Genomic DNA, 41803 nt, shown 5'->3' on the forward strand with positions numbered 1-41803 from the left:
GCGCCGGGGCGGCGGTACCGGCGGGTCCGGCGGCGGGCCAGCCCGGAACGCGCGGACCCCACCAGGGCTGCGACAGGGCGGCGGCGCCGACCAGAAGGGCGACCAGCGACACGGCGGTGGCGAAACCGGCACCGGAGCGGCGCTCCTCCCGCGGAGCCTCGTAACGGGGCGGCTCGTAGGAGGACGTGGTGGAGGCGGTGCCGTAGGCGGGCTTGGCGGGTTCCACCGGGGGCGGCGGCTCGCTCTTCGGTGCGTCGCTCCTGATGTCGTCGGCCTTGGTGCCTTCAGTCTTGGCGTCCTCCGCCTTGACCTCTTCCGCCTTGATCTCGTCGATCCTGGTTTCCTCGGCCTTGGCTTCCTCGGCCTTCACCTCACCGGCCGCGGCGCCCGGCAGGGTGTCGGCGGCGGGCGGCAGGGTGGCGGGCGGCAGATCCGTAGAGACCAGGGGACCGCCGCCCGGCGGCGTGTCCCCGGTCGTCCCGGGCTCGGTGATCCCGGATTCGGTCTTCTCGGCCTCGGCCTTGGCGGGCTCGGCGCCCTCCGGGAGGGGAGCGGCGGAGGCGACGATGACGGCGTCGGGCGGCAGCGGCGTCACCGAATCGGCGGCGTCGGGGGCGTTGCGGTCCTCGCTCGGCGTGGCGGCTTCCAGGTCGGCTTCGCTCAGCTTGATCCGGTGCTTGGCGGCGGAGGCGCGCAGATCGGCGTGGCGGGCCAGCGGGATGGCGCCGCGCTTCTTCCAGCCCTGCACCGTGGTGACCGGGATGTCCAGCTTGTGCGCCATGGGGCGGATGCCGCCGAAGCGTTCGATGATGCGTTCGACGGCGGGGCCGCCGGAGGAAGCCTGGTTCTGGTCGGACGGCGTGTGGCCGTTCGGGTCAGCCTCGTGTTCGGAGCCTGGGCGAGGGGTCATTGGGTGCCTTCTGGTCGCAGTTGTTCTCGACGAACGCCACAAAGCCCCCAAGCGGATGCGCTCAAGCCCGGCCCGTGCCGCCGGAGGGGTCCGGCAGCAGGCCGAGCAGCGACTCCTGCTCCGGCCGTGGCGCCACCCGTACGCTCTGCCACGGTGTCACTCCCAGTTCACCGTACGTGCGGGCGGCCTCCGCGACCGCGGGGCTGAGGCAGAGCGCGTCCACTGTACGACAGCGGTCGATCAGCCCGGCCTCGGCGACAAGCCTAACAAACGAACGGGCGGTACGGGGAGAGAAAAACAACACCGCGTCCAGTGTTCCCGTACGCAGCGCCGCGGCGGTGCCGTCCGACAGGCGTTCGGTCGGAACGGCGTCGTACAGCGTTTCCCGCAGGACGGAAAAACCGGCCTCCGCCAGCAGGCCCGACAGATCCCCCGCGAGCTTGGTTCCTGCGACATGAAGTAGCGGACCGGCGGTTGCGGTGCAGCGTCCGCGCACCAGGGCGGCCAGCGCGTACACGTCGCCGGACGCGCTCTCGACCTGTGCGAATCCGGCCTCCCGCGCGGCGGTGGCAGTGGCGTCGCCGACCGCATAGGCCGGACGGTCGCGCCGGCTCGTACGTCTGGCGTAACCCCGTACGCCGTTCGCGCTGGTGAAGAGAAGGGCCTGTACGTTCCCGACGTCCGGCTCCGGCCCGTCCAGCCAGCGGATCTCCAGCATCGGTTCCAGCGAGACGCGGAACCCCAGGCCGCGCAGGCGCGCGGCCAGAGGCTCGGAATCCTCCGCCGGACGGGTGACCAGGATGTTCGGCCCTCCCATCGCGGGCGGCCCTTTACGCCTGGAAGAAGCCGGGCGGCAGGACCGCCTTGATCTCCGCCCCGGCGTCGGCGCCGATCGCCGCGGCGTCGCCGGCAAGGCCCCTGCGCTCCGCCCGGAAGACCTGCCGCCCGTCGTTGGACAGCACCTTGGCCTTCAGATGCAGCCGGTCGCCGTCCAGCGTGGACAGCGCCGCGATGGGCGTGCGGCAGGAGCCGTCCAGCATGGCGAGCAGGGCGCGCTCCGCCGTGACGCGGGCCGCCGTGCCGGCGCAGTTCAGCGGGGCGAGCAGGGCGCGGGTGGCGTCGTCGCTGCTGCGGATCTCGATGCCGATGGCGCCCTGGGCGACGGCGGGCAGCATCTCCTCATGCTCCAGCACGGCGGTGATGCGGTCGGTCAGGCCCAGCCGGCGCAGCCCGGCGAGCGCCAGCAGGGTGGCGTCCACCTCCCCGGCGTCGAGCTTGGCGAGGCGGGTCTGCACGTTGCCGCGGAAAGGCACGACCTTGAGGTCGGGCCGCCGTTCCAGGATCTGGGCCTGCCGGCGCAAGCCCGCGGTGCCGACGACGGAGCCGGCGGGCAGCGTGTCCACCGTGTGGCCGCCGCGCGAGAAGAAGGCGTCGCGCGTGTCCTCGCGCGGCAGGAGCGTGGCAATCTCCAGCCCCTCCGGCAGCCAGGTCGGCACGTCCTTCATCGAATGGACCGCGAGGTCGGTGCGGCCGTCCAGCAGCGCGTCCTCCAGTTCCTTCGTGAACAGGCCCTTGCCGCCGGCCTCGGCCAGCGTGCGGTCCAGGATGCGGTCGCCGGTCGTCTTGAAGACGACGATCTCGATGGCGCCGGGGGCGGCCAGATGCGGGTGCGCCGCGATCAGCCGGTCGCGGGTCTCGTGGGCCTGCGCCAGCGCCAGCGGGCTGCCGCGCGTGCCGATGCGGAGCGGTTGGGTGCGGTTGAGGGTCATGAGGCCAGTGTTCTAGGCGATCCGCCGCGGTTTGCAAGCCCTGGTGACGGGCGTGCTACTCTTTGGTGAACAAGTCTTTGACGGAGGGGGCGGCGCGGCGCGCCGTGACCACCATGCGGCGGCTGTCCACGGTCCAGGGAGCGTCCTCGAAATCGCCGGCCAGCCGTTCGATCGTGAACCCGGTGGTTTCCAGCATCAGCTCCAGCTCGTAGCGGAAGATCATCCGCCAGACGAAGCCGTATTCGGTCACCGCGATCTTGCCGTCCGCCAGAAGCTCGTCGTACCAGCCGTAAATCCGCTGGCACTGCCGCTCGTCCAGGCGGGAGGCCAGCGTGTTGCGGATGTAGCGGTTGCCGCTGCGCGGGCTGCGCCGCGGCTCCGACGGGCTGGGCTTGGTCTCGGCGTCGAGGGACAGGGTGAGCGGGTTCATCACGTCCAGCGCCAGCGTGCCGCCCGGCGCCAGATGCGCCGCGGCGGCGGCCAGAGCCGCCCGCTCCGCCGGCAGGTCGGGGATCAGCATCAGCACGTTGAAGGGAATGGCGGCGAGCCGGAAATCCCGCACCGGCAGATCCAGCGCCGTGGCGTCCTGCTGCACCACATGGACGCGGGCCTGCACCTCCGGCGCCTCGCGCGCCAGCTTGGCGCGGAGCTGGTCGAGCATGGCGGCGGAAACGTCCACCGCCCACACCTCGTGCCCGGCGCGGGCCAGCGGAATGGTCAGGCGCCCGGTGCCGCAGCCGATCTCCAGAACCGGGCCGCCGGATTCGTCGGCGCGCTCCCGGTAGAAGGGCACGTCGCCCAGCATGCCGAGGCGGGCCAGCGTCGCGGCGTGCTCCGCCCGCGCCTCCCCGATCTCCAGCGACGGGTAGTCGCCATCGTAATAGAGGATGCTGGCGTCGTCGCCGGGAACGTCTTTGTTCATGGAGGGCAAAACCCTGGGAATCCGGGCCAAGACCCTATACCAGAGCGACGGAGACGGCTAGTTTGACGGCCATGATCGTTCTTGGAATCGAAACGAGCTGCGACGAGACGGCGGCGGCCATCGTCACCGACGCGCGGGAGATCCGCGCCGACGTGGTGCTCTCGCAGCTGGACGACCACACGCCCTATGGCGGGGTGGTTCCGGAAATCGCCGCGCGTGCCCATCTGGAGCATCTGGACGGGCTGATCCGCCGCGCCCTGGAGGAATCCGGGCTGGGCCTCGGCGACATCGACGCCGTGGCGGCCACCGGCGGGCCGGGGCTGATCGGCGGGGTGATCGTCGGGGTGATGACCGCCAAGGCCATCGCCGCGGCGCGCGGTCTGCCCTTCGTCGCGGTGAACCATCTGGAAGGCCACGCGCTGACCGCCCGGCTGACCGACGACGTGCCCTTCCCCTATCTGCTGCTTCTGGTGTCGGGCGGCCATTGCCAGCTTCTGGTGGTGGAGGGGGTGGGCCGGTACCGGCGGCTGGGCACCACCATCGACGACGCGGTGGGGGAGGCGTTCGACAAGACGGCCAAGCTGCTCGGCCTCGGCTATCCCGGCGGGCCGCTGCTGGAGAAGGCGGCGGCGCAGGCCACCAATCCCGGCCGCTTCGACCTGCCGCGACCGATGGTCGGGCGTCCAGGCTGCGATTTCTCCTTCTCCGGCCTGAAGACCGCCGTGCGGCGCCATGTCGAGGAGCTGGGCGGGCCGCTGTCGGTGGAGGACCGGGCCGACCTCGCCGCCGCCTTCCAGAACACGGTGGCGGAGGTGATGGCCGACCGCTGCGCCCGCGCCATGCGCCAATTCAAGGATCTGCATCCGCAGGGCGGCGCCCTGGTGGTGGCCGGCGGCGTGGCGGCGAACAAGGCGTTGCGCGCCCGCCTGCAAAGGCTGGCCGACCGGGAGGGCATGCCCTTCGTGGCGCCGCCGCTGCGGCTGTGCACCGACAACGCGGCGATGATCGCCTGGGCGGGGATCGAGCGCTTGCGGCTGGGCCAGACCGATCCGCTGGACTTCGCGCCGCGCCCGCGCTGGCCGCTCGACCCCACGGCGAAGCCCGCCATCGGCAAGGCCGGGGTGGGGTCCGGCGTGAAGGCGTGAGGGGGACCCCGGCATGGCCCTGACCTTCCGCACCGCCGGGCGCGCGGACGTGCCGGAGATCGTCCGGCTGACCGCCGACGACGCCCTGTCCACGGGCGGCGACGTCTACGGCGAACCGCTGGACCCGCTCTATTGGGCCGCCTTCGACCGCATGGCGGCCCAGCCGGGCAACCGCATCGTGCTGGCGGAGCGGGACGGGCGGATCGTCGGCTGCTTCCAGTTCACCGTCACCCATGGGCTGGCCCGCCGGGGGGCCGCGCGGGCGACGGTGGAGTCCGTGAAGGTGGACAGCGCGCTGCGCGGCCAGGGAATCGGCAGCGCCATGATGCGCCATGCCATCGCGCTGGCCCGCGCCGAGGGCTGCGTCCTGCTGCAACTGACCAGCCAGACCCGGCGCACCGACGCGCACCGTTTCTACGAGCGGCTGGGCTTCCGGGCGAGCCATGTCGGGATGAAGCTGCTGCTGGCGCCCGAGGGGTGACCGTCCGGCTTGCGGAGCGGGGGCGCTCCGCCTAAACAGTCGGCCAAAGCATTGGAACGGGGGGCAATCCATGGCGTCAACGCAGTTCCGGCGCATCGGCGTGATCGGTGGCGGAGCCTGGGGCACGGCGCTGGCGCTGGCGGCCCTGCGCGCCGGACGGGAGGCCCTGCTGTGGGCGCGCGAGCCGGCGGTGGTCGAGTCGGTCAACGGCGCGCGGGAGAACCGCGATTATCTGCCGGGCGTGATCCTGCCCGCCGACCTGCGCGCCACCGGCGATCTGGCGGAAGCCGCGGCCTGCGACGCCATCCTTCTGGTGACCCCGGCCCAGCATCTGCGCACCGCCTGCGCCAGCCTCGCCGGCCATCTGCGGGCGGGCACCCCGGTGGTCATCTGCGCCAAGGGGGTCGAGCTGGACAGCCACGCCCTGATGAGCGAGGCGGCGGAGGCCGCCCTGCCGGCGGGGACCCCGCTGGCCGTGCTGTCCGGCCCGACCTTCGCGGCGGAGGTGGCGCGCGGCCTGCCGACCGCGGTGACGCTGGCCTGCGCCGACGCCGCGCTGGGCGCCCGGCTGGTCGAGGCGCTGGGCAGCCGCACCTTCCGCCCCTATCTGTCCGACGACGTGGTGGGCTCGCAGATCGGCGGGGCGGTGAAGAACGTGCTGGCCATCGCCTGCGGCGTGGTGGAAGGCCGCCGGCTGGGCGACAACGCGCGGGCGGCGCTGATCACCCGCGGGCTGGCGGAGATCACCCGGCTGGCGCTGGCGCTGGGCGGCCGGGCGGAGACGCTGATGGGGTTGTCGGGGCTGGGCGACCTGACGCTGACCTGCTCCAGCCTGCAATCGCGCAACATGTCGCTGGGGGCCGCGCTCGGCGCCGGGCGGACGCTGGCCGAGGTGCTGGCGGAGCGCCGCTCCGTCGCGGAGGGCGTCTACACCGCCGCCGCGGTGGTCGGGCTGGCGGGGCGGAAGGGTGTGGACATGCCGATCTGCGGCGCGGTGGACGCCATTCTGAACCGCGGCGCCGGGCTGGACGCGACCATCGACGGGCTGCTGTCGCGTCCGTTCCGCGAGGAAGGGCGCTGAGGGGCGGGAGTTTGAGGGGCGGGGGTTTCACCACAAAGACACGAAGGCACAAAGATTTTCACGAAGGGCTTCGGCATCGCCTGCATGACGTCGGAGGGCGGGGATTCTTTGTGCCTTCGTGTCTTCGTGGTGAATCGTCCCTGTTCGCGGCACCTTCCGCGGCGGACCCGGCTGCGCTAGGCTCCCGCCCGACCGAACGGGAGAGTCACCCATGCTGTACATGTTCCATTGCACCGACAAGGCCGGCGCCGCCCAGGTGCGGGCCGACAACCGCCCCGCCCATCTGGCCTATCTGGAAGCGCACGCCGACCGCCTGTTCGCCGCCGGCCCGCTGCTGTCCGACGACGGCCAGGGCATGGCCGGCAGCCTGCTGATCGTGGAGTGCGCCGACGAGGCCGCCGCGCAGGCGTTCGCCGCCAACGACCCCTATGCCCAGGCCGGCCTGTTCGAGACCGTCGAGATCCGGGCGTGGCGCCGGGTCTATCCGAAGTCCTGACCGGGGGCGGACGGCGATGGCCCGCTGGCTCGTGAAGTCGGAGCCCTTCAAATATTCGTGGGAGCGCATGGTCGCCGACGGCACCACCCATTGGGACGGCGTGCGCAACCATCAGGCGTCGAACAACCTGAAGGCCATGAAGCTCGGCGACCGCGCCTTCTTCTACCACTCGAACGAGGGGCTGGAGGTGGTCGGCGTCGTCGAGATCGCGCGGGAATACTACCCGGACCCGAGCGACGAGGCGGGCCGCTTCGGCATGGTGGACGTGCGGGCTCTGCTGCCCGTGAAGACACCGGTCACGCTGAAGACGATGAAGGCCGACCCGCTGCTTCAGAACATGGCCCTGGTGCGGCAGTCGCGCCTGTCGGTCTGCCCGGTGACGGACGCCGAATGGGCGCATGTCTGCGCGCTGGCCGGGATCGAGGCGTGACGGCTGCCTGACGTTTTTTAAAGGGCGGTCGTTTGCGGTGCCGGCTTATTCCGCCGGCTCGCGGATGACCGCCTGGAAATCCTGCGTGGCCTGAAGCATCCGCCGGGCCAGCGCCTGCATCTCCGCCGCGGCCCCGGCGAAGCCCGCCTCCTGCCCGAAAGGCGCCAGGGCGGCGGAATCGGACGAACCGGCCAGGGACGCCGCGCGCAGCGCCGCGTCGATCACCATCAGGCTCGTGCGGCTGCCCATGTCCGACAGGCGTCCGGCGAGTTCGCCGCCGCCGGGCGTGCCGCCGTTGGTCGTGCCGTCCGCGTTGGTCGTGCTGGCCATCCCGCTGCCCTGCTGATTCGGTGAATGCCATGCATGCTGACGGTGGGGCGGTTAAGGCCGGGTTAAGCGGCTTTGTCCAGCGCCACGTCATGCTTTGGTGCTATGCGCGACAAATAGTCGCGCTGCCGCGCCGCGTTCTGGGCGGGTGAATTCAAAAGAACGGGCGATGCGCTGCAACAAAGTGGAACGGAAAGCCCCGATGGAGGTGACGGACAATCAGCCGTTCTGCTTGTGGAGACGGGAACTTGTGTGGATAATGACCGGCAACAGGGGCGGCCGGCAGCCGCCCTCCAACAGCCCTTCAGGGCGTAACCAGAAGCACTACGGGGGAATCGCGAGCCAATGTCCGACAATTCGTTTTTTCCTGTTAAGCCGGAAATCGCTAAGACCGCTTATGTGGACGAAGCCGCCTACGCCCGCCTGTACGAGCAGTCGATCAGCGATCCCGAGGCTTTTTGGGGCGAGCAGGGCAAGCGCATCGACTGGATCAAGCCGTACACCAAGGTGAAGGACGTCAGCTACACCGGCGACGTCCACATCAAGTGGTTCTACGACGGCACGCTGAACGTTTCCGCCAACTGCATCGACCGCCACCTCGCGACGCGCGGCGACCAGACCGCCATCATCTTCGAAGGCGACGATCCGGGCGTTTCCAAGCACATCACCTACAAGGAACTGCACGAGCAGGTTTGCCGCCTCGCCAACGTTCTGAAGAAGAACGGCGTCAAGAAGGGCGACCGCGTCACCATCTACCTGCCGATGATCCCCGAGGCCGCCTATGCCATGCTGGCCTGCGCGCGCGTCGGCGCCATCCACTCCATCGTGTTCGGCGGCTTCTCGCCGGACAGCCTGAAGGACCGCATCGTCGACTGCGACAGCCACTTCGTCATCACCTCCGACGAAGGTCTGCGCGGCGGCCGCAAGGTTCCGCTGAAGGCCAACGCCGACAAGGCCGTCGCCGCGGCGCCGGGCGTCCGGCACGTCCTGGTCGTCAAGCACACCGGCGGCAACGTCGCCTGGACCGAAGGCCGCGACCTCTGGTACCACGAGGAGATCGCGTCGGTCTCCGCCGACTGCCCGCCGGAGGAGATGAGCGCGGAAGACCCGCTGTTCATCCTCTACACCTCCGGTTCGACCGGCAAGCCGAAGGGCGTGCTGCACACCACCGGCGGCTATCTCGTCTACGCGTCGATGACCCACCAGTACGTCTTCGACTACAAGGACGGCGAGGTCTACTGGTGCACGGCGGACGTGGGCTGGGTCACCGGCCACAGCTACATCGTCTACGGCCCGCTGGCCAACGGTGCCACCACGCTGATGTTCGAAGGCGTGCCGACCTATCCGGACATCTCCCGCTTCTGGCAGGTGGTGGACAAGCACAAGGTCAACATCTTCTACACCGCCCCGACCGCCATCCGCTCGCTGATGCGCGAGGGTGAGGGTCCGGTGAAGAGCACCTCCCGCTCCAGCCTGCGCATCCTCGGTTCGGTGGGTGAGCCGATCAACCCGGAAGCCTGGCTCTGGTACTACAACGTGGTCGGCGAGGGCCGTTGCCCGATCGTGGACACCTGGTGGCAGACCGAGACCGGCGGCATTCTCATCACCCCGCTGCCGGGCGCCATCGGCCAGAAGCCGGGTTCCGCGACGAAGCCCTTCTTCGGCGTGAAGCCGGTCGTCGTGGACAACGACGGCAAGGAGCTGGACGGCGAGACGGAAGGCAACCTGTGCATCGCCGACAGCTGGCCGGGCCAGATGCGCACGGTGTTCGGCGACCACGAGCGCTTCGTCCAGACCTACTTCTCGACCTTCGCGGGCTACTACTTCACCGGTGACGGCTGCCGCCGCGACGCGGACGGCTATTACTGGATCACCGGCCGCGTGGACGACGTGATCAACGTGTCGGGCCACCGCATGGGCACGGCGGAAGTGGAAAGCGCGCTGGTCGCCCACCCGAAGGTGGCCGAGGCCGCCGTCGTGGGCTACCCGCACGACCTGAAGGGCCAGGGCATCTACGCCTACGTCACGCTCAACGCGGGCGAGCAGCCGACGGAAGAGCTGCGCAAGGAGCTGGTGGCCTGGGTCCGCAAGGAGATCGGCCCGATCGCCTCGCCGGACCTGATCCAGTGGTCGCCGGGCCTGCCGAAGACCCGTTCGGGCAAGATCATGCGCCGCATCCTGCGCAAGATCGCCGCGAACGAGCACGACAGCCTGGGCGACACCTCGACGCTGGCCGATCCGACCGTTGTGACCGACCTGATCGAGAACCGCATGAACAACGCCTGACCGCGGCGTTCATCGGAGCTTGTCTACGGACCGGGGGCCTTCATGGCCCCCGGTTTCGTTTTGGTCCCCGCTTCGATCGGCCACACCGTCCCGATCGGGCCGCTTATAGCGAACGTCCGTTCGCTATAGACTCATATCGCCTCATTCGCCGGCGGGCTTCGGTCGCATGGGCGACCGGGACCGCCGTCGCGGTCCAAAGCGGATCGCAATCCGCTTTAGAAGTCGGAGCAGCGGCCCTTGAACTCCCAATCGCCGAAGCGGGTCGGCTCCGGCCCCTGCGGGCCGCCGATTTCGCCGGGCATCTGCTCGGGTCCCTTGGCCGCGTCTTCGGCTTTCGCTTCGGTGGCTTCCGCCTCGGTATCGGGCTTCGCGGCGGTGTCCGGCGCGTCGCCGGTGGTCTTCGTCTCGGTCATGGCCGTCCTCTCGGGATCGGGGTGCGGTGCTTGGCCATCTTGAACGATGCCTTCCGCCAAGCCCATATCACCAGACAGGCCCGGCGGAAAGCCCCGGCAGGGCCAGCCATCACCGCAAGCAACAGCAAAGCCGTCCAGAAGATCGCCCGGAACATCGCCATGACCAGCTACGTGAAGACCACCATCCTCCTCGCCGGCCTGACCGCCCTGTTCATGGGCATCGGCTATCTGCTCGGCGGCAAGGGCGGCATGATGATCGCCTTTGTCGTGGCGCTGGGCATGAACCTGTTCAGCTATTGGAATTCCGGCGACATGGTGCTGTCCATGTACGGCGCGCGGGAGGTCGACGCCTACACCGCGCCCGAATATTACGGCATCGTCCAGCAACTGGCCGAGCGCGCCGGCCTGCCCATGCCGCGCGTCTACATCATGGAGAACGACCAGCCCAACGCCTTCGCCACCGGGCGCAACCCGGAGAACGCCGCCGTCGCCGCGACGACCGGCCTGCTGCGCCTGCTGACCCCGGAGGAGATCGCCGGCGTCATGGCGCATGAGCTGGCCCATGTGAAGAACCGCGACACGCTGATCATGACCATCACGGCGACCATCGCGGGCGCCATCTCCATGCTCGCCAACTTCGGCATGTTCTTCGGCGCGTCGCAGAGCAACAGCCAGGAAGGGCAGAGCGGCAACCCGCTGGGCCTGATCGGCGGCATCCTGGTCGCCATCCTGGCGCCCTTCGCCGCGATGATCGTGCAGATGGCGATCAGCCGCACCCGCGAGTACGAGGCCGACCGCATCGGCGCCGAGATCTGCGGGCGCCCGCTGTGGCTGGCCGACGCGCTGACCCGCATCCACAACTACGCCCACCAGATCCCCAACTACGCGGCGGAGTCGAACCCGGCCACGGCGCATCTGTTCATCGCCAACCCGCTGCACGGGCGCAGCTTCGACAGCCTGTTCTCGACCCACCCGAACATGGAGGAGCGGGTCCGCCGCCTGCGCGGCATGGCCGGCGCCTCCTTCATGCCGCGCAGCCCCTGGGGCTGAAGGGCGGGGTGACCCGGCCCGGCGGTTCCCGGTTGCACCACGAAAGGCGTAAGACTACCTTCCCCCTGCTTGCCCATTGTGGGGCGATCAGGGGGAAACGCATGTCCGACGTCACGAAATACCGCCTCGTCACCCGCTCCGACTTCGACGGGCTGGTCTGCGCCGTGCTTCTGAAGGAGCTTGGCATCCTCGACGAGATCAAGTTCGTGCATCCCAAGGACATGCAGGACGGCAAGGTCGAGATCTCCGACCGCGACATCACCACCAACCTGCCCTATGTGCCCGGCGTCCATCTGGCCTTCGACCACCACCTGTCGGAGACGATCCGCGTCGGCAAGCGCGACAACCACATCATCGAGGCCGACGCTCCCTCCGCCGCCCGCGTGGTCTACAATTACTACGGCGGCAAGGAGCGCTTCCCGACCATCTCCGACGAGATGATGGCCGCGGTCGATCAGGCCGACTCGGCCCAGTACGGCATCGAGGACATCCTGAGGCCGCAGGGCTGGACCCTGCTGAACTTCATCATGGACGCGCGGACGGGCCTCGGCCGTTTCCGCGACTTCCGGATTTCCAACTACCAGCTCATGATGGAGCTGATCGACTACTGCCGCAGCCACAGCATCGCCGAGATCCTGGCCCTGCCCGACGTGAAGGAGCGGGTGGACCTGTATTTCGAGCATGAACCGATGTTCTCCGACCAGCTCGCCAAGTGCAGCAGCATCCAGGGCAACGTCGTGGTCATCGACCTGCGGCGTGAGGAGATCATCTACGCCGGCAACCGCTTCATGATCTACGCCATGTATCCGGAAGCCAACGTGTCGATCCACGTCCTGTGGGGGCTGAAGCAGCAGAACACGGTGCTGGCCTGCGGCAAGTCGATCATCAACCGCAGCTCCAAAACCAACATCGGCCCGCTGATGCTGGAGTATGGCGGCGGCGGGCACGAGGCCGCGGGCACCTGCCAGGTGGACAACGACAAGGCCGGGCAGGCGCTGGAGGAGATCGTCGCCCGCATGCGCGCGGACGGCTGACGGACATCTTGCCGGATCTGTTTCCCGACACCGCCCCTCTGTTCGACGGGGGCTGGCTCACCGCTTCCCCCGCCGCCACCCGCGACGAGGTGCTCCTCTGCATTGCGGAGGCCGAGCGCCGCGCCGAGGCGGCACTGGAGCGGCTCGCACAGGCGCTGAAGCAGGGCGCCGCCGCGGCGGACCGCGACCGGCGCATCGACGCCCTGCTGGCGCTGGAAACGCGCGGCATCCCCGCCTCCGGCGCGGCGGCGGACGGAGCGGTGGAGCGCTTCATGATGGAGGTCGGCTTCCGCAAGCGCGACCTGATGCCGCGCTTCCACGAGTTGGCCGGGCACAGCCGGGCCATCCACCGCCGCGCCCTGGCCGCCGTGCGGGACGCACGCTGGGCGCTGATGCTCGAACGCGCCGCCGCCGATCCCGGCGGGCCGTCCAGCCCGATCCAGGGGGCGGGGACCCGCTATGTGAAAAGCGACCGCTACGACGCCCGCGCGGCGCGCAGCCTGCCGCCGGACGACCGCGTGCGCGCCGACCGTTTCCTGAAGCGGCTGGGGGAGGACCCCGTGCCGCCGGAGCTGGAACTGGGCGCGCTGGACGGCACGGATTTGTGGGCGATGAAGGCCGGCAACGGCAACCGCTTCATCCTGCGCCGGGGCGAGGTGCGGGGCGTGGCCTGCTTCGTCGTAGAGGACGTCGGCCCCTATCCCGACCACGAGGGCGGACGCCGCGGCGCGCTGGCCCGCTGAGGTGCCCCGTTGAGGGGCGTCCGATTCCGCTCTGCCCCGCGCGGCGGCTCTCGACACCCGCGGTCCGGCGCGCTACATCCAGCGGCATGTCCGACGCCTCCCTCGCCGCGCGCTCCGCCGCGCTCGACCTTCTGCGCGATGTGCTGCGCAAATCCATTCCCTTCGACGATGCGTTCGACGCGCATCCCGAGTTGCGGGGGCTCGACCCGCGCGACCGCGGCTTCGTGCGGCTTCTGGTCGCCACCGTGCTGCGCCGGCTCGGCCAGCTCGACGCGCTGATCCAGGGCAGCCTCGCCAAGCCGGGCCTGCCCAAGGCCACCGTGCACGACATCCTGCGGCTGGGGGCGGCCCAGCTCGTCTTCCTCGGCACGCCCGCCCACGCCGCCGTGGACACGGCGGTGGAGCTGGCCGCCGCCAAGGGTGCGGAACCCTACAAGGGCCTGATCAACGCCGTCCTGCGCCGCATCGGGCGCGAGGGGGTGGAACTGGCCGCCCAGCAGGACGCCGGGCGCCTGAACACGCCGGACTGGCTGTGGCTGGCCTGGCGGCAGGCTTACGGCATCGCCCGCACCCGCGGCATCGTCGAGGCGCATCTGCACGAGGCGCCGCTGGACATCACCGTGAAGGCCGATCCCGCCGCCTGGGCGGAGCGGCTGGAGGCCACGCTGCTGCCCACCGGCACGCTGCGCCGCCCCACCGGCGGCGGCGTCACCGAGCTTCCGGGCTTTGCCGAAGGGGCATGGTGGGTGCAGGATCTCGCCGCCTCGCTGCCGGCCAAGCTGTTCGGCGATCTGGCGGGCAAGCGCGTCTACGACCTGTGCGCCGCCCCCGGCGGCAAAACCGCGCAGCTCGTCGCGCACGGGGCGCAGGTGACGGCGGTGGACCGCTCCGCCAAGCGGCTGGAGCGGGTGCGGGAGAATCTGACGCGCCTGAACCTGACGGCAGAGGTGCTGGCGGCCGACGCCGCCACCTGGACCCCGGACCAGCCCGCCGACGCCGTGCTGCTGGACGCCCCCTGTTCCGCGACGGGGGCGATCCGCCGCCATCCCGACATCCTGCGCGTCAAGACGCCCGAGGACGTGGCCAAGCTGGCCAAGGCCCAAAGCCGGCTGCTGGCCCACGCCGTCGATCTGGTGAAGCCCGGCGGCACGCTGATCTACTGCACCTGTTCCATCCAGCCGGAGGAGGGGGAGGCGCAGATCGACCGCATCCTGGCCCGCGACCCGCGAATCGAGCGGCTGCCCATCGAGCCGGGTGAGCTGGGCTCCGGGCCAAGCTCCGGGCCAAGCTCCGGGCCAAGCTCCGGGCCAAGCTCCGGGAATGCGGGGGATGCCGATTTGGCCGAGTTGCTCAACGAGCGGGGTGAGGTACGATCCCTTCCGGGCATGCTCGGCGGACTCGGCGGCATCGACGGGTTCTTCGTGGCAAGGCTGCGACGGCTGCACGATTAGGGCACCACCGGCTTGCGGGGGTTGAGGCGAATTTGATACGACATCAGGATGCTTTCCCCCGATCGCCCGCCCTTCCTCACCGAAGCACCGGCCATCGCTTCGCCCTGCCGTGTGACGGGGTGAGCCGATGAGCGCCGGGCGTGGGAAAATGGGCCGCTTGCGGGACGGCGTCGCGCAGATCGCCTTCGGCAACCCGATCTACAAGCTGACGCTGGGCGGCCGCGCGCCGACCGCCCTGTCCATCGTGCCGCCCGACCCCTGGCCGGGCGACGCCGGGGAGGGCTCGGCGATCCTGGCCGGGGTCTTCCGCTTCGGCGGCCAGTCCGCGGCGGCGGACGCCCACGGCGCGCCGAACTGGCGGGCCGGCAGCACGGCCTGGCAGGACGCCCTGCACGGCTTCGAATGGATGCGCGACCTGCGGGCGGTCGGCGGCGACGCGGCGCGGCGGCGCGCCCGCGCGCTGGTGCTGTCCTGGCTGGACCACAACGGCGGCTGGAACGCCCAGACCTGGGCGCCGGAGGTTCTGGGCGCCCGCATCGCCACCTGGATCGGCCTGCACGACTTCTATTGCGCCTCCGCCGACGACGAGTTCCGCGCCGCCGTCTTCGACAGCCTCGCCCGTCAGGTCAAGCATCTGGCCCGCGTGGTGCCCGGCGCGCTGGACGGCAAGGCGCTGGTCACCGCGGTCAAGGGCCTCGTCTATGGCGGCTTCTGCCTGCCGGAGAACGAGCGCGCCGGCCAGGACGCGCTGAAGCTGCTGGAGCGCGAGCTGCCGCGCCAGATCCTGCCGGACGGCGGCCATGTGGAGCGCTGCCCTTCGGTGCAGCTCCGCATCCTGCGCGACCTGATCGACCTGCGGTCGGTCCTGCGCACCGCCCGCGCCGACGTGCCGGAAGCGTTGCAGCACGCCATCGACCGCATGACCCCGGCCCTGCGCTTCTTCCGCCACGGCGACGGCGGCCTCGCTTTGTTCAACGGCGGGCGGGAGGAGGACGCGGCGCTGGTGGACACGGTGCTGGCCCAGGCCGACGCCCGCGGGCGCCCGCTGAAGAGCGCGCCGCACACCGGCTTCGAACGGCTGATCGCCGGGCGCACCATGGTGCTGATGGACACCGGCGTGCCGCCGGTCACCGGGCTGGACGCCACCGCCCATGCCGGCACCCTGTCGCTGGAGATGTCGGTCGGCAAAGAGCGGCTGATCGTCAATTGCGGCGCCCACCCGGTGAAGACCGGCCCCTGGCGCGCCGCCCTGGCCGGCACCGCCGCCCATTCCACCGTCGTGCTGGCCGAGACCAACTCGTCGGAGGTCGTCGAGGACGGCGGGCTGGGCCGCCGCCCCTCGCACGTCGGCTGCGAGCGGCAGGAGAACGACGGGGCGGTGCTGGTCGTCGCCACCCACAACGGCTACAGCCGCAACTTCGGCTATCTGCACCGCCGCCGCGTCTATCTGGCGGAGAACGGCGAGGATCTGCGCGGCGAGGACATGCTGGAGCCGGTGATCGGCGCCACGCCGGAGCCGCGGCCCTTCACCATCCGCTTCCACCTGCACCCGTCGGTCCAGGCGACGCCGATCCAGGGCGGGCAGGTGCTTCTGCGGCTGCACAGCGGGGCCGGCTGGCGGCTGCGCGCGTCGGGCGGCACGCTGGAGCTGGAGGAGAGCATTTACCTGGGCAGCGGCGACGAGCCGCGGCGGACGACCCAGATCGCCATCACCGGGCATACCGGTCCCGACATCAAGACCGTGAAATGGGCCTTGCGCCGCGAGCGCAAGGGGGGGTAAACCGCGCGCATCCGCGGCGGACAGGCCGTGGGAATACGGATCGGTGCCTGTTTTGAGACTCTGTGGAGTGTTCGCCCTGCAACCGTGATCCCCGCCCGGGCGGGGGTGACGAAGCGGGGTGTTTCGCTTTTCCGATTCCTCACGTTCCGTCTTCCCAAGCCCCGCCCGCCGCAGCCGGTTCCATGACAGCCAGGATGCCCCGATGAGCCCGCCGAACGTCGCCCACTCGCCCGCCCCCGATCTCGTCCGCATCACGCGCGCACTGATCTCCGTGTCCGACAAGACGGGCCTCGTCGCGCTCGGCCAGGCGCTGGCGGCCAAGGGCGTGGAGATCTTGTCCACCGGCGGCTCCGCCCAGCGGCTGGCCGAGGCCGGCATCCCGGTGAAGGAGGTCTCCGACCACACCGGCTTCCCGGAGATCATGGACGGGCGCGTCAAGACGCTGCACCCGCGCGTTCACGGCGGCATCCTGGCCCGCCGCGACATCCACGCCGAGGCGATGGCCACCCACGACATTCCGCCGATCGACCTCGTGGTGGTGAACCTCTACCCGTTCGAGGCGACGGTGTCGAAGGGCGCCGACTACGCCAACTGCGTGGAGAACATCGACATCGGCGGCCCGGCGATGATCCGCGCGGCGGCCAAGAACCACGACTTCGTGACGGTGGTCACCGACCCCGAGGATTACGAGGCGGTCCTGGACGAGCTGGCGACCCATGACGGTGCCGTCACCCTGAAGCTGCGGCGGACGCTGGCCCAGCGCGCCTACGCCCGCACGGCCTCCTACGATGCGGCCATCTCCTCCTGGCTGGCCGGCCAGCTCGGCGAGACCTTCCCGCCGCGCACCACCCTGTCGGGCAAGCTCAGCCAGACCCTGCGCTACGGCGAGAACCCGCACCAGCAGGCGGCCTTCTACGTCACCGGCGAGGCCCGTCCGGGTGTCGCGACGGCGATCCAGCTCCAGGGCAAGGAGCTGTCCTACAACAACCTGAACGACACCGACGCCGCCTTCGAGCTGGTCGCCGAGTTCGAGCGCCCCGCCGTCGCGATCATCAAGCACGCCAACCCCTGCGGCGTGGCCGAGGGGGCGAACCTGCTGGACGCCTACAAGCAGGCCCTGCTGTGCGATCCGGTCAGCGCCTTCGGCGGCATCATCGCCGTCAACCGCCCGCTGGACGCCGCCACGGCGGAGGAGATCTCCAAGCTGTTCGCCGAGGTGGTGATCGCCCCGGACGCCGACGACGCGGCCCGCGCCCTGCTCGCCACCAAGAAGAACCTGCGCGTCCTGCTGACCAAGGACGTGCCGAACCCGGCGGAGCCGGGGATGATGGTGAAGCAGCTTTCGGGCGGCTTCCTCCTCCAGAACCGCGACAACGGCCGGATCGCCCTTGACGACCTGAAGGTGGTGACCAAGCGCGCCCCGACGGAGCAGGAGCTGGCCGACCTGCTGTTCGCCTTCCGCGTCGCCAAGCATGTGAAGTCGAACGCCATCGTCTACGCCAGGAACGGCGCCACGGTGGGCGTCGGCGCCGGCCAGATGAGCCGCGTCGATTCGGCCCGCATCGCCGCCATCAAGTCCGCGGAGGCCGCCAAGGCCGCCGGCCTGAGCGAGCCGTTGACCAAGGGCTCGGTGGTCGCGTCGGACGCCTTCTTCCCCTTCGCGGACGGCCTGCTGGCCGCGGCGGAAGCGGGTGTGACGGCGGTGATCCAGCCCGGCGGCTCGATCCGCGACAACGACGTCATCGCCGCCGCCGATGAGAAGGGCCTGGCGATGGTGCTGACGGGGATGCGGCACTTCCGGCACTGAGGACGTCCTCGCCCCCCAAGCGCCTCTACCCCCGCCGCGCCCCCATCAGCCGCGCCAGCACGGCGGCGGCGTTGGTTTGCTGCGGGGTGCCGTCCGCGCCCTCGTCCGGTTTCAGGCGCCCGGTCGCCGCCATGGCGATGAGCATCGCCGGATGCATCGCCGGGTGATGCCCCGCCGAGTCGACGTCCCCACGCGCCGCGGCGTGGTCGCGGGCCAGCGCCTCGTTGATGTGCGCGAAGGCCTCGATGTCCTTGATGTGCAACATGTCCGTTCCGCCCTCCGCGCCAAGTTCGTTGTGCGTCGCAGCAAAAGGCAAGTTAGCAGCTTCCGCCGGTTGAATCCGCCGTCATGCCGCGGCGGACTGTCGCACCGTATTCGCATCGCCCGGTGCCGGCTCCCGAACCGTCAGCATAAGCCCAAAACCGATCACGAAGAAAGCCACAACGCTCGCCATGCCCGCCCGCTGGCTGCCGAAGGCTTCGGTGGCAAGCCCGAAGGCCAGCGGCCCGACGAAGCCGGCCATGCGTCCGGTCAGGCTGTAGAGCCCGAACATCTCCCCGGCCATGTCCGGCGGGGCCAGCCGCGCCATCATGGAGCGGCCCGCCGCCTGCGCCGGCCCGAAGAAGGCGCCCAGCCCAAGCGCGAGAATCCAGAACCACGCCTTTTCCGTCGCCAGCAGCAGCGGTATCCCGAATATGGTCAGGCCGATCAGGCTGACAAGGATTGTCGGCTTGGCGCCGGCCCGATCGTCCACCCAGGCGAAGCCGATGGCCCCGACGCCGGCCACCACGTTCAGCGCGATGGCGAAGATCAGGATCTCCTCGAAGCTCATGCCGAAGGCGTGGGCGGCGAAGATGCCACCGAAGGCCGTGATGGTGTTGATGCCGTCGCGGTAGATCGCGCTGGCGATCAGGAAGCGCAGCGCGTTGCGGTATTTGCGCGTCTCCGCCAGCGTCCGGCGCAGCGTCGCCATCCCCTCCCGCGCGGCCTGCCGGATGCCCAGCCCGGTCGCCGGCACGTCCGGCACGAACAGGAAGAAGGGCAGGGCGAACAGCCCGTACCAGGCGGCGGCCAGCACCGCGGTGGCGCGCACCGGCGCCTGCTCCGCCGTGTCCAGCAGGCCGAACAGCGGGGCGGGGGACTTCACGAAGACGAACAGGGCGACCACCAGACAGGCCAGCCCGCCGAAATAGCCGACGCCCCAGCCCCAGCCGGAAATCCGCCCGAGCATCCGCGGCGGTGCCAGCGCGGTCAGGCTGGCGTTGTAGAAGACGTTCGCCAGCTCGAAGGAGACGGTGCCGACGACCACGCAGACCAGGGCGAACAGGGCGTGGGACGGGTCGGGCTTCACCCACCACAGGGCGGCGCAGAACAGGACGGTCAGGCCGGTGAACAGCGCCATCCAGGGCTTGCGCCGCCCCGTCCGGTCGGCGACGGCGCCCAGCACCGGACTGAGCAGGGCGATCAGCAGCCCGGCGACGGTCAGTGCGGCGCTCCAGCGCGAGGCCCCGACCACCTCGTCCCCGACCACGCCGCGGGCGAAGTAGACGGAGAAGATGAAGGTGGTGACGATGGTGTTGTACGACGAGTTCGCCCAGTCGTAGAGGCACCAGGACGCGATGGCTCGGCGGCTCGGCGCCTGCTGGACGCTGTGTGTCATGCTTGGGACGAGCCATCTGCGGACGGAGATGGCCCACTGTATTCAAACGGCCGGGGAAAACCAACCGGAGCCGCCGTCCGGAGCCGCCGTCCGGAGCCGCCCCGGACGCTCACGCTTCGGTGCTGGCCGGTCCCGCCTGATCGCCGGATTCGTCATCGGACCGGTACATCGCCTTCGTCTGCTCGATGGCTTGGTCGAGTTGCGACTCGAACCCTTTGAACCACGCCTGATTCTTCAGATCCTCGGGCGTCCGGATGAGATCGCGCGTGATGCCGCGCGACGGGTCGTTCCGCATGGTTTCCATCGACGCCTTGATGAGCTTCACCAGCGGGTTGTCGCTGTCCAGGTTCTCCGCCGCCTCGTCCTCGCGCTCCATGAGGGTCTCGTACGAGAATTGCGCCGCCGCCCGGCTCGTCGCCCATTCGACCGAGGACTTCTCCTCGCCGCCCACCCCGTCCAGGAATTTGACGCCCGCCTTCATCCGCGCGGCGTGGTTGCCGGCGAAGGGATCGACGAAGCTGCCCTCCTGGCTGATCGGACCGCTGTAGAGTCCCATGGCCAGCCCCTGCTGCTGCACCATGATGGACTGCGCCATGTCCTGTTCCTCTTTGGTGAACTGGCCGCCGGCGTTGCTTCGGACCGCATAGAGCGAGCGGCGGTCGAGATCGCCCATCAGGGAATACCAGTCCTTGCCTTCGAAGCTGTTGATGTCGAAGGGCTTGCCGCTCGCCTCCATGGCCGCGTACTGCGCGTCCATGCGGGCGCGGGCGTCCTTGGCGACGTCCAGCCCGCTCAGGCCCGCCGAACTGGACACCGCCCCCGGATCGGACACGGTCTTCGCCAGCGCCGTCGCGGGCTTGCCGTCGCGCGTCGGGAAATAGGCGGTGTAGCGGGAGGCCGCGGCGTCGGTTCCGGCTCCGGCCGGGCCGGCCTTTGCGGCGGAGCTTGTCGCCATGGCCGCCTGGGCCTGGACGGACAGGCTGACGATGACGGCCGAACCGGAGGCGGAGGACGGGAAGGGCTCCCCGCCGGTCGATTTGGCGGCTGCTCCCTTGTCGGCGGCCACCAGGGTCGTCGTCGCCTTGAGGTTGAGCGTGGACGTGTAGGCGCTCGCCGCCGCAATCGACATGGGGTTCTCCCGGTCGTCAAAGCGTGCATTCTGCCGAAGCCGCCGATCGTTGACGCCAAGAGTATGACGCCCAGGTTGATTGTGTCAAATTTCGATCAATCTCCGCTGGCCGGCGAAAGGTCGCAGCGGTGCCCCCGTCTCCGTCCCGGTTTGCGTTCAGCCGCCGATGCCGAAGGAAATCTGGTTGTTGTCGTAGCGGGCGACGACGGTCAGCCGGTCGCCGGGGCGCACGCGGATCGGCGTGTCGAGATAGGTCATCGCCTGCTTCCAGTGGTTCGTCCGCGCCCGGCTTTCGGAGCGGTAGGTGACCTCCTCGTCCATGAACAGGTCGAACCAGAAGGCCACGCCGTGGCAGGTGCCCTCCGCCGTGATCTCCACGGCGATCTCGCGCGTGCCCTCCTCGGGCATGTTGCGGGTGAAGTCGAAATCCAGGGCGGTGAAGGGCTCCGACAGCGGCGTGTGGATGTCGGCGCCCAGGTCGATCTGCTGATAGCCGGGAGAGCGGAACACGTCGAACGCCGACATGTCGAAGCCGCCGATGGTCTTCACCGGGTTGATGCGGGCCAGCTCCGGCGTCTCCACCAGCATGGCGTAGACGGTGGAGGCGCGCGGGATGATCGCGCCGCCGGGCTTCACCAGATGGGTGCGGGCGTGCTGCAGCACCGACAGCATGCGCGGCGCCAGCATGCCGATGTTGATGAGTTCCGACACGAAGACGTCGGCCTTCTCCGGCAGGTCGCCGCCCTCGCCCACCGACAGGCGGGTGGACAGCTTCGGCACCACGTCGATGCGGTCGGCGTAGCCGTTTTTGGCGACGGTCTCGCGGGCGACGCGGGCCAGGATCGGGTTCACCTCGCAGGTCACCACCTTCCTCGCCCCGGCGCGGGCGGCCATCATGGCGACGATGCCCGAACCGGTGCCGATCTCCAGGACCAGCGAGTCCGGGGTCACCGCGCGCTTCAGGGCCGCCTCGTAGGCGTCGTTGCGCTCGAAATCGTTGATCATCGGCAGGTGCCAGCCGGGCACCGCGTTCGAGTGGATCAGCCGGCGGGTGAATTGCACCAGCGGATGGTCCGGGGCGATGGCGCGGGCGGCCTCGATGGCCTCCACCGCCTCGTTGGCGCGGTCGAGGCTCTGCAGCGTGTGGGCCAGACCGACATGGGCGGGGACGAAGCGGGGCGCCGCCGCGATCACCACGCGGAACGCCTCCTCCGCCTCCTCCAGCGCGCCGCGGGTGCTCAGCGCCTCGGCAAGGTTGTAGCGGGCCTCCAGATACTCCGGCGCCCGGTCCAGCGCGGCGCGGAAGGCGTCCTCCGCCTCGTCCAGACGGCCCAGCTCGCGCAGCGTGGTGCCCAGGAAATTGTGCATCTCCGGCGCATCGCCGCGCAGCGCCAGGGCGGCGCGGAAGGCGCCCTCCGCCTCGTCCAGACGGCCCAGCGCCTTCAGCGCGTTGCCCAGATTGCCGTGAAGCTCCGGCAGGCGGGCGTTGAGGGCGATGCCGGCGCGGAACGCCTCCTCCGCCTCCGCCGCGCGGCCGAGCTGGAAGAGCAGGCTGCCGCGGCTGTTGTGGAAGGACGGGTCTTTGCCGTCCTCCGCGATGGCGTGGGCGAAGAGGTCCAGCGCGCCGTCCGGATGGCCGGTGTGGGCCGCGACGACGCCCAGCAGGTGCAGCGCCTGCGCGTTGTGCGGGTCCGTCGCCAGGATCGCCCGGCAGGCCGCCTCCGCCCCGACCAGATCGTTCGCCCGCAGCAGGCGGATGGCGTCGTGCAGGGTCGGCGGGGTGTCGGTCATCGCGGCGGCTCCGGGTGGGCGGGAATTCCTTCGATGTCCGCACCATAGCGGGAAAGCCCCAGCCGCTACAGATCAAGTTTGCGTGGCGGCATGACCCGCGTGCGCGATCCGGCGTTCGTGTGCGTGGCAATCCCTCACCGCGGGGAGCGCGCCCATTCGTTGTGTTGTGTTGACGTTCGATGGCCTTCCGGTAGAGTCCGGCGAGCGGGCTCCGCCTGCGCGCCTGCCCCCGACCGTTCCGCCGGAGCCACGTCATGGCCGATACCGACAGCACCCTGCCGATCATCGCGATCTCGCCCGCCCGGGTGAGCGGCCGCGAGGGCGACAGCGGCGCCACGCCCTTCGACTTCACCGTGACCCGCAGCGGCGACGCCAGCCGGGCTTCGGCGGTCGATTGGACGGTGTCATCGTTTACCTGGTATTTGGACATCGACGTCTTCGTCTTCGATCCCACCCAGCCCAACGCCGAGGATTTCGGCGGGACCATGCCGTCGGGAACCATGACCTTCGCGCCGGGGGAGACGACGAAGACCCTGACGGTCAACGTTCAGGGCGATGCGAAGGCGGAACGCACCGAGGAGTTCATGGTAACGCTGGCCAATCCGGTCGGCGCCGCGCTTGCCGACAAGGTCGTCCCGCCTCAGGGCAATTCACAGACGGGAAACAACGGTCCAATCCCCACATTGAACCGGGTCGCCGGCCGGCCCTTTCCGAATTCGGCCATCGGAAGCATCACCAACGACGACAGCCCGATTTCCGTTTTTTTCCCGGCATTGCATTCCGGGACCATCAGCGTAAAGGAGGGTGACGCTGGAACCCAGACCCTCACCGTTCCGGTGGCCCGCACCAATTCCAACGTCGATGCCTTTTCGGTCGATTGGTCGGTCGCTGGTTACGGACCCAACGGGGCCGATGCCGCCGACTTCGGGGGAGCGCTGCCTTCCGGCACGCTCCACTTCGCGGAAGGGGAGCTTTCCAAGATCATCAGCGTCCCGGTGACCGGTGATCGGCTGGGTGAAGCGGATGAGTCTTTCGCCGTCACGCTGTCGAACCCGGTCACCAATTCGCCGCGCGGGGTCATCCTGCCCACGAGAGCGGAGTTGGGACTCATCAAGAACGACGATGCCATCGATCCCGGAACGCGCCTCGCCCTCACGTCCAACGGCGCCAGCCGCGAATTCCAGATGGACGCCTATTCCGGCCCGGTGGGCTGGCTGAAGAACATGCACATCGGCGGGCACGACAGCGAGGCGATGAAGGGCTCGGACGCCGCCGACTTCATCAACGCGCAGGGCGGCGACGACGCCGTGGACGGCGCGCTGGGGGACGACGTGCTCGACGGCGGCACGGGATCGAACTGGCTGGTCGGTGGTTTGGGCGGCGACACCTTCTTCATCGACGGGCGCGGCGGCGGCACCACATGGTCCACCGTGACCGATCTGGAAAAGGGCGAATGGGTCACCGCCTGGGGCTGGACGGAAGGGGTGTCCAAGCTGACCTGGGCGGAGATGTCCGGTGCCGAGGGCGCCAAAGGGGCCACGGCCCACATCGACCTGGACGCGAACGGCGGCATCGACATGAGCCTGACCATCGCCGGCCAATCCTCCGGCGCGATCCTGGTGACGCCCGGTCAGGTGAACGGTTCCAGCTATCTCGCCTTCACCCTCGCCTGACCGGGCGCCCGCACACCAGCGTTATCCAGCCGGTATTATCCAGCCGTCAGGCCGCGGAGCTGCCGGTTCGCCACCGCCAGCATCGACAGATCCACGTTCGGCTGGGTGCGCAGCTCGGACAGGAGCTGCTCCACCCGCTCCACCACCGGGCGGCGGTGGGCGATCCAGCCGTCGACGGGGGATTCCGCCGGCAACTGGTCAACCGCCTCCAGGACGCGGGTGGTCAGCGCGGTCTGGTGGGCGAACAGGTCGTCCACCAGGGCGGCGACCGCCTGCTTCTGCCAATGGTTCTCCGCCTTCGCGGCGGCGGCCTTGTCGCGCAGCCATTCCAGCCCGAAGCGGCGGCCCAGCATGAAGTAGACCGCGGCGACCTCCGCCACGTCCCGCCCGGTGCGCCCGGCGATGCGGACGAGGTCGGGGGCGGCGGCCAGCACCGGCAGCGCCGCCATGCGGCGGGCCAGATCGGCGGGGACGCCCTGCTCCTGGTAGGAGGCGACGCGGGCGGTCAGGCGGGCCGTCTCCTCGGCGTCCAGCACCTTGTCCAGCCCGGCCAGCAGCGTTTCGATGCCGGGCCGGAAGGCGTCGGTCTCGCGGGCGATGTCCAGCGGCTGCGGGCAGCTCGCCAGGAACCAGGCAGCGGCGCGCTCCATCAGGCGGACCGTCTCCAGGATCATCGCGGTCTGGAGCGAGGCCGGGACGGCGGTGTCCAGATCCTCGATCCCCGTCCACAGCGAGCGCAGACCGAAGGCGTCCCGCACGATGGCGTAGGCGCGGGCGACGTCCGCCGGCCCCATGCCGGTCTTCTCCATCATCTCCTTGACGAAGGTCGGGCCGGTGCGGTTGACGAGGCTGTTGGTGACGCTGGTCGCGACGATCTCCCGCCGCAGCCGGTGCCGCTCCACCGCCTCCACATGGGCCTTGCGCAACGGCTTGGGGAAGTAGCGGGTGAGGTCGTCGGCCATGAAGGGATCGTCCGGCAGGTCCGACGCCAGCAGATCGTCGTACAGCGTGATCTTGGCGTAGGCCAGCAGCACCGCCAGCTCGGGCCGGGTCAGCCCCTCGCGGTCGGCCATGCGGGCGGACAGCTCCTCCTCGTCGGGCAGATACTCGATGGCGCGGTTCAGCCGGCCCGCCTTCTCCAGCGCGCGGATCAGCCGCGCCTGCGCCTCCAGCGCGTCGGGACCCTGCGCGCGGGCGACGGTCAGGGCCTGGCTCTGCAGGTAGTTGTCGGCCAGCACCAGCCCGGCCACCTCGTCCGTCATGGCGGCCAGAAGCTGGTCGCGCTGCTTCAGCGTCATGTCGCCGCGCGCCACCACGTCGTTCAGCAGGATCTTGATGTTCACCTCATGGTCGGAGGTGTCCACGCCCGCCGAATTGTCGATGGCGTCGGTGTTCAGCCGCACCCCGTGCTGCGCCGCCTCGATGCGGCCGCGCTGGGTGACGCCCAGGTTGGCGCCCTCGCCGATCACCTTGGCCCGCACGTCGCGCCCGTCGATGCGCAGCGCGTCGTTGGCCTTGTCGCCGACCTCGGCGTTGGTCTCCTCCGACGCCTTCAGGTAGGTGCCGATGCCGCCGAACCACAGCAGGTCCACCTCCGCCTTCAGCAGGGTCTGCATCAGCTCCTGCGGGGCGATGCGGTCCTTGGCGATGCCGAAGCGCCGGCAAATCTCCGGGGTCAGCTCCAGCGCCTTGGCGGAGCGGTCGAAAATGCGCCCGCCCGCCGACAGCAGCGCGGCGTCGTAATCCGCCCAGGACGAGCGGGGCAGGTCGAACAGGCGCCGGCGCTCCTCCCAGCTCCGCGCCGCGTCGGGGTCGGGATCGACGAAGATGTGCCGGTGGTCGAAGGCGGCGAGCAGGCGGATGTGCTTCGACAGCAGCATGCCGTTGCCGAACACGTCGCCCGACATGTCGCCCACGCCCACGACGGTGAAGTCCTGCGTCTGGGTGTCGTGCCCCAGTTCGCGGAAATGGCGCTTCACCGACTCCCAGGCGCCGCGGGCGGTGATGCCCATCTTCTTGTGGTCGTAGCCGGCTGAGCCGCCCGACGCGAAGGCGTCGCCCAGCCAGAAGCCGTAGTCGATGGACACCGAGTTGGCGATGTCGGAGAAGGTCGCCGTGCCCTTGTCGGCGGCGACCACCAGATAGGGATCGTCCCCGTCATGGCGCACCACCTCCGGCGGCGGCACCACCGCCCCCGCGGCGTCCAGGTTGTCGGTGACGTCGAGCAGGCCGCGCATCAGCGTCTTGTAGCACTCGATGCCCTCGGCCAGCGCCGCCTCGCGCCCGGCGGACGGGGGCGGCGGGCGCTTGACCACGAAGCCGCCCTTGGAGCCCACCGGCACGATGACGGTGTTCTTGACCATCTGCGCCTTCATCAGCCCCAGGATCTCCGTGCGGAAATCCTCGCGCCGGTCGGACCAGCGGATGCCGCCGCGCGCCACCTTGCCGCCGCGCAGATGCACGCCCTCCATCCGCGGGCTGTAGACGAACACCTCGACCATCGGGCGGGGCAGGGGCAGGTCGTCGATGTGGCGGCTGTCGATCTTGAAGGCGAGGTAGGTCCTGGGCCGCCCGTCCGCCCCGTTCTGATAGGCGTTGGTGCGCAGCGTGTTGCACAGCAGGTTGAGGAAGCGCCGCAGGATGCGGTCCTCGTCCAGGTTCTTCACGTTGTCCAGCGCGCGTTCGATCTCCGCCGCCAGGCCGGGATCGTTCTGCGGGCGGCGGGCCGGGTCGAAGCGGCTGTGGAACAGCGCGGTCAGCTTGCGCGCGATGGCCGGATGGCCGGCCAGCGTGCTTTCCACCACGTCCTGCCCATAGGGGATGCGGGCCTGGCGCAGATACTTGGCGTAGGCGCGCAGCACCGTCACCTCCCGCGCGGTCAGGCCGGCGCGGAGCACGAGGCGGTTGAAGCCGTCATCCTCCATCCGCCCGTCCCAGACGGCGGCGAAGGCGTCCTGGAATTTCTCCTTCACCATGGCGCAGTCGATGGGCAGCCCGTTCTGCGAGCGCGCGGTGAAGTCGTGGATCCACACCGGGGCGGCGTGGCCGGCGATGGCGATCTCGAAGGGCGATTCGGTGATCACCTTCAGGTCCATGTGCTCCAGCATGGGCAGCACGTCGGACAGCGGCACCGGGCGGCCTTCGTGGTAGATCTTGACGTGCAGCTCGTCCCCTTCCGCCTCCAGCGGGCGGTAGAGGTTGATGCCCAGCGTGCCCTGCGCCGTCGCCTTCTCGATGCGGTCGATGTCGAAGACGGCGGCCTCCGCGTTGAACTGCTCGCGGTAGGCGGTGGGGAAGGCGTCGGCGTAGCGGCGGAACAGGGCGCGCCCCTGCTCCTCGCCGTGGGCGTCGACCAGCGCGTCGCGCAGATGGTCGTCCCAGCCGCGCGACGCCTGGACCAGCCGCGCTTCCAGATCGGCGGTGTCCACGGCGGGCACGCGGCCCGGCTCGGTGCGGATGATGAAGTGCAGGCGGGCCAGCACGCTTTCCGTCAACTGCGTGGTGAAGCCGGTGCAGGTGCCGTCGTAGGCGGTTTCCAGGATGGACTGGATGCGCCGGCGCAGCGTGGTGTCGTAGCGGTCGCGCGGCACGTAGACGAGGCAGGAGGCGAAGCGCTCGAACGGGTCGCGCCGCACGAACAGGGCCAGCCGCTGCCGTTCCTGGAGGTGCAGGATGCCGACCGCGATGTCCAGCAGCTCCGGCACCTGGATCTGGAACAGCTCGTCGCGCGGGTAGGTCTCCAGGATGTGCAGAAGCGCCTTGCCGTCATGGCCCTGCGGGTCGAAGCCGGCGAGATCCATCACCTCCGCGACCTTGCGGCGGAGATAGGGGATCTCGCGCGGGCTGCGGTTGTAGGCGACGGAGGTGAAGAGGCCCGCCACCAGCCGCTCGCCGACGATCCGCCCCTCCGCGTCGAAGCGCTTGATGAGGAAGGCGTCCATCGGAACCGAGCGGTGGACGGGGGAGGGGCGGTTGCCCTTGGTCACCATCAGGACCCGCGGGTTGCGCAGGAAGTCGCGCACGTCCGGCGGCAGGGTGGCGTAGTTGCGCAGCCCGTCGAAGACGGTGACCGAATCGTCGCGCAGGATGCCCAGGCCGCTGCCGGCGACCAGACCCAGCGAGGAGTCCGCCCCGTCGGCGCCGCTCTCGAACCGGTATTCGCGGTAGCCGAGGAAGGTGAAATGGTCGTCGTCGGCCCAGGCGAGGAAGGCCTTGGCCTCGTCCACCTCCTCGGTGGGAACGGCGGCGCGGGCGGCGTCGGCCTCCGCGATGGCGGCGCGCACCTGCTCGCGCATGGCGCGCCAGTCGGCCACGGCGGCGCGCACGTCGGCCAGAACCCGCTCCAGACCGGCGCGGGCCTGGTCGAGCGCCGCGGCGCCGGTGACCGCACCGACCTCCACATGCATGAAGGACTCGGGCGTGGCGTCGGTGGGGGCCGCCGCGGGCTCGTACAGCTCCGCGAGCTGGCCGTCGGCGTCGCGCTTCACCCGGACCACGGGGTGGATGACCAGATGGACGGTCAGCCCCTGGCGGTTCAGCTCCGCCGTCACGGAATCGACCAGGAACGGCATGTCGTCGTTGACGATCTCCACCACCGTGCGGTGGGACTGCCAGCCATGCTCCTCGACCCGCGGGTTGTAGACCCGGACCTTGGCCCGCCCCGGCGCCTCGCGCTGCTGGCCCCATTGCCACATGGCCAGCGCCGCGCCGTAGAGCTGCTCCGCCGGAGCCTGGATGATGTCGTCGGGCGGGACGTTGTCGTAGAACTGCCGCACGAAGCGCTCCGCCGGTGCGGCGCGGCTGCGGCCCAGCCGCTCGCGAACCTGCCGCACGACCTCTTCGGTCAGCTCGTCCTTGAGCTGTTCGGCCCTGAGAGCCATCGCTCCATTCCTTCCCATTTTTTTGCGGCGGTTTGCCGCCTTTGTAGGCACGAGGGTAGCCTATTTGCCGCCGCTGGCAACAGGCGGAGGGGCGTAGCCGGAAGAGGCGTTTTTTCACGGCGGAGCCCTTCGCATCCAAACCGATGAAAGTTGAATGAGTCGGAGAAGGGGCGTATTTTTTGTGCAAGCGCGTCTCTTCCGCGCAACCATCGAGACGTTCATGCCCAACGACGACGCCAACCCGCCGGAGGCCACCCCGGTTCCGCCCGCCAAGGCCCACCTGTATGTTCTGGTGGTCGATCCCGACCCCGCGCTGGCGGAGCTGACGCGCGCCGCGCTCGGCGGATTCGCGCTGGACGGGGCGCCGGTGTCGGTGCTGAGCGCCGCGACCGCCGCCGAGGCGCGGGAGACGCTGTACCGGAACCCCAACACCGCCGCCGTCCTGCTGGAACCGGTTCTGGACCCCGCGGACGCCGGGCCGCCGGCGGGGCTGGGCTTCATCGACCACATCCGCAAGGAGCTGGGGAACAGCCGCGTCCGCATCCTCGTCTGCACCGCCCATCCCGACCGGGCGCCGGAGGAAGACGTGGTGGAAGGCCACGACGTCAGCGATTACCGCCTGAAGGACGGGCTGACGGCGCGCACGCTGCGCACCGCGGTCGTCCCGCGGCTGCGCGCCTTCGCCAACCTGCAGACCCAGGCCGCCGGGCGCAAGGCGCTGGCCCGCATGCTGGTGGCGACCACCGGCCTGCTGGAGATGCGCACCCCCGACGTGCTGTTTCCCAACATCCTGCCGCGCGTCGTCGGGCTGCTGGGCATCGGGCGGCACGCCCTGCTGTGCATCCAGGGCGACACGCTGCCGCGCGACCGCCGCATCCGCGTGCGCGCCTCAACCGGGCGCTTCGCCAAATGGAAGGACGTGGACGTCACCGACCTGGGCGAGCCCAACGTGACCGCCGCCCTGGACCGGTTGAGCCCGAGCAGCGGAACCATCGTCGAGCCGGGCTATTGCGCGCTGCGGCTGCGCGCCCACGGCGGGATCATCGGCATGATCTACGTCGAGGGCCACAACAATGACGGCACCGCGCGCGAGTGGCAGTTGCTGGAGCTGTTCCGCAACAAATGCTCCATCGCCTTCGAGAACGCCCTGCTGTTCGAGGAGCTGAACACCGCCCAGAAGGCCACCGTCCTGGCCATGGGCTCGCTGGCCGAATACAAGGACAACGCCGCCGCCGGCCATCTCCAGCGGATCGAGCGGCTGGTCGGCGACATCGCCCGCGAACTGCGCGCCCAGGGCCGCTTCCCCGACGAGCTGGACGAGGAGCTGACGGAGAAGGTCGGCCTGGCCGCCCTGTTGCACGACGTCGGCATGCTGAGCGTGTCGGACGAGACGCTCGGCATTCCGGGCGAACTGGCGAACAACGACGTGGCCGCCATCCAGCGCCACACGCTGATCGGCCACCGCATCCTCGGCGAGGCGGCGCTGCCCCTGCGCGGGCGCAGCCTGCTGTCCATCGCCGCGGAGATCGCGCGTTACCACCACGAACGCTACGACGGGTCGGGCTATGTGGAAGGGCTGCGCGGCACGGCCATTCCGGTGTCGGCGCGGATCATGGCCGTGGCCGACGTGTTCGACGCCCTCATCACCGACCGCCAGTACCGCAAGGCGTTGGGCGTCGAGCACGCCATCGGCTGGATCGCCGAACGGGCGGGCCGGGACTTCGACCCGCTCGTGGTCGAGGCGTTCCTGGCCGTGGTGCGCCGCATCCAGGCCACCGAACCGGACTGGTTCCCCGAGCCGGAAGGCGGCAACCAGGGCCTGCTGGTGGCGGCCATCGGGCGCAAGCTGCGCGCCCTGTTCGGCAGCCGGGCCGAACCGATCAACTGATACGGTTCCCTTCAGCCCCCGTCCGGGCGGCCTTTCCCAAGACGGAAAGGCCGTTTCCGCGTCCTCCGGAGTCGATGGGCGTCGACACGCAGACGGAATTCCCATACATTCGCATTACGGTTGCGTCATATATATTATAGTATACGAAAAATCGTGTTACTATGAATTGTGCAACCGACGCCGCCACGACGTTCCGTGGTGGTGATCGTGCGGCAGCATTTGGCGGAGCCGACCATGAAAGCCAGAAGATTACTCTCCACCCTTTTGACCTCCTGTGCCCTGCTGCTGGGCGCGTCCGCGGCGCAGGCCGCCTACCCGGACAAGCCGATCACCATGATCGTCGCCTACGGGGCCGGCGGATCGACCGATGTGACCGCCCGCATGCTGGTCCCCTTCATCGAGAAGTATCTGGGCGGCGGCGCCCGGATCGTGGTGATGAACCGTGGCGGCGCCGGGGGTGAAATCGGCTTCGCGGCCATCGCCGACGCTCCGCCGGACGGCTACACCATCGGGTTCATCAACACGCCCAACGTCGTCACCATCCCGATCGAGCGCAACGCCCGCTTCACGCTCGACCGGCTGGACCCGCTGGTCAACATCGTGGACGATCCGGGCGTCATGACGGTCCACGGCGACAGCCCCTACAAGACGGTGGAGGATCTGGTCGCCCAGGCCAAGGCCAACCCCAACACCATCACGGTGGGGTCGACCGGCGTGGGGTCGGACGACCATCTGGGCATGCTGCTGCTCCAGCGGCAGACGGGCGCCCGCTTCACCCATGTGCCGTTTCCGGGCAGCGCCGAGAACTACCGCTCCATGCTGGGCCGCCACACCCAGGTCTGCGGGCAGAATCTGGGTGAAGGGCTGCGCGGCAAGGCGGGCGGCGACAACATCCGCATCCTGGGGGTGATGAGCAAGGAGCGCTGGAGCATGGCGCCCGATGTGCCGACCTTCAAGGAGCTGGGCCACGACTTCACGATGGCGTCGCTGCGCGGCATCGGCGCGCCGAAGGGCCTGCCCGCGGACGTCCGCAGCAAGCTGGTGGAGGCCGTGACCAAGGCGGCCAACGATCCCGAATTCCAGAGCAAGGCCCGCGACACCTTCCAGCCGCTGCGCATTCTCGATTCGGAAGCCTTCACCGTCGAGTTGAAGCAGCTCGACGGAGAGTACCGCGCCCTGTGGAGCGAGTTCCCCTGGCTGAAGTGACCGCTTCCATCCAGGAAGCCGGATAGAAAAGGCCCCTCTTCCAACCGGAAGAGGGGCCTTTTTTGTGGGCGGCCGCGGACGGAGGAGGCCACGGCGGTCCGCCACGGCCTCCCCGGTCGCCGTCAGGCCGCGGTGATGCGGCTGATGAAGGCTTCGATCTCGTTGTCGAGTTTGTTGAAGCTGCGCGACAGCTCCTCGGTCGTGGTCTGGACGGTGCCGGCGGAATGGCCGGTGGTTTCCGCCGCCTGCTGCACCAGCCGCATTTCCTGAAGCACCGCCACGGTGTCGGTGGCGGCGCGCTGGGAGCGCTCGCTGATGTCGCGGGTGGCGGCGTCCTGCTCCTCCACCGCCGCGGCGACGGTGCTGAGCGATTCGTCCACCTGACGGATGGTGTTGACGATGGCGCGGATGGCGTTGACCGCCGCGGTGGTCGCCGCCTGCACCGCCGCGATCTCCGAACCGATCTCGTCGGTCGCCTTGGCGGTCTGGTTGGCGAGGCTCTTGACCTCCTGCGCCACGACCGCGAAGCCCTTGCCGGCCTCGCCCGCGCGGGCCGCCTCGATGGTCGCGTTCAGCGCCAGCAGGTTGGTCTGGCCGGCGATGTTGTTGATGAGGCCGACCACCTCCTCGATCTTCCGGCTGGCCTCGCTGAGGCCCTGGACGATCGAGTCGGTCCGCCCGGCCTCGTCCACCGCACCGCGGGCGAGCTGGGTGGACTGGGTGATGGAGCGGGTGATCTCGTCGATGGAGGCGCGGAGCTGCTCGGCGCCGGCGGCCACGCTTTCCACCTCGCTCGTCGCCTCCTGCACCGCGTGGGCGACCGAGTCGCTGTGGTGGCTGGTCTGGCGGGCGTTCTCCAGCATGACGTTCGCCTCGCCGCGCATGGAATTGGCGGACCGCACCACCTCGCCCATCACCGCCTTGACCGACGCCTCCAGGTCGTTGGCAAGGCTGTTCATGGCCCGGCGCTGCTCCTCCGTGGCGCGGGCGCGCATGGCGTCCTGCTCGCGCGAGAGCTCCTGGACGCGCAGCGCGTTCTCCTTGAACACGCGGACGGTGCGGGCCATCTGGCCGATCTCGTCGCCGCGCTCGGCGGCGGGCACGTCGTCGTCCAGCCGGCCCTGCGCCAGCCGCTCCATGACCGTGGTCAGGCGGACGACCGGGCGGGCGATGTTGAAGCCGATGAACAGCGCCACGCCCACCGTGATCAGCAGGGCGACGATCGCGGAGGCGATGAAGGCCTGGGTGGTCGCATCGACCGATGCGTTGACGGTCGCGTAGGCGTTGGCCGACTGCTGGCGCTGGTAGGTCAGGTATTCGCGGGAGGTGCCGTGCAGGCGCCCGTAGGCCGCCTGGACCTCCTGCAGGAAGTCGAGCGGATCGACGCCCATCTTCAGCAGGTCGAGGAAGCTGGTCACCTTCGCCTGGTAGACCGAGGTGTCCGAACCGAAGCGCTGGAGGAGCTGCCCCTCCTCCTCGGTCGAGGACGACTGGCCCTTCAGCGTGTCCGCCTGGAGCTTCAGCTTGGAAAGCTGTCCGGTCAGGGCCTTCGCCTCATCCTCGACCGCCTTGGGGGAGGCGTTGGCGGTGCTGAGGATCACGGTCCGGTACAGGCCGGCGTGCGCGACGGTCAGCGTGTCGGTCAACGCCTGGACTTCCGCTTCCCGCGTGAAGGAGCGGTTGAACAGCGTGTCCAGCAGGCGTGACTGTTCCGTGATGGCGGAGCCGCCAAGCAACGCGATGGCAAGCATGCCCAGAATCGCTGTCGCCGCCGGGATTCCCATTTTCGTGGGAATGTGGAGGTGATTGAGGAAAGTCATGGAGCACCTGCTTCAACCATTGGCCGGACCGTGGGCGCCGGATGGTGAGGAGAAACGGAACCGGTCCAGCCGCCGGTCGCTTCGCCGCCGGCTGGAAGGTTCGTGGCCGGGCCGGACCCGGACGGGACGGCCCGCCCGGGTCGCGTCAGCCCGGGATCACTTCAGCCAGGGCGACGCCTGCCACAGGGCCTTCAGCTCGACGTCGATCTGCTTCAGCTCCGCCGTGAAGGCGTCGGACCCGAAGACGCGCAGCGGCTGGAAGGTCTCCTTGGCCTCGGCCTTCGCCACGAAGTCCGGGTCGGTGGCGGCCTTGGTCACCGCCTCCACCAGCTTGGCGCGGATGTCCGGGGACACACCCTTCGGCGTGGCGATGCCGCGCAGCGACGCCATCAGCACCGGGAAGCCCTGATCCGCGAAGGTCGGCAGGTTGGGGGCGACCTTCCAGCGTTCCTTGCTCATGACGCCGATGACGCGGACCGGATCGGTGGCCTCGCCGCGCAGACCCTCGCCCAGGTTCGTCGCGCAGATCTGGATCTTCTTGGCGAGCATCGCCTTGTAGTTCGCGGAGGAACCGGAGAAGGGCACGTGGATGAACTGCACGGACGCCTGGCGCTGCACCAGCAGCATGGCGAGCTGGTCGTCCGATCCCACGCCGGTCGACCCCACCGTGATGGTGTTCGGGTTGGCCTTGGCTTGATCGACCACGTCCTTCACGGTCTTGAAGGGGCTGTCCGCCGGGACGGCCCAGACGCCCGGGTCGTCCACGATGTTGACCAGCGGGTCCAGCCGGTCGAGCGAGAAGCGGGCCTGACGCTCGATCGGGATCGACACCACGTTCGGGGAGTTGATGAAGCCGATGGTGTAGCCGTCCGGCGCGGAGTCGGCGATGGCCGCGAAGCCGATCTCGCCGCCGGCGCCGGGCTTGTTCACAACCTCGACGCGGGCGCCGCCGCCCAGATGCTTTTCGATGAAGGGGGCCAGCAGGCGCGCGGTCACGTCGGTCGATCCCCCGACGTCGTAAGCAACGATCAGGGAGATCGGCTTCTCCGGATAGGCCGCCTGGGCCGAGGCCGCGGCGAGCGCCAGGGCTCCGGCTGCGAACGCCAAGAACTTGCTGCGATTGATCATCTGGATGCCCTTCTTTTACTTTGTTTGCGTGAACCCGTTCTGCATGACATCGGCTGAGATGAATTGCGGAACACTAGAAAAGGCGGAAATCGAACTCAAAACCTGGAAAGAAAAAATGGCCGGCGCGTGTTATTTAAAAATTTATTTCAAATTGATGGAGAGTTGTGGCGGTGGGCGGAAGAAGCCTGGCCGGAAAGGCGTGAGCCGCATTGCATTTGAAGGATCGCGAATGCCGGCGATGCCCGTTCTTGCGGCGAATGGAAACGTGCGGCGGTGACGGACCGGCACATCCTTGCGGGGTGAATTTGAGCACAAAACTTCTCAGCCCAACCCTTGTGTATGCCTTTCTCTATCATGACGTGAACATATTACAGATGAGTTCGTGCATCAATGGCTCTAACTGACGCACTTCGCCTGAATCGGATTTCGCCGGGAAATCCTTCTCCAAAGAGACGTTCCCGCCGGGCCCTGGCCTGGGCCGTCCGGCGGGTGCGAAACCATTGGATGGGGGTGCGGGACCGCCTTGCCGGCGGCGGAGCGCCGGCTAGCCCATCGCCACCATGAAGGCGACGGAGATCGAGATGGGGGACAGGAGCGTGGACATCAGAAGCGACATGGACACCAGTTCCCGGCCCGACTCGTACCGCTCGGCGAACACATAGGCGTTGACGCCGATGGGCAGGGCGGCGGCGGTCACCGCCGGGGCGATCCAGTCCGGGGGAAGCATGAACACCTTGGCGGCCAGCACCCAGGTCAGCATCGGGTGCAGGGCGACCTTCATGACCGCCATCGCCGCCGACGGCAGCAGCAGGCGCCCGTTGATCGGGCTGAAGGCGATGGTGGCGCCGAGCGTGAAGCAGGCGCAGGGCAGCACGGTCTGCGCCATCAGCCCCAGCCCCTTCATGATCATCGGCGAGATCGGGATGTGGGACAGGTTGGCGGCCAGACCGAACAGCACGGACATGACCAGCGGGCTCATGGCCGTCGCCTTGATCGCCTTCCAGGCGGCCTCCACCGGCCTGCCCCCGCCGGAACGCTGGGACTCCGCCAGCATGGTCGCCACGGTGAACAGAAGCGGCGACTGGAAGATGATCAGCAGGAGCACGGGCACGGCCACCGCGGCGCCGTAGGCTTCCATGATGATCGGGGTGCCCAGAAGGGCGATGTTGGAAAAGGAGCTGGCGAGCCCGACCGGGGCGAATTCCTTCGCCCGCCGCTGCAACAGCATCCAGGCCGCGGCGATGGCGAACACCACCAGCGCGGCGACGTAGAAGGAGGCCAGGAATCCCCATTCGATGGGATCGGGGATGTCGGCCTTCGCCATGTTCGAGAACAGCAGGGCGGGGAGGGCGTAGATGCCGAGGAAACGGGAAAGCCCCTGGACCATCGCGTTGCTGAATCCCCGATACCGCGCGGCCCAGAAGCCAAGCGCGATCAAGGCGAACATCGGCAAGACGATCGTGAAGATGAGTGTCATGAAAGGATCACCGTTGGCGGGGCTTCCCGATGTCTCGCCGGATCATGACGGCGGCACCCGAAGGCGCCGCCGTCATGCCCCCCCGCGACCGGCGCCGAAGCGCCGGACCGCCAGGGGGTCACGGCCGGAAAATGACGGCCGTGATCGTCTTCCGGCCGTTTCAGGCGCGTTCCAGCTTGCGGTCGCGTTCGATGACCTCCAGCTCCGGGACGCCGAGGACCTCCACCAGGGTCCTTCCGGCCTCGATCTGGGAGGTCCACAGGCGCTCGCGCTCCAGCAGCTTCAGGCTGGCCTCCAGCGTCTCCTCCGCCAGATCCAGCGGAATGACGACCACGCCGTCCTCGTCGCCCAGGATGATGTCGCCGGGGCTGACCGGCACGTTGCCGACCGACGCCAGCACGTCCATCTTGCCGCCGAAGTTCTTGTGCGGGCCGCGCGGAACGGCGCCCTTCGCGAAGACCGGAACGTTCAGGCTGCGGATTTCGTAGAGATCGCGGACGGTGCCGTCGACCACCAGCCCGCCCAGCGCGCGGCGCTTGCAGCAGCGGACGACCCATTCGCCGGCCATCGCCACGTCCTCCAGCCCGCCGCCGGCCACCATGACGATGTCGCCCGGCTCCGCGAGGCTGACCGCGTGGTGGACCATGCTGTTGTCGCCGGGCATCGGAACGACCGTGCGGGCCTGCCCGCAGATGCGCATGCCGGGCACCATCGGCTTGATCCGGGAATCCATGCTCTGACACCGGTTCTGGGCGTCGGACGCCACGCTGCTGGGCACGCCGCGCCATTTTTCGAGCGTGTCGGGGGTCAGGCGGGGAAAGTTGGTGATGTAGCGTTGCATAGCCATGGGAGGGACCTCTTGTCGTCTGGACTGAGCGTGTCGTCTGGGCTGTACGAAGCGGGGCCGGGAAGCGCGACCAGCGGCACCGCCGGTCGGGATGCGACGACAGCGGAGCCGATGACGATCAGGCGGGGGAGGGCCGGTGTTGCCGGGGCGGCGGACGCCGGCCGGACGGAAGCCTCCTATCCGGGAAAATCACGGGCAGATCCCATCCGGAACGACCGGGCCATCCATGGTGCATACAACCCTAATCAGATAGAAGTTCTATTTGTTTCGCATTTGAAGCTTAGTCGTTTCGGAGGTCATACGCAAGTAGGTTGCTAATAAGTAAATTTGTTCACGCAAACATACGGGGTATGCGCTCAATTAATTACCTACAAAAGAATGCATCCTGAGAATTTGATGTCTGTGGATTGCATCCTTCAGCCGCCGCTGCTCTGTATGACTGCGACGCCTTGGAACCAGAAAAATCAGGGGCTGAAAAACCGGTGCGGCCATCGGGCGGCGGCATTGCGGAATCGGCTGCGGGGCCGCAGGCGGCAGCCAGGAAGGTGGGGAGGAAAAGGAAAGCCGGACAAAACGAAAAAGGCCGGCGCCCGGAGGCCCAGCCTTGTTCAATCAACGGTCCTTCCGTCCCCTTCGGAGGATTATCGCCTCCGCCGGGAAAATGGAGCGGGCGAAGGGATTCGAACCCTCGACCCCAACCTTGGCAAGGTTGTGCTCTACCCCTGAGCTACGCCCGCGCTCCGTTTCGCTGCCGTTCGGACCCTGTGTCGGTGCCGTCCGGCGGCGTGCGGCGGACTATACTCATCGATCGGCGCAATGCAAGCGTCATGTTTCACTTTTTTCGGGCGCCTGGACGAATTTTCCCCGCACCGCTAAAGATGGGTCCATGGACACCCGCAACACCCCCGAGGGCACGGCCGAGGAGCCGCTGCCGACGAGCCCGGAGCAGCTCCTGGAGCATCTGACGGCGCTCGGCATCCGCACGACGACCCACAGCCACCCGCCGTTGCACACGGTGGAGGAGAGCAAGGCGCTGCGCGGCGCGCTGCCCGGCGGCCATTGCAAGAACCTGTTCCTGAAGGACAAGAAGGAGCAGCACTGGCTGGTGGTCGCGCTGGAGGACGCGCGGGTGGAGCTGAACCGGTTCGACAAGGTGATCGGGTCGGCGCGGCTGTCCTTCGCCTCCGCCGACCGGCTGTGGCGGCATCTCGGCGTGCGGCCCGGCTCGGTCACGCCCTTCGCGCTGGTCAACGACCGGGAGCGGCGGGTGAGGGTTGTGCTTCAGGAACAGATGCTGGCGCACGACCCGCTGAACTACCATCCGCTGCTGAACGACCGGACCACGGCCATCGGGGCGGCGGATCTGCTGCGCTTCATCCGGGCCGGCGGGCACGAGCCGCTGATCGTGCCCTTCGGCGAGGAGCCTTCGGACCCGTAGCCGACGCTTGCTTAACGCGCTCCGTGCGCTCATCTATCACGCGAGATCGCAAAGGGATACGTGACCGCCATGTTCTCCATTCCGCCCGCCAACAAGCCCGCCGCCGCCGGTGCCGCCCCCGCCGCCGGTGACCTGATCAAGGACAGCAGCGACCGCGCCTTCATGGCCGACGTCATCGAGGCGTCGCAGGCGGTCCCGGTGATCGTCGATTTCTGGGCGCCCTGGTGCGGCCCGTGCAAGCAGCTCGGCCCGATCCTGGAAAAGACGGTGCTGGCCGCGAAGGGCAAGGTGCGGCTGGTCAAGATCGACACCGACAAGGACCCGATGATCGCCTCGCAGCTCCGCGTGCAGTCGATCCCGGCGGTTTACGCCTTCTTCCAGGGCCGCCCGGTGGACGGCTTCATGGGCGCCCTGCCGGAATCGCAGGTGAAGGCCTTCGTGGAGAAGCTGGTGAAGCTGGCCGGTGCCGCGGGCGGCGGCGAGGGCGACATCCTGGAGGAGGCGCTGGCCCAGGCCAAGGAGGCGCTGGAGGCCGGCGACACCCAGACCGCGTCGGAGATCTACGGCGAGATCCTGCAGGCCGATCCGGAGAACCTGAACGCCGCGGCCTACGCCGGGCTGGTCCGCTGCCTGATCGTCAACGAGGATCTGGACCGCGCCAAGCAGATGCTGGGCAAGGTGCCGGAGCAGATCGCCAAGGACAAGGAGATCGCCGCGGTGCGCAGCGCGCTGGAGGTCGCCGAGCAGGCCGCCAACGCCGGCCCGATCCCAGAGCTGATGGAGAAGCTCGCCCAGAACCAGGACGACCACGAGGCCCGCTTCGACCTCGCGCTCGCGCTGTTCGCCGCCGGCAAGCGCGAGGCCGCGGTGGACGAGCTTCTGGAACTGGTGCGCCGCGACCGCGGCTGGAACGACGAGGCCGCCCGCAAGCAGCTCGTCAAGTTCTTCGAAGCCTTCGGCCCGACCGATCCGCTGACCGTGCAGAGCCGCCGCCGCCTGTCCTCGATCCTGTTCCGCTGACCGCGGCCGGCGGCCCGGAACCGCGTCCGCGCCGCCGCCCGCTCCGTTCGCCTTCACTCTGTTCGCCGTGCGCAGGGGTTCTATATTCGTCGCATGAGCCGGAACCCCATCGCCCCATCGCCGGACCGCCTGCCGCGGCTGCTGCCGATCTTCCCGCTTGCGGGGGTCCTGCTGCTGCCGCGCGGGCGCCTTCCCCTGAACATCTTCGAGCCGCGTTACCTCGCGATGGTCGAGGACGCGCTGGCCGGTGACCGCATGATCGGCATGATCCAGCCCGCCGATCCGGCCTGCCGCGAGCGGGAACCGGCGGTCTACGGCACCGGCTGCGCCGGGCGGATCACCAGCTTCGCCGAGACGGAGGATGGCCGCTACCTCATCACCCTGACCGGCGTCTGCCGCTTCGCCATCATGCGGGAGCTGGAAGGCCAGCGCGGCTACCGCCGCGTCGCCGCCGACTGGGAGCGTTTCTCCGGCGACCTGATCGAGCCACTGGAGGGCGGCGGGGCCGTGGGCGACGGAGGCGGGCTGGACCGTCCGCGGCTGCTGGCCGGGCTGAAGGGGTATTTCAAGATGCAGGGGCTGTCGGTGGACTGGAAGGCCATCGATTGCACCCCCGACGAACGGCTGGTGACCTCGCTGGCCATGATCTGCCCCTTTTCACCCAGCGAGAAGCAGGCCCTCCTGGAGACGCCGGATCTGCCGGAGCGCGCGAAGCTCTTGATCGCCCTGGTGGAGATGGCCATTCTCGACGGCCACGAGGGCGACGGCGGCGCGCTGCGTCACTGAGTCCCTTCCTTGACAACCGACACTGTTCCTTCCGACTGCGAGGCCCGATCCATGAGCGCCCATCCCCACGACGACCCGCCCGCCGACGGCAAGACCCAGGCGCGCGTCGATCCGAAGCTTCTGGAGATCCTCGTCTGCCCGCTGACCAAGGGGCCGCTGCGCTACGACGCGGAGCGCGCCGAGCTGATCAGCGACCGCGCCGGGCTGGCCTATCCGATCCGCGACGGCATCCCGATCATGCTGATCGACGAGGCCCGCAGCCTCGACGGGAAGCCGGGGGCCGCCTGATGTCCGACGAGCAGTTCGCGTCGGACGCCTTCGGCACGAAGCACTGGCCGGTGGAAGTCCGGCTGAAGAAGGAGGAGAAGCGGCTGGAGGTCGATTTCGACAACGGCCGGACCTTCTCCTACCCCGCGGAGTTCCTGCGCGTCCACAGCCCCTCCGCCGAGGTGCAGGGCCACGGCCCCGGCCAGAAGCAGACCGTTTCGGGCCGCCGCCACGTCGGCATAATGAGCCTGGAGGCGATCGGCCATTACGCCCTGCGCATCGTGTTCGACGACCTGCACGACAGCGGCATCTATTCCTGGAAGCTGCTGTACGAGCTGGGCGAGGACCAGGACCGCCTGTGGGCGGAGTATCTGGCGGAACTGGACGCCAAGGGGCTGAGCCGCGACCCCCGGGGCCGGCGCTGAGGGGACGGAAGCGGGGTGCGGCATTCCGCCGCGGCTCCGCTTTTTCGTGTGCGGCCTTTCCGTGCGCTGTGGCGCGGAATGTTGCGCTTTCATGGAAATGGCGTAGATAACGGCCCATCGACCGTTCCTCCGCCGCAGGATGACCGCCGTGACCGCGACCGACCCGCCCGGCGCGACCGCCAGCCAGACCGCCGCTCCTGAAGCCGGCCCGCCGCCCGCCGGCGGCGCCGGGCTGCCCGTCCC

At 69.3% G+C, this 41803-nt stretch carries 36 protein-coding genes and 1 tRNA gene; 21 read left to right on the forward strand and 16 right to left on the reverse strand.

The window, feature by feature from the left end; all coding sequences use genetic code 11:
- From QSG27_RS09325 to QSG27_RS09340, 4 genes are all read right to left on the reverse strand, one after another.
- A partial coding sequence (locus tag QSG27_RS09325; RefSeq protein WP_306705406.1) for a carph-isopro domain-containing protein occupies positions 1 to 910 on the reverse strand: 910 nt, incomplete at its 3' end.
- A 61-nt stretch (positions 911 to 971) separates the two neighbouring features.
- Positions 972 to 1727, reverse strand: a complete 756-nt coding sequence (locus QSG27_RS09330) for a uroporphyrinogen-III synthase (RefSeq protein WP_306705407.1) — start codon at positions 1725 to 1727, stop codon at positions 972 to 974.
- A gap of 13 nt (positions 1728 to 1740) precedes the next feature.
- Entirely contained in the window at positions 1741 to 2679 is a 939-nt protein-coding gene (gene hemC / locus QSG27_RS09335) for a hydroxymethylbilane synthase (protein WP_306705410.1), read from the reverse strand.
- A 55-nt stretch (positions 2680 to 2734) separates the two neighbouring features.
- Positions 2735 to 3601 carry a class I SAM-dependent methyltransferase gene (locus QSG27_RS09340; RefSeq protein WP_306705412.1) on the reverse strand — a complete coding sequence of 289 codons (867 nt, stop codon included), beginning with the start codon at positions 3599 to 3601 and terminating at the stop codon, positions 2735 to 2737.
- A gap of 71 nt (positions 3602 to 3672) precedes the next feature.
- Here QSG27_RS09340 and tsaD point away from each other — a divergent pair, with 71 nt between their 5' ends.
- The 5 genes from tsaD to QSG27_RS09365 all read left to right on the forward strand — a co-directional run bounded on the left by tsaD (position 3673) and on the right by QSG27_RS09365 (position 7234).
- Entirely contained in the window at positions 3673 to 4746 is a 1074-nt protein-coding gene (tsaD, locus tag QSG27_RS09345; RefSeq protein WP_306705414.1) for a tRNA (adenosine(37)-N6)-threonylcarbamoyltransferase complex transferase subunit TsaD, read from the forward strand.
- Between the two features lie 13 nt (positions 4747 to 4759).
- Positions 4760 to 5227: a GNAT family N-acetyltransferase gene (locus QSG27_RS09350; protein WP_306705416.1), complete on the forward strand. Its 468-nt coding sequence runs from the start codon at positions 4760 to 4762 to the stop codon at positions 5225 to 5227.
- Positions 5228 to 5297: 70 nt separating this feature from the next.
- The gene (locus QSG27_RS09355) at positions 5298 to 6308 is read left to right on the forward strand and encodes an NAD(P)H-dependent glycerol-3-phosphate dehydrogenase (RefSeq protein WP_306705418.1); all 1011 of its coding nucleotides are present in this window, start codon (positions 5298 to 5300) and stop codon (positions 6306 to 6308) included.
- A gap of 211 nt (positions 6309 to 6519) precedes the next feature.
- Positions 6520 to 6804 (forward strand): YciI family protein, encoded by a 285-nt coding sequence (locus QSG27_RS09360; protein ID WP_306705420.1) that lies wholly within the window; start codon positions 6520 to 6522, stop codon positions 6802 to 6804.
- 16 nt (positions 6805 to 6820) lie between these two features.
- Positions 6821 to 7234, forward strand: a complete 414-nt coding sequence (locus QSG27_RS09365; protein ID WP_306705423.1) for an EVE domain-containing protein — start codon at positions 6821 to 6823, stop codon at positions 7232 to 7234.
- A gap of 45 nt (positions 7235 to 7279) precedes the next feature.
- On the opposite strand, the gene QSG27_RS09370 is transcribed toward QSG27_RS09365, so the two are convergent.
- Positions 7280 to 7564, reverse strand: coding sequence for a hypothetical protein (locus QSG27_RS09370; protein WP_306705425.1), 285 nt, complete (start codon positions 7562 to 7564; stop codon positions 7280 to 7282).
- Positions 7565 to 7906: 342 nt separating this feature from the next.
- On the opposite strand from QSG27_RS09370, the gene acs reads away from it, so the two are divergent.
- A complete protein-coding gene (gene acs, locus QSG27_RS09375; protein WP_306705427.1) occupies positions 7907 to 9847 on the forward strand; it encodes an acetate--CoA ligase in 1941 nt (646 codons plus the stop codon).
- Between the two features lie 215 nt (positions 9848 to 10062).
- Here the strand turns inward: acs and QSG27_RS09380 are convergent, their stop codons facing one another.
- Positions 10063 to 10260 (reverse strand): DUF1674 domain-containing protein, encoded by a 198-nt coding sequence (locus QSG27_RS09380; RefSeq protein WP_306705428.1) that lies wholly within the window; start codon positions 10258 to 10260, stop codon positions 10063 to 10065.
- A 159-nt stretch (positions 10261 to 10419) separates the two neighbouring features.
- Between QSG27_RS09380 and htpX the strand changes: the two genes are divergently transcribed.
- The 6 genes from htpX to purH all read left to right on the forward strand — a co-directional run bounded on the left by htpX (position 10420) and on the right by purH (position 18125).
- Complete coding sequence (htpX, locus tag QSG27_RS09385) at positions 10420 to 11310, forward strand: zinc metalloprotease HtpX (RefSeq protein ID WP_306705430.1); 891 nt, start codon at positions 10420 to 10422, stop codon at positions 11308 to 11310.
- Positions 11311 to 11411: 101 nt separating this feature from the next.
- Positions 11412 to 12344, forward strand: coding sequence for a DHH family phosphoesterase (locus QSG27_RS09390; RefSeq protein WP_306705433.1), 933 nt, complete (start codon positions 11412 to 11414; stop codon positions 12342 to 12344).
- Between the two features lie 8 nt (positions 12345 to 12352).
- Positions 12353 to 13087: a hypothetical protein gene (locus QSG27_RS09395; protein ID WP_306705434.1), complete on the forward strand. Its 735-nt coding sequence runs from the start codon at positions 12353 to 12355 to the stop codon at positions 13085 to 13087.
- A gap of 86 nt (positions 13088 to 13173) precedes the next feature.
- Complete coding sequence (locus QSG27_RS09400; protein WP_306705436.1) at positions 13174 to 14538, forward strand: transcription antitermination factor NusB; 1365 nt, start codon at positions 13174 to 13176, stop codon at positions 14536 to 14538.
- A gap of 148 nt (positions 14539 to 14686) precedes the next feature.
- Positions 14687 to 16318 carry a heparinase II/III family protein gene (locus tag QSG27_RS09405; protein ID WP_306705438.1) on the forward strand — a complete coding sequence of 544 codons (1632 nt, stop codon included), beginning with the start codon at positions 14687 to 14689 and terminating at the stop codon, positions 16316 to 16318.
- Between the two features lie 202 nt (positions 16319 to 16520).
- The gene (gene purH / locus QSG27_RS09410) at positions 16521 to 18125 is read left to right on the forward strand and encodes a bifunctional phosphoribosylaminoimidazolecarboxamide formyltransferase/IMP cyclohydrolase (RefSeq protein ID WP_306705440.1); all 1605 of its coding nucleotides are present in this window, start codon (positions 16521 to 16523) and stop codon (positions 18123 to 18125) included.
- Positions 18126 to 18150: 25 nt separating this feature from the next.
- On the opposite strand, the gene QSG27_RS09415 is transcribed toward purH, so the two are convergent.
- The 4 genes from QSG27_RS09415 to QSG27_RS09430 form a co-directional block, all read right to left on the reverse strand.
- Entirely contained in the window at positions 18151 to 18390 is a 240-nt protein-coding gene (locus QSG27_RS09415) for a hypothetical protein (protein WP_306705443.1), read from the reverse strand.
- A gap of 81 nt (positions 18391 to 18471) precedes the next feature.
- Positions 18472 to 19785: an MFS transporter gene (locus tag QSG27_RS09420; RefSeq protein ID WP_306705446.1), complete on the reverse strand. Its 1314-nt coding sequence runs from the start codon at positions 19783 to 19785 to the stop codon at positions 18472 to 18474.
- 109 nt (positions 19786 to 19894) lie between these two features.
- Positions 19895 to 20914: a hypothetical protein gene (locus tag QSG27_RS09425; RefSeq protein ID WP_306705448.1), complete on the reverse strand. Its 1020-nt coding sequence runs from the start codon at positions 20912 to 20914 to the stop codon at positions 19895 to 19897.
- A gap of 156 nt (positions 20915 to 21070) precedes the next feature.
- Positions 21071 to 22705 carry a tetratricopeptide repeat protein gene (locus QSG27_RS09430; protein WP_306705451.1) on the reverse strand — a complete coding sequence of 545 codons (1635 nt, stop codon included), beginning with the start codon at positions 22703 to 22705 and terminating at the stop codon, positions 21071 to 21073.
- Positions 22706 to 22959: 254 nt separating this feature from the next.
- Here QSG27_RS09430 and QSG27_RS09435 point away from each other — a divergent pair, with 254 nt between their 5' ends.
- Positions 22960 to 24378, forward strand: coding sequence for a Calx-beta domain-containing protein (locus QSG27_RS09435; protein WP_306705453.1), 1419 nt, complete (start codon positions 22960 to 22962; stop codon positions 24376 to 24378).
- 35 nt (positions 24379 to 24413) lie between these two features.
- Here the strand turns inward: QSG27_RS09435 and QSG27_RS09440 are convergent, their stop codons facing one another.
- Positions 24414 to 29258, reverse strand: coding sequence for an NAD-glutamate dehydrogenase (locus QSG27_RS09440; RefSeq protein WP_306705455.1), 4845 nt, complete (start codon positions 29256 to 29258; stop codon positions 24414 to 24416).
- Between the two features lie 220 nt (positions 29259 to 29478).
- Between QSG27_RS09440 and QSG27_RS09445 the strand changes: the two genes are divergently transcribed.
- Both QSG27_RS09445 and QSG27_RS09450 read left to right on the forward strand, forming a co-directional pair.
- Entirely contained in the window at positions 29479 to 31146 is a 1668-nt protein-coding gene (locus QSG27_RS09445; RefSeq protein ID WP_306705457.1) for an HD domain-containing phosphohydrolase, read from the forward strand.
- 234 nt (positions 31147 to 31380) lie between these two features.
- Positions 31381 to 32352, forward strand: a complete 972-nt coding sequence (locus tag QSG27_RS09450; RefSeq protein WP_306705460.1) for a Bug family tripartite tricarboxylate transporter substrate binding protein — start codon at positions 31381 to 31383, stop codon at positions 32350 to 32352.
- A gap of 122 nt (positions 32353 to 32474) precedes the next feature.
- On the opposite strand, the gene QSG27_RS09455 is transcribed toward QSG27_RS09450, so the two are convergent.
- A complete protein-coding gene (locus QSG27_RS09455) occupies positions 32475 to 34172 on the reverse strand; it encodes a methyl-accepting chemotaxis protein (protein WP_407653198.1) in 1698 nt (565 codons plus the stop codon).
- Between the two features lie 156 nt (positions 34173 to 34328).
- Complete coding sequence (locus QSG27_RS09460) at positions 34329 to 35300, reverse strand: tripartite tricarboxylate transporter substrate binding protein (RefSeq protein ID WP_306705464.1); 972 nt, start codon at positions 35298 to 35300, stop codon at positions 34329 to 34331.
- Here QSG27_RS09460 and QSG27_RS09465 point away from each other — a divergent pair.
- Positions 35293 to 35577: a hypothetical protein gene (locus QSG27_RS09465; protein ID WP_306705466.1), complete on the forward strand. Its 285-nt coding sequence runs from the start codon at positions 35293 to 35295 to the stop codon at positions 35575 to 35577. The genes QSG27_RS09460 and QSG27_RS09465 overlap by 8 nt on opposite strands.
- Positions 35578 to 35844: 267 nt before the next feature.
- On the opposite strand, the gene QSG27_RS09470 is transcribed toward QSG27_RS09465, so the two are convergent.
- The 3 genes from QSG27_RS09470 to QSG27_RS09480 all read right to left on the reverse strand — a co-directional run bounded on the left by QSG27_RS09470 (position 35845) and on the right by QSG27_RS09480 (position 38361).
- The gene (locus QSG27_RS09470) at positions 35845 to 36777 is read right to left on the reverse strand and encodes an AEC family transporter (protein ID WP_306705468.1); all 933 of its coding nucleotides are present in this window, start codon (positions 36775 to 36777) and stop codon (positions 35845 to 35847) included.
- A gap of 160 nt (positions 36778 to 36937) precedes the next feature.
- Positions 36938 to 37624, reverse strand: a complete 687-nt coding sequence (locus tag QSG27_RS09475; RefSeq protein WP_306705470.1) for an RraA family protein — start codon at positions 37622 to 37624, stop codon at positions 36938 to 36940.
- A gap of 662 nt (positions 37625 to 38286) precedes the next feature.
- Positions 38287 to 38361: transfer RNA gene (locus QSG27_RS09480), tRNA-Gly, on the reverse strand.
- A 149-nt stretch (positions 38362 to 38510) separates the two neighbouring features.
- On the opposite strand from QSG27_RS09480, the gene QSG27_RS09485 reads away from it, so the two are divergent.
- The 5 genes from QSG27_RS09485 to QSG27_RS09505 all read left to right on the forward strand — a co-directional run bounded on the left by QSG27_RS09485 (position 38511) and on the right by QSG27_RS09505 (position 41560).
- Positions 38511 to 39062, forward strand: coding sequence for a prolyl-tRNA synthetase associated domain-containing protein (locus QSG27_RS09485; protein ID WP_306705472.1), 552 nt, complete (start codon positions 38511 to 38513; stop codon positions 39060 to 39062).
- 69 nt (positions 39063 to 39131) lie between these two features.
- Positions 39132 to 40082, forward strand: a complete 951-nt coding sequence (locus QSG27_RS09490) for a thioredoxin family protein (RefSeq protein ID WP_306705474.1) — start codon at positions 39132 to 39134, stop codon at positions 40080 to 40082.
- 93 nt (positions 40083 to 40175) lie between these two features.
- Positions 40176 to 40868 (forward strand): LON peptidase substrate-binding domain-containing protein, encoded by a 693-nt coding sequence (locus QSG27_RS09495; protein ID WP_306705476.1) that lies wholly within the window; start codon positions 40176 to 40178, stop codon positions 40866 to 40868.
- Between the two features lie 51 nt (positions 40869 to 40919).
- Complete coding sequence (locus QSG27_RS09500; RefSeq protein WP_306705478.1) at positions 40920 to 41156, forward strand: Trm112 family protein; 237 nt, start codon at positions 40920 to 40922, stop codon at positions 41154 to 41156.
- Positions 41156 to 41560, forward strand: a complete 405-nt coding sequence (locus tag QSG27_RS09505; protein ID WP_306705480.1) for a DUF971 domain-containing protein — start codon at positions 41156 to 41158, stop codon at positions 41558 to 41560. The genes QSG27_RS09500 and QSG27_RS09505 overlap by 1 nt, the downstream gene beginning before the upstream one ends.
- Positions 41561 to 41803 lie beyond the last annotated feature (243 nt).

It is taken from the genome of Azospirillum isscasi (genome assembly GCF_030849505.1).
Lineage (GTDB): Bacteria > Pseudomonadota > Alphaproteobacteria > Azospirillales > Azospirillaceae > Azospirillum > Azospirillum isscasi.

Excerpts from the sequence above, each read along its gene's own strand:
- hemC (WP_306705410.1), bottom strand. The coding sequence starts at position 2,679 with ATGACCCTCAACCGCACCCAACCGCTCCGCATCGGCACGCGCGGCAGC.
- QSG27_RS09360 (WP_306705420.1), top strand. The coding sequence starts at position 6,520 with ATGCTGTACATGTTCCATTGCACCGACAAGGCCGGCGCCGCCCAGGTG.
- tsaD (WP_306705414.1), top strand. The coding sequence starts at position 3,673 with ATGATCGTTCTTGGAATCGAAACGAGCTGCGACGAGACGGCGGCGGCC.
- QSG27_RS09485 (WP_306705472.1), top strand. The coding sequence starts at position 38,511 with ATGGACACCCGCAACACCCCCGAGGGCACGGCCGAGGAGCCGCTGCCG.
- acs (WP_306705427.1), top strand. The coding sequence starts at position 7,907 with ATGTCCGACAATTCGTTTTTTCCTGTTAAGCCGGAAATCGCTAAGACC.
- QSG27_RS09440 (WP_306705455.1), bottom strand. The coding sequence starts at position 29,258 with ATGGCTCTCAGGGCCGAACAGCTCAAGGACGAGCTGACCGAAGAGGTC.
- QSG27_RS09455 (WP_407653198.1), bottom strand. The coding sequence starts at position 34,172 with ATGACTTTCCTCAATCACCTCCACATTCCCACGAAAATGGGAATCCCG.
- QSG27_RS09370 (WP_306705425.1), bottom strand. The coding sequence starts at position 7,564 with ATGGCCAGCACGACCAACGCGGACGGCACGACCAACGGCGGCACGCCC.
- QSG27_RS09425 (WP_306705448.1), bottom strand. The coding sequence starts at position 20,914 with ATGTCGATTGCGGCGGCGAGCGCCTACACGTCCACGCTCAACCTCAAG.
- htpX (WP_306705430.1), top strand. The coding sequence starts at position 10,420 with ATGACCAGCTACGTGAAGACCACCATCCTCCTCGCCGGCCTGACCGCC.
- QSG27_RS09500 (WP_306705478.1), top strand. The coding sequence starts at position 40,920 with ATGAGCGCCCATCCCCACGACGACCCGCCCGCCGACGGCAAGACCCAG.
- QSG27_RS09490 (WP_306705474.1), top strand. The coding sequence starts at position 39,132 with ATGTTCTCCATTCCGCCCGCCAACAAGCCCGCCGCCGCCGGTGCCGCC.
- QSG27_RS09365 (WP_306705423.1), top strand. The coding sequence starts at position 6,821 with ATGGCCCGCTGGCTCGTGAAGTCGGAGCCCTTCAAATATTCGTGGGAG.
- QSG27_RS09400 (WP_306705436.1), top strand. The coding sequence starts at position 13,174 with ATGTCCGACGCCTCCCTCGCCGCGCGCTCCGCCGCGCTCGACCTTCTG.
- QSG27_RS09390 (WP_306705433.1), top strand. The coding sequence starts at position 11,412 with ATGTCCGACGTCACGAAATACCGCCTCGTCACCCGCTCCGACTTCGAC.
- QSG27_RS09470 (WP_306705468.1), bottom strand. The coding sequence starts at position 36,777 with ATGACACTCATCTTCACGATCGTCTTGCCGATGTTCGCCTTGATCGCG.
- purH (WP_306705440.1), top strand. The coding sequence starts at position 16,521 with ATGAGCCCGCCGAACGTCGCCCACTCGCCCGCCCCCGATCTCGTCCGC.
- QSG27_RS09355 (WP_306705418.1), top strand. The coding sequence starts at position 5,298 with ATGGCGTCAACGCAGTTCCGGCGCATCGGCGTGATCGGTGGCGGAGCC.
- QSG27_RS09330 (WP_306705407.1), bottom strand. The coding sequence starts at position 1,727 with ATGGGAGGGCCGAACATCCTGGTCACCCGTCCGGCGGAGGATTCCGAG.
- QSG27_RS09450 (WP_306705460.1), top strand. The coding sequence starts at position 31,381 with ATGAAAGCCAGAAGATTACTCTCCACCCTTTTGACCTCCTGTGCCCTG.
- QSG27_RS09505 (WP_306705480.1), top strand. The coding sequence starts at position 41,156 with ATGTCCGACGAGCAGTTCGCGTCGGACGCCTTCGGCACGAAGCACTGG.
- QSG27_RS09420 (WP_306705446.1), bottom strand. The coding sequence starts at position 19,785 with ATGACACACAGCGTCCAGCAGGCGCCGAGCCGCCGAGCCATCGCGTCC.
- QSG27_RS09495 (WP_306705476.1), top strand. The coding sequence starts at position 40,176 with ATGAGCCGGAACCCCATCGCCCCATCGCCGGACCGCCTGCCGCGGCTG.
- QSG27_RS09405 (WP_306705438.1), top strand. The coding sequence starts at position 14,687 with ATGGGCCGCTTGCGGGACGGCGTCGCGCAGATCGCCTTCGGCAACCCG.
- QSG27_RS09430 (WP_306705451.1), bottom strand. The coding sequence starts at position 22,705 with ATGACCGACACCCCGCCGACCCTGCACGACGCCATCCGCCTGCTGCGG.
- QSG27_RS09415 (WP_306705443.1), bottom strand. The coding sequence starts at position 18,390 with ATGTTGCACATCAAGGACATCGAGGCCTTCGCGCACATCAACGAGGCG.
- QSG27_RS09445 (WP_306705457.1), top strand. The coding sequence starts at position 29,479 with ATGCCCAACGACGACGCCAACCCGCCGGAGGCCACCCCGGTTCCGCCC.
- QSG27_RS09435 (WP_306705453.1), top strand. The coding sequence starts at position 22,960 with ATGGCCGATACCGACAGCACCCTGCCGATCATCGCGATCTCGCCCGCC.
- QSG27_RS09380 (WP_306705428.1), bottom strand. The coding sequence starts at position 10,260 with ATGACCGAGACGAAGACCACCGGCGACGCGCCGGACACCGCCGCGAAG.
- QSG27_RS09475 (WP_306705470.1), bottom strand. The coding sequence starts at position 37,624 with ATGGCTATGCAACGCTACATCACCAACTTTCCCCGCCTGACCCCCGAC.
- QSG27_RS09350 (WP_306705416.1), top strand. The coding sequence starts at position 4,760 with ATGGCCCTGACCTTCCGCACCGCCGGGCGCGCGGACGTGCCGGAGATC.
- QSG27_RS09340 (WP_306705412.1), bottom strand. The coding sequence starts at position 3,601 with ATGAACAAAGACGTTCCCGGCGACGACGCCAGCATCCTCTATTACGAT.
- QSG27_RS09460 (WP_306705464.1), bottom strand. The coding sequence starts at position 35,300 with ATGATCAATCGCAGCAAGTTCTTGGCGTTCGCAGCCGGAGCCCTGGCG.